The 57,423-nt window shown below is 55.2% G+C and carries 53 protein-coding genes, 2 pseudogenes and 1 riboswitch; of the genes and pseudogenes, 30 read left to right on the top strand and 25 right to left on the bottom strand.

Going from position 1 to position 57,423, the window contains the following annotated elements:
* Window positions 1-28: 28 nt before the first annotated feature.
* The 16 genes from hscA (at window position 29) to WG891_RS20915 (ending at window position 16,157) form a co-directional block, all read left to right on the top strand.
* Window positions 29-1,879, top strand: a complete 1,851-nt coding sequence (hscA, locus tag WG891_RS20990; RefSeq protein WP_337264593.1) for a Fe-S protein assembly chaperone HscA — start codon at window positions 29-31, stop codon at window positions 1,877-1,879.
* A gap of 2 nt (window positions 1,880-1,881) precedes the next feature.
* Window positions 1,882-2,217, top strand: coding sequence for an ISC system 2Fe-2S type ferredoxin (gene fdx / locus WG891_RS20985; RefSeq protein ID WP_337264592.1), 336 nt, complete (start codon window positions 1,882-1,884; stop codon window positions 2,215-2,217).
* A gap of 161 nt (window positions 2,218-2,378) precedes the next feature.
* The gene (gene iscX, locus WG891_RS20980; RefSeq protein WP_006327336.1) at window positions 2,379-2,579 is read left to right on the top strand and encodes a Fe-S cluster assembly protein IscX; all 201 of its coding nucleotides are present in this window, start codon (window positions 2,379-2,381) and stop codon (window positions 2,577-2,579) included.
* A gap of 85 nt (window positions 2,580-2,664) precedes the next feature.
* Window positions 2,665-3,960, top strand: coding sequence for an aminopeptidase PepB (pepB, locus tag WG891_RS20975; RefSeq protein ID WP_337264591.1), 1,296 nt, complete (start codon window positions 2,665-2,667; stop codon window positions 3,958-3,960).
* Window positions 3,961-4,031: 71 nt separating this feature from the next.
* Complete coding sequence (sseB, locus tag WG891_RS20970; RefSeq protein ID WP_337264590.1) at window positions 4,032-4,868, top strand: enhanced serine sensitivity protein SseB; 837 nt, start codon at window positions 4,032-4,034, stop codon at window positions 4,866-4,868.
* 192 nt (window positions 4,869-5,060) lie between these two features.
* Complete coding sequence (gene ndk / locus WG891_RS20965) at window positions 5,061-5,486, top strand: nucleoside-diphosphate kinase (protein WP_076942757.1); 426 nt, start codon at window positions 5,061-5,063, stop codon at window positions 5,484-5,486.
* A gap of 230 nt (window positions 5,487-5,716) precedes the next feature.
* The gene (locus WG891_RS20960) at window positions 5,717-6,913 is read left to right on the top strand and encodes a bifunctional tRNA (adenosine(37)-C2)-methyltransferase TrmG/ribosomal RNA large subunit methyltransferase RlmN (RefSeq protein WP_337264589.1); all 1,197 of its coding nucleotides are present in this window, start codon (window positions 5,717-5,719) and stop codon (window positions 6,911-6,913) included.
* Between the two features lie 97 nt (window positions 6,914-7,010).
* A complete protein-coding gene (gene pilW, locus WG891_RS20955; RefSeq protein WP_156293393.1) occupies window positions 7,011-7,754 on the top strand; it encodes a type IV pilus biogenesis/stability protein PilW in 744 nt (247 codons plus the stop codon).
* On the top strand, window positions 7,744-8,739 hold the full coding sequence (gene rodZ, locus WG891_RS20950) for a cytoskeleton protein RodZ (protein ID WP_337264588.1): 996 nt from the start codon (window positions 7,744-7,746) through the stop codon (window positions 8,737-8,739). Before pilW ends, rodZ begins: the two co-directional genes overlap by 11 nt.
* 47 nt (window positions 8,740-8,786) lie before the next feature.
* A complete protein-coding gene (gene ispG, locus WG891_RS20945) occupies window positions 8,787-9,908 on the top strand; it encodes a flavodoxin-dependent (E)-4-hydroxy-3-methylbut-2-enyl-diphosphate synthase (protein ID WP_076942761.1) in 1,122 nt (373 codons plus the stop codon).
* A 142-nt stretch (window positions 9,909-10,050) separates the two neighbouring features.
* Window positions 10,051-11,325, top strand: a complete 1,275-nt coding sequence (gene hisS / locus WG891_RS20940; protein WP_076942762.1) for a histidine--tRNA ligase — start codon at window positions 10,051-10,053, stop codon at window positions 11,323-11,325.
* A 13-nt stretch (window positions 11,326-11,338) separates the two neighbouring features.
* Window positions 11,339-11,959 carry a YfgM family protein gene (locus tag WG891_RS20935; protein ID WP_076942763.1) on the top strand — a complete coding sequence of 207 codons (621 nt, stop codon included), beginning with the start codon at window positions 11,339-11,341 and terminating at the stop codon, window positions 11,957-11,959.
* A 10-nt stretch (window positions 11,960-11,969) separates the two neighbouring features.
* Window positions 11,970-13,151 (top strand): outer membrane protein assembly factor BamB, encoded by a 1,182-nt coding sequence (gene bamB, locus WG891_RS20930; protein WP_337264587.1) that lies wholly within the window; start codon window positions 11,970-11,972, stop codon window positions 13,149-13,151.
* Between the two features lie 213 nt (window positions 13,152-13,364).
* Window positions 13,365-14,855, top strand: coding sequence for a ribosome biogenesis GTPase Der (der, locus tag WG891_RS20925; protein ID WP_337264586.1), 1,491 nt, complete (start codon window positions 13,365-13,367; stop codon window positions 14,853-14,855).
* 107 nt (window positions 14,856-14,962) lie between these two features.
* Window positions 14,963-15,919: an AEC family transporter gene (locus WG891_RS20920; protein WP_337264585.1), complete on the top strand. Its 957-nt coding sequence runs from the start codon at window positions 14,963-14,965 to the stop codon at window positions 15,917-15,919.
* A gap of 16 nt (window positions 15,920-15,935) precedes the next feature.
* A complete protein-coding gene (locus tag WG891_RS20915; RefSeq protein WP_076942767.1) occupies window positions 15,936-16,157 on the top strand; it encodes a zinc ribbon domain-containing protein in 222 nt (73 codons plus the stop codon).
* 11 nt (window positions 16,158-16,168) lie between these two features.
* Here WG891_RS20915 and WG891_RS20910 read toward each other — a convergent pair whose 3' ends face one another.
* Window positions 16,169-17,251, bottom strand: a complete 1,083-nt coding sequence (locus WG891_RS20910; protein ID WP_337264584.1) for a LacI family DNA-binding transcriptional regulator — start codon at window positions 17,249-17,251, stop codon at window positions 16,169-16,171.
* Window positions 17,252-17,601: 350 nt separating this feature from the next.
* On the opposite strand from WG891_RS20910, the gene WG891_RS20905 reads away from it, so the two are divergent.
* The 3 genes from WG891_RS20905 (at window position 17,602) to WG891_RS20895 (ending at window position 22,015) form a co-directional block, all read left to right on the top strand.
* Window positions 17,602-18,906: an MFS transporter gene (locus WG891_RS20905; RefSeq protein ID WP_337264583.1), complete on the top strand. Its 1,305-nt coding sequence runs from the start codon at window positions 17,602-17,604 to the stop codon at window positions 18,904-18,906.
* An 11-nt stretch (window positions 18,907-18,917) separates the two neighbouring features.
* Window positions 18,918-21,284 carry a glycoside hydrolase family 31 protein gene (locus WG891_RS20900; RefSeq protein ID WP_337264582.1) on the top strand — a complete coding sequence of 789 codons (2,367 nt, stop codon included), beginning with the start codon at window positions 18,918-18,920 and terminating at the stop codon, window positions 21,282-21,284.
* Window positions 21,285-21,538: 254 nt separating this feature from the next.
* Window positions 21,539-22,015: a RidA family protein gene (locus tag WG891_RS20895; RefSeq protein WP_337264581.1), complete on the top strand. Its 477-nt coding sequence runs from the start codon at window positions 21,539-21,541 to the stop codon at window positions 22,013-22,015.
* Between the two features lie 72 nt (window positions 22,016-22,087).
* Here WG891_RS20895 and xseA read toward each other — a convergent pair whose 3' ends face one another.
* On the bottom strand, window positions 22,088-23,467 hold the full coding sequence (gene xseA, locus WG891_RS20890; protein ID WP_337264580.1) for an exodeoxyribonuclease VII large subunit: 1,380 nt from the start codon (window positions 23,465-23,467) through the stop codon (window positions 22,088-22,090).
* A gap of 169 nt (window positions 23,468-23,636) precedes the next feature.
* Here xseA and guaB point away from each other — a divergent pair, with 169 nt between their 5' ends.
* The 3 genes from guaB to WG891_RS20875 all read left to right on the top strand — a co-directional run bounded on the left by guaB (window position 23,637) and on the right by WG891_RS20875 (window position 27,446).
* A complete protein-coding gene (guaB, locus tag WG891_RS20885) occupies window positions 23,637-25,100 on the top strand; it encodes an IMP dehydrogenase (RefSeq protein ID WP_076942773.1) in 1,464 nt (487 codons plus the stop codon).
* A gap of 100 nt (window positions 25,101-25,200) precedes the next feature.
* Window positions 25,201-26,778, top strand: a complete 1,578-nt coding sequence (gene guaA / locus WG891_RS20880) for a glutamine-hydrolyzing GMP synthase (RefSeq protein ID WP_156294489.1) — start codon at window positions 25,201-25,203, stop codon at window positions 26,776-26,778.
* A gap of 398 nt (window positions 26,779-27,176) precedes the next feature.
* A complete protein-coding gene (locus WG891_RS20875) occupies window positions 27,177-27,446 on the top strand; it encodes a ribbon-helix-helix domain-containing protein (RefSeq protein WP_337264611.1) in 270 nt (89 codons plus the stop codon).
* 35 nt (window positions 27,447-27,481) lie between these two features.
* Here WG891_RS20875 and WG891_RS20870 read toward each other — a convergent pair.
* Window positions 27,482-27,685 (bottom strand): annotated as a pseudogene (locus WG891_RS20870) (type II toxin-antitoxin system HipA family toxin); the annotation flags it as partial.
* Window positions 27,678-27,995 (bottom strand): helix-turn-helix domain-containing protein, encoded by a 318-nt coding sequence (locus WG891_RS20865; protein ID WP_443006287.1) that lies wholly within the window; start codon window positions 27,993-27,995, stop codon window positions 27,678-27,680. The pseudogene WG891_RS20870 and the gene WG891_RS20865, both read right to left, overlap by 8 nt.
* A 357-nt stretch (window positions 27,996-28,352) precedes the next feature.
* Here WG891_RS20865 and WG891_RS20860 point away from each other — a divergent pair, with 357 nt between their 5' ends.
* Genes WG891_RS20860 through WG891_RS20850 form a run of 3 tightly spaced genes read left to right on the top strand, consistent with a single transcriptional unit; the run spans window position 28,353 to window position 30,119 of the window.
* On the top strand, window positions 28,353-29,498 hold the full coding sequence (locus WG891_RS20860; RefSeq protein WP_337264579.1) for a transglutaminase-like domain-containing protein: 1,146 nt from the start codon (window positions 28,353-28,355) through the stop codon (window positions 29,496-29,498).
* Window positions 29,470-29,832: a mercuric transporter MerT family protein gene (locus WG891_RS20855; protein WP_337264578.1), complete on the top strand. Its 363-nt coding sequence runs from the start codon at window positions 29,470-29,472 to the stop codon at window positions 29,830-29,832. Before WG891_RS20860 ends, WG891_RS20855 begins: the two co-directional genes overlap by 29 nt.
* Window positions 29,829-30,119 (top strand): heavy-metal-associated domain-containing protein, encoded by a 291-nt coding sequence (locus tag WG891_RS20850; protein WP_337264577.1) that lies wholly within the window; start codon window positions 29,829-29,831, stop codon window positions 30,117-30,119. The genes WG891_RS20855 and WG891_RS20850 overlap by 4 nt, the downstream gene beginning before the upstream one ends.
* 56 nt (window positions 30,120-30,175) lie before the next feature.
* Here the strand turns inward: WG891_RS20850 and WG891_RS20845 are convergent, their stop codons facing one another.
* The 4 genes from WG891_RS20845 to WG891_RS20830 all read right to left on the bottom strand — a co-directional run bounded on the left by WG891_RS20845 (window position 30,176) and on the right by WG891_RS20830 (window position 32,507).
* Entirely contained in the window at window positions 30,176-30,598 is a 423-nt protein-coding gene (locus WG891_RS20845; protein ID WP_337264576.1) for a GNAT family N-acetyltransferase, read from the bottom strand.
* A 222-nt stretch (window positions 30,599-30,820) separates the two neighbouring features.
* Complete coding sequence (locus WG891_RS20840) at window positions 30,821-31,474, bottom strand: DUF1571 domain-containing protein (protein WP_337264575.1); 654 nt, start codon at window positions 31,472-31,474, stop codon at window positions 30,821-30,823.
* Window positions 31,475-31,635: 161 nt separating this feature from the next.
* Window positions 31,636-32,169, bottom strand: coding sequence for a redoxin domain-containing protein (locus tag WG891_RS20835; RefSeq protein WP_337264574.1), 534 nt, complete (start codon window positions 32,167-32,169; stop codon window positions 31,636-31,638).
* Between the two features lie 98 nt (window positions 32,170-32,267).
* A complete protein-coding gene (locus WG891_RS20830) occupies window positions 32,268-32,507 on the bottom strand; it encodes a thioredoxin family protein (RefSeq protein ID WP_337264573.1) in 240 nt (79 codons plus the stop codon).
* A 178-nt stretch (window positions 32,508-32,685) separates the two neighbouring features.
* Between WG891_RS20830 and WG891_RS20825 the strand changes: the two genes are divergently transcribed.
* The 4 genes from WG891_RS20825 to thiD all read left to right on the top strand — a co-directional run bounded on the left by WG891_RS20825 (window position 32,686) and on the right by thiD (window position 35,455).
* Window positions 32,686-33,261 (top strand): MarR family winged helix-turn-helix transcriptional regulator, encoded by a 576-nt coding sequence (locus tag WG891_RS20825; RefSeq protein WP_337264572.1) that lies wholly within the window; start codon window positions 32,686-32,688, stop codon window positions 33,259-33,261.
* Between the two features lie 97 nt (window positions 33,262-33,358).
* Complete coding sequence (locus WG891_RS20820; protein WP_337264571.1) at window positions 33,359-33,607, top strand: hypothetical protein; 249 nt, start codon at window positions 33,359-33,361, stop codon at window positions 33,605-33,607.
* 125 nt (window positions 33,608-33,732) lie between these two features.
* Window positions 33,733-33,829, top strand: a riboswitch (TPP riboswitch).
* A gap of 34 nt (window positions 33,830-33,863) precedes the next feature.
* Window positions 33,864-34,658 (top strand): hydroxyethylthiazole kinase, encoded by a 795-nt coding sequence (thiM, locus tag WG891_RS20815; protein WP_337264570.1) that lies wholly within the window; start codon window positions 33,864-33,866, stop codon window positions 34,656-34,658.
* Entirely contained in the window at window positions 34,655-35,455 is an 801-nt protein-coding gene (thiD, locus tag WG891_RS20810) for a bifunctional hydroxymethylpyrimidine kinase/phosphomethylpyrimidine kinase (RefSeq protein WP_337264569.1), read from the top strand. The genes thiM and thiD overlap by 4 nt, the downstream gene beginning before the upstream one ends.
* A 33-nt stretch (window positions 35,456-35,488) precedes the next feature.
* Here thiD and gutQ read toward each other — a convergent pair.
* The 16 genes and pseudogenes from gutQ to WG891_RS20730 all read right to left on the bottom strand — a co-directional run bounded on the left by gutQ (window position 35,489) and on the right by WG891_RS20730 (window position 55,992).
* Window positions 35,489-36,459, bottom strand: a pseudogene (gene gutQ, locus WG891_RS20805) (arabinose-5-phosphate isomerase GutQ).
* On the bottom strand, window positions 36,452-37,225 hold the full coding sequence (gene srlR, locus WG891_RS20800) for a glucitol operon DNA-binding transcriptional repressor SrlR (RefSeq protein WP_337264568.1): 774 nt from the start codon (window positions 37,223-37,225) through the stop codon (window positions 36,452-36,454). Before srlR ends, gutQ begins: the two are co-directional and overlap by 8 nt.
* Before the next feature lie 82 nt (window positions 37,226-37,307).
* Window positions 37,308-37,664: a transcriptional regulator GutM gene (gene gutM / locus WG891_RS20795; RefSeq protein ID WP_076942794.1), complete on the bottom strand. Its 357-nt coding sequence runs from the start codon at window positions 37,662-37,664 to the stop codon at window positions 37,308-37,310.
* Between the two features lie 478 nt (window positions 37,665-38,142).
* On the bottom strand, window positions 38,143-38,922 hold the full coding sequence (gene srlD, locus WG891_RS20790) for a sorbitol-6-phosphate dehydrogenase (protein WP_337265016.1): 780 nt from the start codon (window positions 38,920-38,922) through the stop codon (window positions 38,143-38,145).
* Window positions 38,923-38,932: 10 nt separating this feature from the next.
* Window positions 38,933-39,295 (bottom strand): PTS glucitol/sorbitol transporter subunit IIA, encoded by a 363-nt coding sequence (srlB, locus tag WG891_RS20785; RefSeq protein WP_337265015.1) that lies wholly within the window; start codon window positions 39,293-39,295, stop codon window positions 38,933-38,935.
* Between the two features lie 18 nt (window positions 39,296-39,313).
* Window positions 39,314-40,303, bottom strand: a complete 990-nt coding sequence (gene srlE / locus WG891_RS20780; protein ID WP_337265014.1) for a PTS glucitol/sorbitol transporter subunit IIB — start codon at window positions 40,301-40,303, stop codon at window positions 39,314-39,316.
* A 15-nt stretch (window positions 40,304-40,318) separates the two neighbouring features.
* The gene (gene srlA / locus WG891_RS20775; protein ID WP_337265013.1) at window positions 40,319-40,867 is read right to left on the bottom strand and encodes a PTS glucitol/sorbitol transporter subunit IIC; all 549 of its coding nucleotides are present in this window, start codon (window positions 40,865-40,867) and stop codon (window positions 40,319-40,321) included.
* Between the two features lie 275 nt (window positions 40,868-41,142).
* Entirely contained in the window at window positions 41,143-42,042 is a 900-nt protein-coding gene (gene yegS, locus WG891_RS20770; protein WP_337265012.1) for a lipid kinase YegS, read from the bottom strand.
* Window positions 42,043-42,747: 705 nt separating this feature from the next.
* Window positions 42,748-44,097, bottom strand: a complete 1,350-nt coding sequence (gene trhP / locus WG891_RS20765) for a prephenate-dependent tRNA uridine(34) hydroxylase TrhP (protein ID WP_337265011.1) — start codon at window positions 44,095-44,097, stop codon at window positions 42,748-42,750.
* 230 nt (window positions 44,098-44,327) lie between these two features.
* A complete protein-coding gene (locus WG891_RS20760; RefSeq protein WP_337265010.1) occupies window positions 44,328-44,666 on the bottom strand; it encodes a YegP family protein in 339 nt (112 codons plus the stop codon).
* A 144-nt stretch (window positions 44,667-44,810) separates the two neighbouring features.
* Window positions 44,811-45,530, bottom strand: coding sequence for a two-component system response regulator BaeR (gene baeR / locus WG891_RS20755; protein WP_337265018.1), 720 nt, complete (start codon window positions 45,528-45,530; stop codon window positions 44,811-44,813).
* On the bottom strand, window positions 45,530-46,912 hold the full coding sequence (gene baeS / locus WG891_RS20750) for a two-component system sensor histidine kinase BaeS (protein ID WP_337265009.1): 1,383 nt from the start codon (window positions 46,910-46,912) through the stop codon (window positions 45,530-45,532). Before baeS ends, baeR begins: the two co-directional genes overlap by 1 nt.
* Window positions 46,909-48,339 (bottom strand): MFS transporter, encoded by a 1,431-nt coding sequence (locus tag WG891_RS20745; RefSeq protein ID WP_337265008.1) that lies wholly within the window; start codon window positions 48,337-48,339, stop codon window positions 46,909-46,911. Before WG891_RS20745 ends, baeS begins: the two co-directional genes overlap by 4 nt.
* 200 nt (window positions 48,340-48,539) lie before the next feature.
* A complete protein-coding gene (mdtC, locus tag WG891_RS20740; protein ID WP_337265007.1) occupies window positions 48,540-51,620 on the bottom strand; it encodes a multidrug efflux RND transporter permease subunit MdtC in 3,081 nt (1,026 codons plus the stop codon).
* Entirely contained in the window at window positions 51,617-54,736 is a 3,120-nt protein-coding gene (locus WG891_RS20735) for an MdtB/MuxB family multidrug efflux RND transporter permease subunit (protein ID WP_337265006.1), read from the bottom strand. The genes mdtC and WG891_RS20735 overlap by 4 nt, the downstream gene beginning before the upstream one ends.
* Window positions 54,736-55,992 carry an MdtA/MuxA family multidrug efflux RND transporter periplasmic adaptor subunit gene (locus WG891_RS20730; protein WP_337265005.1) on the bottom strand — a complete coding sequence of 419 codons (1,257 nt, stop codon included), beginning with the start codon at window positions 55,990-55,992 and terminating at the stop codon, window positions 54,736-54,738. Before WG891_RS20730 ends, WG891_RS20735 begins: the two co-directional genes overlap by 1 nt.
* 191 nt (window positions 55,993-56,183) lie before the next feature.
* Here WG891_RS20730 and WG891_RS20725 point away from each other — a divergent pair, with 191 nt between their 5' ends.
* Window positions 56,184-57,134 carry an aldo/keto reductase gene (locus WG891_RS20725; protein ID WP_337265017.1) on the top strand — a complete coding sequence of 317 codons (951 nt, stop codon included), beginning with the start codon at window positions 56,184-56,186 and terminating at the stop codon, window positions 57,132-57,134.
* A gap of 49 nt (window positions 57,135-57,183) precedes the next feature.
* On the opposite strand, the gene WG891_RS20720 is transcribed toward WG891_RS20725, so the two are convergent.
* Window positions 57,184-57,423, bottom strand: a 240-nt coding sequence (locus WG891_RS20720; protein WP_337265004.1) for a hypothetical protein, incomplete at its 5' end; no start/stop codon positions are given.

The following is a 57,423-nucleotide window of genomic DNA, read 5'->3' as shown; positions in this document are numbered from 1 at the left end:
TACATTTTGATTGTGGAAGCTCCCTAACATGGCCTTATTACAAATTAGTGAACCGGGTCTCAGCGCCGCTCCACATCAGCGCCGTTTGGCCGCCGGGATCGATTTAGGCACCACCAACTCGCTGGTGGCGACCGTGCGCAGCGGGCAGGCGGAAACGCTGGCTGATGAGCAAGGGCGCGTTTTGCTGCCTTCTGTCGTGCATTACCAGGCAGAAGCACATCAGGTAGGCTGGGCCGCGCGCGCGCAGGCGGCACAGGATCCGGCGAACACCATCAGCTCAATCAAACGCATGATGGGCCGCTCTCTGGCCGACGTACAGCAGCGTTATCCGAATTTACCCTATCAGTTTCAGGCCAGCGACAACGGCCTGCCGATGATCGTGACCGCCGCTGGCCTGATGAACCCGGTCGGGGTGTCTGCCGATATCCTCAAGGCCTTGGCTGCACGGGCAAGCGCGGCCTTAGCTGGCGAACTTGATGGCGTAGTGATCACCGTTCCGGCTTATTTCGACGATGCACAGCGCCAGGGCACTAAAGACGCCGCGCGTCTGGCGGGTTTGCACGTGCTGCGCCTGTTGAATGAACCTACCGCCGCGGCGATCGCTTACGGATTAGACTCCGGTCAGGAAGGGGTGATTGCCGTTTACGATCTGGGCGGTGGCACTTTCGATATCTCTATTTTGCGCCTCAGCCGTGGCGTGTTTGAAGTGCTGGCAACCGGCGGTGATTCAGCGCTGGGCGGTGATGATTTCGATCATCTGTTGGCCGACTGGCTGCGTGAGCAAGCGGGCGTAGCCTCACGCCACGATCACAGCGTGCAGCGTCAACTGCTGGATGCGGCAATCGCCGCCAAAATCGCCCTGAGCGATGCGCCAAGCGCCCGTGTAGAAGTGGCTGGCTGGCAAGGCGAAGTGACCCGTGAGCAATTTGAATCCCTGATTGCTCCATGGGTAAAACGTACCTTGATGGCCTGCCGCCGTGCGCTGAAAGATGCTGGCGTCAGCGCCGATGAGGTGCTGGAAGTGGTGATGGTCGGGGGTTCTACTCGCGTGCCGTTGGTGCGTGAGCAAGTGGGCGAGTTTTTTGGCCGCACGCCGCTGACCTCAATCGATCCCGATAAAGTGGTGGCGGTGGGTGCCGCGATCCAGGCGGATATTCTGGTGGGTAACAAGCCGGACAGCGAGATGCTGCTGCTGGACGTGATCCCGCTGTCGCTGGGCTTGGAAACCATGGGGGGCCTGGTGGAGAAAGTGATCCCACGTAACACCACCATTCCTGTGGCACGTGCGCAAGAATTCACCACCTTTAAAGACGGCCAGAGCGCGATGATGATCCACGTACTGCAAGGGGAACGTGAGCTGGTGCCGGACTGCCGTTCTCTGGCACGTTTCACACTGCGCGGTTTGCCGCCGTTGCCTGCCGGCGGGGCGCATATTCGCGTCACCTTCCAGGTGGATGCCGATGGCCTGCTCAGCGTCACGGCGATGGAAAAATCCACCGGCGTCGAAGCTTCGATCCAAGTGAAGCCTTCTTATGGGCTTTCTGATGCCGAAATTGCCGACATGATCAAAGACTCTATGGCGAATGCGCAAGGCGATATCGGCGCGCGCATGCTGGCGGAACAGCGGGTGGATGCTTCACGCGTGTTAGAAAGCCTGCAAGGGGCATTGGCGAGCGATGCTGCTCTGCTGAGTGATGAAGAACGCCAGGCGATCGACGCTGCGGTGGCAGATTTGCAGCAGGCGATGCAGGGCAGCGATCCTGCTGCGATCGAAGCCGCCATAAAAATAGTCGATGCAACAACTCAAGATTTTGCCGCGCGCCGCATGGATGCTTCCATTCGCCGTGCGCTGGCTGGCCATTCTGTGGATGAGGTTTAACCATGCCAAAAATTGTTTTCCTGCCCCATCAGGATTTATGCCCGGAGGGAGCAGTATTGGAAGCGGAGAAAGGGGAAACCATTCTCAACGTCGCGCTGCGTAACGGGATTGAAATCGAACACGCCTGCGAGAAATCCTGCGCCTGTACCACCTGCCACTGCATCGTGCGTGAAGGTTTTGATTCGCTGGCAGAAAGCAGTGAGCTGGAAGATGACATGCTGGACAAAGCCTGGGGGCTGGAGCCAGAAAGCCGCCTGAGCTGCCAGGCGCGCGTCACCGATGAAGATCTGGTGGTTGAAATGCCGCGCTATACCATCAACCACGCGCGTGAGCACTAGAAAGTACCTCATTAGGCTACTGCGCTCAGCATTTTAGCCTAGGGCAGTGCTCGGAATCCTCACGTACTATGTGTACGCTCCGGTTTCTCCGCGCTGTCCATGGCAAAACTGCTTTCGCTCGCTACGCCTACTGAAGCACTTTCTCTGAGGAGGTTATTATAATGGGACTAAAGTGGACCGACAGCCGTGAAATCGGCGAAGCCCTTTACGATCAATACCCGGATACCGATCCGAAAACCGTACGTTTTACCGATATGCACCAGTGGATCTGCGATCTGGAAGAATTCGACGATGATCCACAGGCTTCCAACGAGAAAATACTGGAAGCGATCCTGCTGGTCTGGTTAGATGAAGCGGAGTAAATAGCATAACGGGCTGCCATTGGCGGCCCGTTTATATTGTATCCAATACGATTAATAAAAGAATAATCCGGACTGGAGTAAGGCTATGACAACAGAAATCATGCAGATCACGCTGTCCCATGATGCCGCCGATGCGCGTTGGGGGGAAAAGGCGCTGCTGAGTACCAATAACGACGGCATGACTATCCATCTGATCGGTAATGGTAAGTTGGGCGCGATCCAGCGTGCTGCGCGCAAGATTGACGGTCAGGGCATCAAGCAGGTGAAACTGGCCGGTGAGGGCTGGGGCCTGGAGCAAAGCTGGGCATTCTGGCAAGGGTTCCGTGGGCCAAAGGGCCAGCGCAGCGTCGAATGGGCTGAATTGCCTGCAGCGGATCGTAACGAACTGGAACAAAGACTGAAGATTATCGACTGGGTGCGTGACACCATTAATCTTCCTGCGGAAGAACTGGGGCCAGAGCAGTTGGCGACCCGCGCAGTCGATCTGATGTGCGACGTTGGCGGTGCTGCAGTCAGCTACCGTATTACCAAAGGCGAAGATCTCCGCGAGCAGAATTATGCCGGTATCTACACCGTTGGCCGCGGTTCCGATCGTTCACCGGTGCTGCTGGCGCTGGATTTCAACCCGACCGGCAATCCTGATGCTCCGGTGTTTGCCTGCCTGGTAGGCAAAGGGATTACCTTTGACTCCGGTGGTTATAGCCTGAAACAAAGCGCCTTTATGGATTCGATGAAATCCGATATGGGCGGTGCCGCGACTATTACCGGTGCGCTGGCATTGGCGGTGGCGCGTGGCTTGCAACAGCGTGTAAAACTGTTCCTGTGCTGTGCGGATAATCTGGTCAGCGGTAACGCGTTCAAGCTGGGTGATATCATCCGCTACCGTAACGGCAAAACCGTCGAAGTGATGAACACTGATGCCGAAGGGCGCCTGGTTTTGGCCGATGGCCTGATCGATGCCAGTGCGCAACACCCTGAGCTGATTATCGATTGTGCTACTTTGACCGGCGCGGCAAAAACGGCACTGGGTAACGACTACCATGCTCTGTTCAGTTTTGATGATGAATTGGCGCAAGAGCTGCTGGCCAGTGCCAGCGATGAGCACGAGCCGTTCTGGCGCCTGCCGCTGGCGGAATTCCATCGCAGCCAGCTGCCGTCGAACTTTGCTGAACTGAACAACGTGGCCGGTGCGGCTCATAGCGCGGGGGCCAGTACCGCAGCGGCCTTCCTGTCGCACTTTGTGCAGAACTACCAGAAAGGTTGGTTGCATATCGACTGTTCTGCCACCTACCGCAAAGGTGCCGTTGAGCAGTGGTCGACAGGCGCTACCGGCTTAGGCGTGCGCACGCTGGCTAATCTGCTGCTGAATAAAGCCAACTAATTGCACGCTTCTTAAATCACGTTTTCCCTAAGGGTTCAGCATGCTGAACCCTTAATACATTGGAGTAAGTAATGAGTTCTCACCACCATGATGACGATGCCGTTCCAGGCGAAAATCAACTTGAGCGCCTTCTGAAACTGGCGGTATCGCAACCGGCACATCGCCCGGCATTTTTCCGTGAACTGTTGGATTCGACGGTTTACATTCTGGGCGACAGTGAGCAGGTGCATCAGGAAGGTGAAATCACGCTGAATGCTGAGACGCCGGTGAATATTCAACACTGGGAAAAGCAGGATGGCAGCAGCGTTATTCCATTCTTCTCTTCGCTGGAAACGCTGCAAAAAGCGGTGGAGGATGAGCAACCCTTTATCGCTATGCCAGCGCGGGTGCTGTTTGAGATCACCCAGGGGGCGGAATTGTTCCTCAACCCGAAAGCGGAATACGGCAAAGAATTTTTCCCAGATGAGATCGCCATGTTGTTGGCTACTGGTGGAGTGGTGAAACCGGCGGAACACTATGTCGATAAAGACAGCCAAATCCTGCTGGGCCAGCCTGAAATCTATCCTTCGGCGATGGTAGATGCATTGACCACGCTGTTCAGCCAGCGTAAACCGGTACGCCGTGCGTTTCTGGCGCTGATGCACGATCGGGCGCTGGATGAAAAACCCAATCTGTTGGTCGGCCTGGAAGTGGATGGTGAACCGGCCGAGATCGAAGCCTTGATCAACGAAGCGGGCAGCGTTGCCAGCGCCACCGCGCTGAATGACGATCCGGTCGATTTTTGCCTGGTATCAGACAAAGAACGTGGCGTCAGTCATTATCTGATCACCCACACACAGCCGTTCTATCAGCGCCGCTGGGGCAGTTGGTTACGCAACATTATTCCGTCCACCGACAAAACCCAATAAACGTTCGAAACAGTGTGGCCGGTGAGGAAAAATAAGTGGCGCCGCGGAATATAGGGAATTGGGATAATTTTTTTAATGAAATGTTGATTTTCCCGTAGGCAAGCGTTAACGGCACACATATAATCTGCGCCACTTGAGAAGGCCGGCATCTCAACTTTTGTCCGGCCTGTTTTGGAACACATAGAGGCCACCATGACTGTACAACGTACTTTTTCCATCATTAAACCAAACTCAGTAGCTAACAATGACATCGGCGCAATCTATGCTCGTTTCGAGCGCGCGGGTTTCAGCATCATTGCCTGCAAAATGCTGCGCCTGACTCGTGAACAAGCCGAAGGCTTCTACGCTGAGCACAAAGGCCGTCCTTTCTTCGACGGGCTGGTTGAGTTCATGACCTCTGGCCCGATCGTGGTTCAGGTACTGGAAGCAGAAAACGCCGTACAGCGTAACCGCGATCTGATGGGTGCCACCAACCCAGACAACGCGCTGGCGGGTACTCTGCGTGCTGATTACGCAGACAGCTTCACCGCTAACGCGGTTCACGGTTCTGACTCTGTAGAATCTGCACAACGCGAAATCGCCTACTTCTTCAACGAAAGCGAAATCTGCCCACGTTAATGGCGGTTTTTTCCTGCTAGAGCAGCCTGTTTACCGGTAGATACAATAAAAATGCCGTGAAAGCCGTTCAGGCGTGGAAACCCGTTAATAAAATTTGTACAATGCCGCGCCCCAGGTAAGCCCTCTTATCTGGGGCGTGTTTTTAGCGCTCTCTCTGTGGGGCCTGAATGACACACTTACTTTCCATTCTTTCGAGCCATAACGTGTAACAACGAGGCCAAGAGATCATTATGTTAGAACCCATCGCGTCCGAGCACACCTTGTCTGAAAATAATTCACTGACCGATCCTGCTGTTAACACGGCACAACCTGTTGCAGCCAAAATTAACCTGCTGGATTTGAACCGTCAGCAAATGCGTGAGTTTTTCGCCAAGATGGGGGAAAAACCGTTCCGGGCCGATCAGGTAATGAAGTGGATGTACCACTACTGCTGTGACGATTTCGAGCAGATGACCGATATCAACAAAGTGCTGCGCAACAAGCTGCAGAGCGTCGCTGAAATCCGCGCGCCTGAAGTGGCGGAAGAACAGCGTTCAGCCGATGGTACCATCAAGTGGGCTATCAGAGTCGGCGATCAGCAGGTTGAGACCGTGTATATCCCAGACGGCGATCGCGCCACGCTGTGCGTGTCTTCGCAGGTGGGCTGTGCGCTGGAGTGCAAATTCTGTTCGACCGCGCAGCAGGGCTTCAACCGCAATCTGCGCGTGTCGGAAATCATTGGCCAGGTATGGCGTGCGGCCAAAATCATTGGTGCCACGAAAGTCACCGGCCAACGCCCGATCACCAACGTGGTGATGATGGGAATGGGGGAGCCTTTGCTCAATCTGAACAACGTGGTTCCGGCGATGGAAATCATGCTGGATGACTTTGGTTTCGGCCTGTCAAAACGCCGTGTTACCCTCTCGACTTCTGGCGTGGTGCCGGCGTTGGATAAGCTCGGCGATATGATCGACGTGGCGCTGGCGATCTCGCTGCATGCGCCGAACGACAAGATCCGTGATGAGATCGTGCCGATCAACCGCAAATACAACATCGAAACCTTCCTGGCCGCGGTGCGCCGCTACCTGGAGAAATCCAATGCCAATCAGGGGCGGGTCACCGTTGAGTACGTGATGTTGGATCACATCAACGACAGCACTGACGATGCGCACCAACTGGCGGAGCTGCTGAAAGAGACGCCTTGCAAGATCAACCTGATCCCGTGGAACCCGTTCCCAGGTGCCCCTTATGGCCGCAGTTCCAACAGCCGCGTAGACCGTTTCTCCAAAGTGTTGATGGAATACGGCTTTACGACTATTGTTCGTAAAACCCGTGGCGACGATATTGATGCAGCCTGTGGGCAGTTAGCGGGTGAGGTGATCGATCGTACTAAGCGTACCCTGAAAAAGAGAATGGCTGGGGAACCTATCAACGTACGGGCGGTCTGAATCCTATAGCATGATTTTTTTGTTATCTAACAGCCTGTTATGTGAGCAGCAATCCTTCAGGCGATCGGGTAACATCAGATAAGGAATGAGTGCAAGCATGAAGCTGAGACTGTGGGGTGTGTTATTGGCAGCCGGTTTGCTGGCAGGGTGCTCAACATCGGCGCCGGAGAAAGGCGAACCCGCGGCGGGCCAGACGCGTTTGCAACTGGGGCTCGAGTATCTGAATCAAGGCGATATGCAGGCGGCGAAGCAGAATCTGGAAAAAGCCGCAGACGCGGCCCCACAGGATTATCGTACCCAATTGGGCATGGCACTTTACCTTCAGCGGATTGGCGATAACGCCGCCGCTGAGCAGCGTTATCAGCAAGCGCTCAAACTTGCACCAGCCAATGGCACCGTCATGAATAATTACGGTGCGTTTCTCTGTAGTTTAGGGCAGTATGTACCGGCCCAACAACAGTTTAGCGCTGCGGCACTGGCGCCAGATTACGGCCAGGTTGCCGACAGTCTGGAAAATGCAGGTTACTGTTTCCTCAAAGCCGGGCAAAACGATGAAGCGCGCAAGTTATTATCGCGGGCGCTGAAGATCGATCCGGACAAGGGTGCTCCACTGTTAGTGGAGGCAGAAAAGCAATTTGGAGAAGGGAAACGCGCACAGTCGCAACTTTTATTGGATAGTTATCAACATGTTCTGCCAGCCAGTGCTGACAGTTTATGGTTACAGATTCGTTTCGCCGCGTTAGCCGGCCGTCAGGATAGCGTTCAACGCTATGGCAAGCAGTTAGCGCGAAGTTTTCCACAATCCAAACAGTACCAGCAGTTCTTAGCTAATGAATACTGAAGACTCCCAAGATAAAACCGTATCTATGACGACAGGCGAGCGCCTGCGTCAGGCCCGTGAACAGCTCGGGCTGAGTCAACAGGCCGTTGCAGAGCGCCTGTGTCTCAAAATGTCTACCGTGCGCGAGATTGAAAGTGACACGCTTTCTGCCGATCTTGCTTCGACCTTCGTGCGTGGTTATATCCGCTCCTACGCCAAACTGGTACATATACCAGAAGATGAACTGTTGCCGATGATGGCAAAACAGGCACCGGCCAAAGTGGCTAAAGTGGCTCAGATGCAGAGCTTCTCACTGGGCAAGCGCCGTAAGAAACGTGATGGCTGGTTGATGAGTTTTACCTGGCTGATTGTGTTTGTGGTCGTCGGCCTGACCGGTGCCTGGTGGTGGCAAAACCACAAGGTGCAGCAGGAAGAGATTGCGACGATGGCCGATCAGTCATCGGCTCAGCTTTCCCAGCATAGTAATGATGGTGAGTCGGCCCCCTTGAATGACGGTGATGGTCCTGCCTCTGCGGTGGATACTGGTGCTGCGCCAGAAAATAGCGCCGCTCCGGTAACAAGCAATGCAGCGGCTGCCCCAGCCCCACAACAGGCTCCGGCCGCTAGCGTGGCGCAAACGGCTCCACAGATTGTTGTGGCACCAAGCCAGGCGTCGATCCCAGAAGCTACACCGGCAGCCCCTGTTGCGCAGGCGCAGTTGCCGACCGGTAACGCTGCCGTTGCCGCACCGGTTGAAGATGCTAATGGGTTGGTGATGGATTTCTCTGCCGACTGTTGGCTGCAGGTGACGGATGCCACGGGCAAAACCTTGTTCAGCGGTATCCAGAAAGGCGGAACCCGGCTGAACCTGGCAGGAACCGCGCCCTATAAACTGACCATCGGCGCACCTGCTGCAGTGCAGATTCAATATCAAGGTAATCCGGTTGATTTAAGCCGGTTTGTTAAGTCGAACCGTGTTGCTCGTCTGACCGTTGCCGCGCAGTAATTGCGCGGCCATTGTCGTTACGTCAGAGCAACAATGGAGAGTAAGTGATGCATAACCAAGCACCCATTAACCGTCGCAAATCAACACGTATTTACGTCGGCAAGGTGCCTATTGGCGATGGTGCACCGATTGCCGTGCAGTCAATGACCAACACACGTACCACCGATGTTGCAGCAACGGTGAATCAAATCAAAGCGTTGGAGCGCGTGGGTGTCGATATCGTGCGCGTTTCTGTTCCTACCATGGACGCCGCTGAAGCATTCCGGCTGATCAAACAGCAGGTTAATGTGCCGCTGGTGGCCGACATCCATTTCGATTACCGCATCGCGTTGCAGGTTGCCGAATACGGCGTCGATTGCCTGCGTATCAACCCCGGCAACATTGGTAATGAATCACGCATTCGTTCGGTGGTTGATTGTGCACGTGATAAAAATATTCCCATCCGTATCGGTGTGAACGGCGGTTCTCTGGAAAAAGACATCCAGGAAAAATACGGTGAACCAACGCCGGAAGCCTTGCTGGAATCGGCCATGCGCCACGTCGATATTCTCGATCGTCTTAACTTTGACCAGTTTAAGGTGAGCGTAAAGGCGTCTGACGTCTTCCTGGCGGTGCAATCCTATCGTTTGCTGGCGGCAAGGATCGACCAGCCGTTGCATCTGGGGATTACCGAAGCCGGTGGCGCACGCAGTGGCTCCGTGAAGTCGGCGATTGGCCTGGGTATGCTGTTGGCGGAAGGCATCGGTGATACTTTACGTATCTCACTGGCTGCCGATCCGGTCGAAGAAGTGAAGGTCGGTTTTGATATTCTGAAGTCGCTGCGCATCCGCGCGCGTGGCATCAACTTTATCGCCTGCCCGACCTGTTCGCGTCAGGAGTTTGACGTGATTGGCACCGTCAATGCCTTGGAACAGCGCCTGGAAGATATCATCACGCCGATGGATGTTTCTATTATCGGCTGCGTGGTGAACGGGCCAGGTGAAGCGCTGGTGTCGACCTTAGGCGTGACCGGTGGGCACAAAAAGAGTGGCTTCTACGAAGACGGTGTGCGCCAGAAAGAGCGTTTTGACAACGAGCAGATGATCGACCAGCTCGAAGCGAAGATCCGTGCCAAAGCGGCAATGCTGGATCAATCCAACCGCATTGCGATCAATCTGCTGGAAAAATAAGCATGCAATAATCAATACGGCGGGCATTTAAGCCCGCCTGTTGATGAGCACGAGGGGCTTAAAAGCGCATCCACGTTGAACTGCGGATGGCAAAGTCCCTATAATCGGTTTCATTTTTATATAAAACGGACAGAGAACTCACGTGGCAAAAAACATTCAAGCCATTCGCGGCATGAACGATTACCTGCCGGAAGACACGGCATTATGGCAGCGAATTGAAGGCACTCTTAAGCAGGTGCTGAGCAGCTACGGTTATAGCGAAATCCGGTTGCCGATTGTAGAGCAGACCCCGTTATTTAAACGCGCCATTGGTGAAGTGACCGATGTTGTAGAAAAAGAGATGTACACCTTTGAGGATCGCAACGGCGAAAGCCTGACGTTGCGCCCGGAAGGAACGGCTGGCTGCGTGCGCGCCGGTATCGAACATGGTCTGCTGTACAATCAGGAGCAGCGTCTGTGGTACATCGGCCCGATGTTCCGCTACGAGCGCCCGCAAAAAGGCCGTTATCGTCAGTTCCACCAGTTAGGGGCCGAAGTCTTTGGCCTGCAAGGCCCGGACGTTGATGCTGAACTGATCCTGCTGAGCGCCCGCTGGTGGAAGGCGTTGGGTATTGCCGAGCACGTCAAGCTGGAGCTGAACTCGATAGGTTCGTTGGCTGCGCGTGCCAATTACCGCGATGCACTGGTTACCTTCCTGGAACAACATCAGGACAAACTGGACGAAGACTGCAAGCGCCGGATGTACAGCAACCCGCTGCGCGTACTGGATTCCAAAAATCCTGATGTGCAGGCCCTGCTGAATGATGCGCCGCGCCTTTCTGAGTATCTGGATGAAGAGTCCAGGTCGCATTTCAATGGCTTGTGTGAACTTTTGGCGCAGGCAGGTATCCCATATACCATCAACGAACGTCTGGTTCGTGGTCTGGACTATTACAACCGCACGGTATTTGAGTGGGTGACTACCAGCCTTGGTGCACAGGGTACCGTGTGTGCCGGTGGCCGTTATGATGGCCTGGTTGAGCAATTGGGCGGGCGGGCAACGCCTGCCGTGGGCTTTGCCATGGGGTTAGAGCGTTTAGTGTTGCTAGTTCAGGCCGTGAATCCAGACTTCAAAGCGCCGGCTACCATTGATGTGTATGTGATCTCTTCCGGTGCAGGCACACAGAGTGCGGCGATGCAACTGGCAGAAAGCGTGCGTGATGCAGCACCGCAGATTAAATTGATGACCAACTATGGCGGCGGCAACTTTAAGAAGCAGATCACCCGTGCAGACAAATGGGGTGCTCGCATTGCCCTGATTTTGGGTGAAGATGAAGTGGCGGCACAGCAGGTGGTGGTCAAAGACCTGCGCAGTGGTGAACAAGAAACGCTGGCGCAAAGCGAAGTCGCAACGCGTCTGGCTTTGATGTTAGGTTAAGGAGAAGGACACCGTGGAAGTTTATACCACTGAAAACGAACAACTTGATGCCGTGCGCCGGTTCTTTAGCGAAAATGGTAAAGCATTGGCCGTGGGCGTTGTGCTCGGTATTGGTGCCCTGTTGGGGTGGCGCTATTGGCAGAGCCACCAAAATGCCAGCATGATGGCGGCTTCGGATGCTTACCAGCAGGTCAGCGAACAGCTTATCGATGCTAAAGCCGATGATGTGGTGGCGGCAGAGAAATTTATCCAGGCCAACAGCAATAATTACGGCGTGTTGGCGGCACTGCAGTTGGCGAAGTATTTTGTTGAGCAAAACGATTTCGCCAAGGCAGAACAGCAGTTGGTGCTGGCGCAGAGCCATGCCAAAGACGAAAGCCTGCTGGCGGTGACCAACCTGCGCCTGGCACGCGTTCAGTTGCAGGAGAAAAAGCTGGATGAAGCGCTGAAAACGCTAGAGGGCGTGAAGGGTGAGGGCTGGGCAGCAATGATGCAAGACGTGCGCGGTGACGTACTGTTGGCGAAAGGCGACATCCAAGGTGCCCGTGAAGCTTACGGCAAAGGCATCGAGTCCAATGCTTCCCAGGCGCTTGCAGGATTGATGCGCATGAAATTGAATAACTTGTCCAGCTAAGGGGATTCCCATGCAATTGCGTAAAACACTCTTGGTCGGGCTGGTTTCCGTTACCTTGCTGAGTGGTTGTTCGCTGTTTAGCAGTGAAGAAGACGTGGTTACCATGTCGCCGCTGCCAAAGGTTGAAAATCAGTTCACGCCAAATACGGTGTGGAGCACCTCGGTGGGTGACGGTATTGGTAGCTACTATTCTCACCTGCGTCCGGCTTACCAGGATGGCACCGTGTATGCGGCCGATCGCCGTGGCATCGTAAAAGCGATGGATCTGTTAGATGGTAAAGAGAAGTGGACGGTGGATCTCTCAGAGAAAACCCATTTCTTCTCCAGCAATCAACCGGCGTTACTCTCTGGCGGCCTGACGGTTTCCGGCGCCAACGTATACGTTGGCAGTGAGAAAGCGGTGGTTTATGCGCTGAATACCGCAGATGGCAAAGTGACGTGGCAGACTAACGTGGCGGGTGAAGCGATTTCCCGCCCGGTCGTTGCCGATGGCATGGTGCTGATCCATACCACGAACGGCCAGTTGCAGGCATTGAATGAATCTGATGGTGCTATCAAGTGGACCGTCAACCTGGATATTCCTTCTCTGTCGCTGCGTGGCGAATCTGCACCTGCCGTTGCCTTTGGTGCCGCGATTGTCGGCGGTGATAATGGCCGCGTCAGCGCCGTGCTGATGCAGCAGGGCCAGTTGATTTGGCAACAGCGTATTTCCCAGCCAAGCGGCGCGACCGAAATCGATCGCCTGAACGATGTGGATACCACCCCGGTGATTGTTGATAACGTGGTGTATGCACTGGGTTACAATGGTAACCTGACGGCATTGGATCTGCGTTCTGGCCAGATCATATGGAAACGCGAGATGGGGTCGGTGAACGATTTCATCGTTGACGCGGGTCGTATTTATCTGGCCGATCAGAACGATCGTGTCGTGGCAATGAACACTGACGGTGGTGCCAGCCTGTGGACGCAGAGCGATCTGCTGCACCGTAATCTGACCGCACCAGCGCTGTATAACGGCTATCTGGTGGTTGGGGATGCCGAAGGCTACCTGCACTGGATCAACACCACCGATGGCCGTTTTGTGGCCCAGCAGAAAGTGGATAGCTCCGGCTTCCTATCTGCACCGGTGGTGGCTGGCGATAAGCTGCTGATCCAGGCGCGTGGCGGTAAAGTTTACGCTTTCACCCGCTAACGCTGGCTGTCGTACCGGTTTATATACCCAATAGATTTCAAGTTGCGGTCAGGCGGTCACTGAGTGGTACAGCCAGCAGCGCCGCCGCTTGAAAGATAAAGGGGATAACGGCTCCTGATGTTCAGGGGCCGTTTCGTATTTTTAAAACGACGCTGTCGCTGTGTGTGGCGCTGCGTGGTTACGCATTGATTATTAAGTAATGAGGCTTCAACCATGATACCTGTCGTCGCGCTGGTCGGGCGCCCGAATGTGGGTAAATCCACCTTGTTTAACCGTTTAACACATACGCGCGATGCGCTGGTGGCGGATTTCCCCGGGCTAACGCGAGACCGTAAATATGGTCGTGCTGAAGTTGAGGGCAACGAATTTATCATTGTCGATACCGGGGGTATTGACGGCACGGAAGACGGCGTAGAAACCCGCATGGCGGGCCAATCGCTGCTGGCGATTGAAGAAGCGGACATTGTGCTGTTTATGGTGGATGCCCGCGCCGGGTTGATGCCTGCCGATCAGGGCATTGCCCAGCATCTGCGCAGCCGTCAGAAGGCCACTTTCCTGGTCGCCAACAAAACCGACGGTATGGATCCAGACACCGCTACCGCCGATTTCTATTCGCTGGGGCTGGGTGAAGTCTATGCTATCGCTGCCTCCCATGGGCGTGGTGTTGCACAGTTGATCGAACACGTACTGGTGCCGTTTCTGCCCGAAAAGCCAGAAGAAGTTGAGCTGAGTGAAGAAGAGGCTAACGCCGCTTATTGGGCTGAGCAAGACGGCGAAATGGCGGAAGAGGGCGAAGATGAAGAGCTGGAAGAAGACTTCAACCCGCAGGACTTGCCAATTAAACTGGCGATCGTTGGCCGCCCTAACGTAGGTAAGTCCACACTGACTAACCGCATCCTCGGCGAGGAGCGAGTGGTAGTGTATGACATGCCGGGCACCACCCGTGACAGCATCTATATCCCGATGGTGCGTGATGAGCGCGAATATGTGCTGATCGATACCGCCGGGGTGCGTAAGCGCGGCAAAGTGACTGAAACCGTAGAAAAATTCTCGGTAATCAAAACGCTGCAAGCGATTGAAGACGCTAACGTGGTGCTGCTGGTGATCGACGCCCGCGAAGGGATTTCCGATCAGGATCTCTCGCTGCTGGGCTTTATCCTCAATAGTGGGCGCTCACTGGTGATTGTGGTCAACAAGTGGGATGGCATGAGCGAGGAAGATCGCGAGCACGTGAAAGAGATGCTCGATCTGCGCTTGGGCTTTGTCGATTTCGCCCGTGTGCACTTTATCTCTGCGCTGCACGGCAGTGGCGTTGGCAACCTGTTTGAATCCGTATTGGAAGCTTACGAATGTTCGACGCGTCGCGTGAATACCTCGATGCTCACCAAAATCATGCAGATGGCTGCCGACGACCATCAGCCACCGTTGGTGCGTGGCCGCCGCGTGAAGCTGAAATATGCCCACGCCGGTGGGTATAACCCGCCAATCGTGGTGATCCACGGCAACCAGGTGGCCGATCTGTCGGATTCGTACAAGCGTTACCTGATGAACTATTTCCGCCGTTCATTGAACGTGATGGGTACGCCGATCCGCATTCAGTTTAAAGAAGGGGATAACCCGTTTGCTGGCAAGCGTAACACCCTGACTCCGAACCAGATGCGTAAGCGTAAGCGCTTGATGAGCCACCTGAAAAAGTCAAAATAACAGTAATAAGGGCGTGGTAAATGATACCGCGCCCTATTTTATCTGCCCGAAAGCGTTTTATTATCTGCGCATTACCACCTTCTTACCGGCAGCCGCGAAGGAACGTCATGTCCTGGGAAACCTGGAGTTTTGCATTTAACGTCACCGTCCCGAATTTGCTGATGATGCTGTTGGGGATCGTGCTGCGCCACACGCGGTTGATGGACGATCGTTTTATCGACGGTGCCAGCAAGCTGGTGTTCAACCTGGCTCTGCCCTGCCTGCTGTTTTTCAGCATTGCCACTAATCATCCGCAGTTGCGCGATAACTTTCCGCTGGTGATTTACGGTGCCTTGGGCACTCTTGCCACTTTCCTGCTGCTGGAAGTGGCTGCGAAGTGGCTGGTGAAAGACCCCCGTGAGCGCGGCGTGTTTGTGCAGGGGGGCTTTCGTGCCAATACCGCGATCGTCGGTTTGGCTTATGCCATGACTGCCTATGGCGATGAGGGGGTGGCCATCGCCTCGCTATACCTGACCGTTACGGTGCTCCTGTTTAATGTGCTATCGGTGATTACCCTGACGCGCAGCCTGCAAGGTGGGCAGGGCAGGCAGATCAAGCGTTTGTCGCTGTTGCGCAGTATCGTTACCAATCCACTGATTATTGGCTTGCTGAGCGGCTTGGCCTATGCACAAACCGGGCTGGGTATTCCGCAGGTGTTTAAGCAAACCGGCAGCTATATTTCCGGGCTTTCGTTGCCATTGGCGTTATTGTGTACCGGTGCCAGCCTCGATTTACGGGCCATGTTCCGTTCGTCCAACGTCGCCGCGCTGGCGTCATCCGCCAAGTTGTTTCTGGTGCCGATGTTGATGACATTCGGCGGATGGTTATTTGGCTTTCACGGCGCGGCGCTGGGGATTATCTTCCTGTTCTCGGCAACGCCGACGGCATCGGGCAGCTATGTCATGACCCGCGCAATGGGGGGGAATGCCACGCTGGCGGCTAATATCATTGCCATCACCACCGTAGGCTCATTTTTTACCACCGTGCTGGGGATTTATCTCCTGCGCTCGTGGGGTGTGATTTAACCTGAAGGAAAGAAAGATGGAAGCACTCTGCCCTCGCTGTACCCAGCCTATGAACTGGGTGAATGGTCACTATCACTGCGATAGCTGTAACGGTGATTATCGGCAGCTTGCCGCGTGCCCCGACTGCGGGCAACCACTGCAAGAGTTGAAAGCCTGCGGCGCAGTGGATTACCTGTGCCAAAACGGCCATGGGCTGATCTCTAAAAAGCGCGTCAGATTCAGTTATCAGCCGCTTTAAGCACAGGCGGCTTACACATCATACAGGCGGTGATCGTGGGTACTGACCGCCGGTGTTACCTTGTTGGGGCTGAGGCGTTTAACCGAAGCCCGCGCCACCAGGCGCCCGCACAGCAGCATATTGCACGGTGGCGCGTCCGGCCGCAGCATACGGCGCTGTAACAGCCCAATAGCTTCTATGCCTAACTCATCGCGCGGTACATGCACCGAGGTGAGTGGCACATCATGGATTTCCGCCAGATTAAAGCCGTCGGTACTCATCACCGAAATATCCCCCGGTACGCTGAGCTGCAGTTTTTTAAGGGCGTTCACTGCGCCAACGGCCATATAGTCGCCGCCGAGCAGGATGGCGCTTGGCAAGCGTGCCCGATCGTCAATGTTGCTGATAAAGGTGGTGAGTGCTTGCTCTGCCTCTTGGCTGCCAAAACCTGAGGTGGTGATCAGGTGTTGGCCATCGTCGAAGGGAATATTATGCCGAATATACGCCTGCCGGATGCCCGCCAAACGCAGCTCCATGGTATTACGGCGCAGGCATTGCAGATTCAGGATGCGGCTGTGGCCTTGTTCGAACAGATAGTTGGCTGAGTGCTCACCAATCAACTGATGATCGGGGGAAACGCTGTCAAGCCGCATCTGGCGATCCGTGCAGTTAATCAGCACGCAGGGTTTGTTGAGATCGGCCGCCAGCGTATGGATATGCTCGTCATCAATGCCGATGATCAGCGCCGCTTCGGTTTGCGGATCGCTCATTTTTTCCATAAACAGCGCGCTGTCACTGTGAATTTCTTCCAGCCCGCAATAGCGGATCCGCACTTCATGCTGCGCCAGGGCGGCGGTGATCCCCTGAATGACCTTATAGTAGAAGATATCGGTACGTACGTCGAAGGCGCGCTGGGGGGCAAATATCATCACATTGTTCAGCATCAGCCTGCCGCTGGAAAGCCCCTGTAAGATCCCGTTCTGCTGCGCGCATTCCAGCACCCGTTGCCGTGCTGCTTTGCTGGTGTTGGCTTTTCCTGCCAGCACGCGGGAAACGGTACTGATAGAAAGGCCGGTTTGGCGGGCGATTTCCTGTATTTTTAGCTTTCCGTTCATTCTGTGATCTCCTTCAAATTCGTTTGTGAGAATATTTTCACAGCATTTTTTGGCTTATGAACGGCTTCCAACTGCCATAGTAGTGATATTTTAACTTTATCATGAAAATTTTTGCAAAAAACGCCATTTCGCTCCCTCGTTTCACTGGTTAGTCTGCTCTGGTACACCAATTTTATCGATTTATCAGGCCAATTCGCTGGGCTGGATTACAAGTAAAACAAATTAAATCATAGGGTTGTAAAAACAGTGACGTTATATTTGTGAGTATCATCACAAGAATTCGCTGTTAACACCTCCGATAGCAAAATGTGCTCTACCAAAAAGGTGCATTGTCACCACGGAGATTCGAGATGAGCGTAGAAATCGAACAAACCGCTGTTCGCAGCGGCCGCAAATTTAAGTCGTTACGCTGGTGGATGCTGGCGTTGTTCCTGTTGGGGGTGACAGTTAACTACATCACCCGTAACTCGTTGGGTATTCTGGCACCGGAACTGAAAACCAGCCTCAACATGACCACCGAGCAATATTCCTGGGTGGTAGCCTCATTCCAATTGGCTTACACCGTATTCCAGCCGATCTGCGGTTGGCTGATTGACGTCATCGGCCTGAAAATGGGCTTCCTGATCTGTGCCAGTATCTGGGCGGTGGTTTGTATGCTGCACGCCGGAGCGGGCAGTTGGCTGCAACTGGCGATCCTGCGCTTTTTTATGGGGGGCGCGGAAGCTGCTGCGACACCGGCCAATGCCAAAGCCATTTCTGACTGGTTCCCAAAAAAGGAACGGCCGATTGCCGCCGGTTGGGCTGGAGTAGGCTTCTCGATCGGTGCGATGCTGGCACCACCGATCATCGTCATTGCACACGTTTCCTTTGGCTGGCAGGGAGCGTTCCTGTTCTCCGGCGCATTGGCGCTGGTGTGGGTCGTGTTGTGGTGGGCGTTTTACTATTCACCGGAGAAACACCCGAATCTGAGCCAGAAAGAATTTGATTTGATTAACGAGGATAACGAGCCGGTGCTGCCAAAGCTGCCGTTCTTCAAATCGCTGGCAATCCTGTGCAAAAACAAAAAGTTCTACGGTATCGCCATTCCGGCGTTTCTGGCTGAACCGGCCTGGGCGGTATTCAGTTTCTGGGTTCCACTTTATCTCGCCACCGAACGCGGGATGGATCTCAAGCAGATCGCCATGTTTGCCTGGCTGCCGTTCCTGGCTGCGGATATCGGTAGCGTTGCCAGTGGTTATCTCACCACGCTGTATCGCAAATGGTTTGGCTGTTCGCGGGTGAACTCGGTGGTCGCCAGCTCGGTTACCGGGGCTTTCATGATGGTGTCGCTGGCGTTTGTGGCGATCACCAAAGATCCTTATATCGCCATCGCGCTGATCTCCGTTGGTGGCTTTGGTCACCAGGTGATCTCCTGCATGTTGAGCGCTTTGGTGGTGGAATCTTTCGATAAAAACCAGGTGGCGACGGTTAACGGCATGCGTGGCTCCAGCGCCTGGATCGCCAGCTTCCTGTTTACGCTGCTGATCGGTGCGGTTTCCGACACCGTTGGCTTCAACCCGCTGTTCGTTGCCATGGGCTTCTTTGATTTGATCGGTGCCATGTTCCTGATTGGCCTGATTGCCGAGCGCGGTAAGAAACCTTCACCTACTGTTTAAGCTGGATACTTATGAAAACGTTAAAAAATTGGACGTTGGCGGGGCAATATGCCGATCACATTGAGTTGCTGGTGGATGAACGGCACCTGTTCTGCCTCTACGTCTTGGAAAATTCACTGTTCCGCGTGCTGATTAAGCGCCATGGTGAGCTGGCATTGAACCGCACCTGGAGTATTGCCCCGGAAGGGGACGTTCCTTGGGAAGGGCGGGATCGCCTCAGCGTGGCCGGTTTTGGTTTGCCCGGTTACCAACTGCAGCGCAACGGTGAAACCTTAACGCTGGCCACCGCGCAGTTGCGGGTGACGGTGCACCAACCGCTGTGGTTGGAATGGGAATATTGTGACGCAGAGGGTGAATGGCAGCCGTTGGCGGCGGATCGCCCCACCAGCGCTTATCTGCTCAACGCACATGGTGACGGGGTGGCGCATTATCAGCGCCGCTATGCCGCTGAGCGCTACTATGGTTTAGGTGAGAAGACCGGCGATCTGGAGCGCAGTGGCCGCCGTTTTGAGATGCGTAACCTGGATGCGATGGGGTATAACGCCGCCAGCACCGATCCGCTCTACAAGCATATTCCGTTTACCATTACGCGCCGGGCAGACGTCAGCTTTGGGCTGTTTTATGACAACCTGAGCAGCTGTTGGCTGGATCTCGGCAATGAGATCGACAACTATCATCTGGCCTACCGCCGCTATCAGGCAGAGGCGGGCGATCTGGATTACTATCTGTTCCTCGGCCCGAAAGTGCTGGATGTCACCAAGGCTTTCGTGCGCCTGACCGGTAAAACGCATTTCGGGCCGAAATGGAGCCTCGGCTACAGCGGTTCTACCATGCACTACACCGACGCACCGGATGCGCAGCAGCAGTTGCAGCAGTTTATCCAACTGTGCAAACAGCACGATATTCCCTGCGATTCGTTCCAGCTCTCGTCGGGTTACACCTCGATTGGCAACAAGCGTTATGTGTTCAACTGGAACTACGACAAGGTGCCGCAGCCTAAACAGCTCAGTAAAGCCTTCCACGATGCTGGGCTGAAGCTGGCGGCGAATATCAAACCTTGCCTGTTGCAGGATCACCCACAGTATCAGCAGGTGGCAGAGCAAGGGTTGTTTATCCGTGATTCGGAAAGCAACAGCCCGGAGCGCTCGAGTTTCTGGGACGATGAGGGTTCACACCTCGATTTCACCAACCCGGCCACGGTGCGCTGGTGGCAGCAGGGCGTTACCGAGCAACTGCTGAATATGGGCATCGATGCTACCTGGAATGATAACAACGAATATGAAGTCTGGGACGGCGAGGCGCGCTGCCACGGTTTTGGCCAGCCGATAGCCATCAAGCATATCCGCCCGGTGATGCCATTGCTGATGATGCGCGCTTCGTTGGAGGCACAGCAGCGGTTTGCGCCGCATCTGCGTCCTTATCTGATCTCCCGTTCCGGCTGCGCGGGAATGCAGCGCTATGTACAAACCTGGAGCGGTGATAACCGCACCAACTGGCAAACCCTGCGTTACAACACCCGCATGGGATTGGGCATGAGCCTGTCGGGGCTGTTTAACGTCGGGCATGACGTCGGCGGTTTTTCCGGTGATAAACCGGATGCCGAGCTGTTTGTGCGCTGGGTGCAGAACGGTGTGATGCATCCACGCTTTACGATTCATTCATGGAACGACGACGCCACCGTTAATGAACCCTGGATGTATCCGGCCGCCACGCCGATGATTCGTGAGGCAATCAATCTGCGTTATCGCCTGATGCCTTACTTCTACACCCTGCTGTGGCAGGCGAGCACCGACGATGAGCCAATGCTACGGCCAACCTTCCTCGATCACGAGCATGATGAGCGCACCTGGCGGGAAACCGATGATTTCCTGATTGGCCGCGATCTGCTGGTGGCCAGCGTGGTGGAGCAGGGGCAGCGTCAGCGTGAGGTTTATCTGCCGGACAACGGCGATGGCTGGTACTGCTTCTACAGCGGCCAATGGTTCAGCGGCGGCCAGACCATTGTAGTGGATGCGCCACTGGAGCGCCTGCCGCTGCTGGTGCGCGCCGGTGCAGCACTGCCGCTATCGCAACGTCTGGGCCATGTGGATATTGCTGCAGACGATCGTCGGGAATTACAATTATTCCCTACCAAAGGCTGTGGGCGTTCCGCAGGGATGCTGTTTGAAGACGACGGTGAAAGCTACGGTTGGCAGCAGGATAACGCGCTGTGGCTGCTGTGGCAGGCGGTGAGCGACAACGCGCGTATTGAGCTGACCATCACCACCGAAGGGCATTTTAAACCGGCCTGGCAAACGCTGGATATCACGCTGCCGGCGGGCGAAACCCGTGAACTGTGGGTGAATGGGGTGCGTAGCGATGTTTATGCGTTAAATTAAGGGCTATTCCAAACGATTTACGATCACGATCGTAATGGAACCGATCCCCAAGGGCGTATTCCATGCTGCTCTTGGGGATAATTTTTTGTATTCGATTTTAATATTGCCGACGGCGTGATCCTCTCTGATATATTCTCTGCCAACGTACTGTTATGTCCTCTTTTATAAGAAACTGTATCTATATCTCTCCCAGTGAAAAAATTAACGTGTTTAACTTCCACAATAAGCAACGATATTAATCATAAAGAGAGAAAATGATGACCAAATATATCTCAATGGCTCTGGTGGCGATTTTTATGTCTGGCAGCGCACCTGCAATAGCAAAAGATAAATCTCAACGCAGTGAAAATAACATTACCTTTTTTGATTCAGGCAAGTTTAGCGGGTTGCCTTTCTCTGATGCGGTTAAGGTCGGCAACCTGTTGTTTCTCTCCGGGGAAATTGCGTCAGAAAGGCAGCCGGATAATAGCTTTAAAGTTATTCCGGGGGGGATTAAAGCCGAAACGCAAAGAATTTTTGAAAATATCAGAGTATCGCTGAATGAAAAAGGGTATGACATGAAGGATATTATCAAGTGCACGGTAATGTTAGCTGATATGTCGGAGTGGGCCGAGTTTAACGAAGTCTATCAAACCTTTTTTAGCAAACCCTATCCTGCACGCAGCGCATTTGGCGTGAGCGGTTTGGCATTAGGCGCTAAGGCCGAAGTAGAGTGTATTGCTGCCAAATAAATGTAAATCTCATTGTGGCTGTATCTGCTAAAGAGCGGGATACAGCCTGGTTTCACTGCGGCAAGATTATGGTCACTCTTCAACCGCACGCTTCTTGCGCGGTTTCTTTGCTACGGTGATGGTTTTCACCTCGCTTTCCACCCAGCCATCCTGCAGGCGGGTTTTCAGCATTTCCCCGACTTGCGCCTGCTTGGTGGTTTTCAACAGCTCGCCACGCGGCGTTTGTGTCACGCTATAGCCGCGCGCCAAGGTAGCTAATGGGCTAACGGCTTCCAACTGGCTGCAAGCCACGCCAAAACGCTGACGATAGCCGTTGAGCTGCCGTTCCAGCCCTTGTTGCAAGCGGTATTCCTGCTGCTGAAGGCGCTGCTGTAAACGGTGGATCCGGCCCATGGGCTGCATTTGCGCCAACTGCTGCTGAGCGCGTTCACTGCGGCGGGCCGCCAGCCGCAGGCGCTGCTGCATGCCTTCTTCCAGGCGGCGCTGTAGCTTGAACAGCAGCGTTTGCTGCCGCGCCAGACGAAGATGTGGGTGCTGTTGCTGCAAACGGTGATTGATGCGGGTGAACTGTTGTTGCCGCTGGGCCAGATAATAGTCCATCGCCATTTCCAGCCGTTGCTGCTGCGACTGCAACTGGCGCAACAGCTCAAGCTGATTACGGCTGATCAACTCGGCGGCGGCGGAAGGCGTTGGTGCGCGCAGGTCAGCGACAAAGTCGGCGATGGTGACGTCGGTTTCATGGCCGACGGCGCTGACGATCGGTATATGGCTGGCGAAAATCGCCCGCGCCACGCGTTCGTCGTTAAAGCTCCACAGGTCCTCCAGCGAACCCCCGCCGCGGCCAACGATCAACACATCACACTCATCACGGCGGTTAGCGGTCTCAATGGCGCGCACGATCTGTAACGGCGCTTCTGCACCCTGCACGGAAGTGGGATAAATCACGATCGGCAAAGAGGGATCGCGCCGTTGCAATACCTGCAGAATATCATGCAGCGCAGCGCCGCTGGCGGAAGTGATCACCCCGACGCATTTGGCCGGGCTAGGGAGCGGTTGCTTGAACTGTTGATCGAATAACCCTTCTGCCGCCAGGCGCTGTTTCAACTGTTCGAACTGCTGTTGCAGCAGGCCGTCACCGGCAGGTTGCATGCTTTCAGCAATCAGCTGATAGTCGCCACGCGGTTCATACAGAGTGATGCTGGCACGCACCAATACCTGCTGGCCGTTCTGTGGGCGGAAAGTGGTGCGGCGGTTGCTGTTGCGGAACATCGCACAGCGCACCTGCGCACGGTCATCCTTTAGCGTGAAATACCAGTGGCCGGAAGAGGGTTGGGAAAAGTTGGAGATCTCGGCAGAGAGCCAAATCTGCCCCATTTCCATTTCCAACAGCTGTCGGACCGTCTGATTCAGGCGGCTTACGGTAAAAATGGACGGTGAAGTAGGTAGCGACATGTGACCCAGATCAAATTCTAAAACAACCACTTAATTGGTCGATATTACAGCGCCGTAACAAGTAATCAAGAGTTTTTGTGAGAAAGTGCTGGAGGCAACCGATTACGCTCTGTATAATGCCACGGCAATATTTTATCTTTTCTGCATCCACCTTGGTGAGATATTGCCCATGCTACGTATCGCTAAAGAAGCTCTGACGTTTGACGACGTTCTCCTCGTTCCAGCTCACTCCACTGTTCTGCCTAATACTGCAGATCTCGGCACCCAACTGACCAAAACTATCCGCCTGAATATTCCTATGCTGTCCGCAGCCATGGATACCGTAACCGAATCCGGCCTGGCGATTGCGCTGGCGCAGGAAGGCGGCTTGGGCTTCATTCACAAAAACATGTCTATCGAGCGCCAGGCGGAAGAAGTTCGCAGGGTGAAAAAGCATGAAAGCGGCGTGGTCACGGATCCACAAACCGTCACGCCTTGCACCACGCTGGCCGAAGTCAAGGAACTGACCGCCCGTAACGGTTTTGCCGGTTACCCGGTGGTGGCCGAAGGCAACGAACTGGTGGGGATTATTACCGGCCGTGACGTGCGCTTCGTTACCGATCTGAACCAGCCGGTCACTGCGGTGATGACGCCGAAAGAGCGCCTGGTTACCGTCAAGGAAGGCGAAGCGCGTGAAGTTGTGCTGCAAAAAATGCACGAAAAACGCGTTGAGAAAGCGCTGGTGGTGGATGATAGCTTCCATCTGATCGGCATGATCACGGTAAAAGATTTCCAGAAAGCAGAACGTAAGCCCAACGCCTGTAAAGACGAACACGGTCGCCTGCGCGTTGGTGCGGCGGTGGGGGCGGGTGCTGGTAATGAAGAGCGCGTTGATGCGCTGGTGGCTGCCGGTGTTGACGTGCTGCTGATCGACTCCTCACACGGCCATTCCGAAGGTGTGTTGCAGCGCATTCGTGAAACCCGTGCCAAATACCCGGATCTGCAAATTGTGGGGGGCAACGTGGCCACCGCAGCCGGTGCCAAAGCCTTGATGGAAGCTGGCGTGAGCGCGGTGAAAGTGGGCATCGGCCCTGGTTCTATCTGTACCACCCGTATCGTGACCGGCGTGGGTGTACCGCAGATCACCGCGATTGCCGATGCGGTTGAAGCGCTGGAAGGCACCGGCATTCCGGTGATTGCCGACGGTGGCATCCGCTTCTCGGGTGATATCGCCAAAGCCATTGCTGCGGGTGCATCCTGCGTGATGGTGGGTTCGATGCTGGCCGGGACGGAAGAGTCTCCGGGCGAAATCGAGCTGTATCAGGGCCGTTCGTTCAAATCTTATCGCGGTATGGGATCTTTGGGCGCGATGTCCAAAGGCTCTTCTGACCGTTACTTCCAGACCGATAACGCCGCTGATAAACTGGTGCCCGAAGGTATTGAAGGCCGCGTGGCGTATAAAGGCATGCTGAAAGCCATTGTGCACCAGCAGATGGGCGGCCTGCGCTCCTGCATGGGGTTGACCGGTTGTGGTACGATCGACGAACTGCGTACCAAAGCTGAATTTGTGCGCATCAGCAGTGCCGGTATTCAAGAAAGCCACGTGCATGACGTGACCATCACTAAAGAGTCACCAAACTACCGTATGGGCTAATGTTTTGTTCTCTCCCCGAGGGGAGATGAGTGGGTGAAGGGAACGCCTTCACCCCAATACATTTTTTGCATTTTTTCTCTGTTGCTGGAATTTGCCTCACATGTCAAAAAATATTCATAAGCACCGTATCCTCATTCTGGATTTCGGTTCGCAATATACCCAACTGGTTGCCCGCCGCGTGCGTGAGATCGGCGTTTACTGCGAACTGTGGGCCTGGGACGTCAGCGAAGAGCAGATCCGTGAATTCAATCCAAGCGGCATCATTCTTTCCGGTGGCCCGGAAAGCACCACCGAACAGAACAGCCCGCGCGCGCCGGAATACGTATTCACTGCCGGTGTACCGGTATTGGGCGTGTGCTACGGCATGCAGACCATGGCGATGCAGTTGGGGGGCCATGTTCAAGGCTCTAACGAACGTGAGTTCGGCTATGCACAGGTGGAAGTGGCCCGCGAAAGCGCGCTGATTCGCGGCATTGAAGACGCCATCAGCCCAGCGGGCAAACCGCTGCTGGACGTGTGGATGAGCCACGGTGACAAAGTGACCGCCATCCCGGCCGATTTCGTCACCGTTGCCAGCACCGATACCTGCCCGTTTGCCATTATGGCTAACGAAGAGAAACGCTTCTACGGCGTGCAGTTCCACCCGGAAGTGACTCACACCCGCCAGGGCCAGCGTATGCTGGAGCGCTTTGTGCTGGATATCTGTGGTTGCGAAGCCCTGTGGACGCCAGCCACCATCATCGAAGACGCCGTTGAGCGCATTCGTGAGCAGGTGGGTGAAGACCATGTGATCCTCGGCCTGTCCGGCGGTGTGGATTCATCCGTGACCGCGATGCTGCTGCACCGCGCGATCGGCAAGCGCCTGACCTGCGTGTTTGTAGACAATGGCCTGCTGCGCCTGAACGAAGCCGATCAGGTGCTGGAGATGTTCGGCGATCATTTCGGCTTGAATATTGTGCATGTTCCGGCAGAGAACCGCTTCCTGAGCGCGCTGGCGGGGGTTGATGAGCCAGAAGCCAAGCGTAAAATCATCGGCCGCGTGTTTGTTGAAGTGTTCGATGAAGAAGCCTGCAAGCAGAGCGAAGTGAAGTGGTTGGCGCAGGGTACCATTTACCCGGATGTGATCGAATCTGCCGCTTCCGCTACCGGTAAAGCGCACGTGATCAAATCGCACCACAACGTGGGTGGCCTGCCGAAAGAGATGAAGCTGGGCCTGGTTGAGCCGCTGAAAGAGCTGTTCAAAGACGAAGTGCGCAAGATTGGCCTGGAACTGGGCCTGCCTTACGACATGCTGTACCGCCACCCGTTCCCAGGGCCAGGTTTGGGCGTGCGCGTGCTGGGCGAAGTGAAGAAAGAGTACTGCGACCTGCTGCGCCGCGCCGATGCCATCTTCATCGAAGAACTGCACAAAGCGGACCTGTACAACAAGGTCAGCCAGGCGTTCACGGTATTCTTGCCGGTGCGTTCCGTCGGTGTGATGGGCGATGGCCGTAAATACGATTGGGTGGTTTCACTGCGTGCGGTAGAAACTATCGACTTTATGACCGCGCATTGGGCGCACCTGCCGTATGAGTTCCTCGGCCGCGTGTCCAACCGCATCATCAACGAAGTGAACGGCATTTCCCGCGTGGTTTATGATATCAGCGGTAAGCCACCGGCGACGATTGAGTGGGAATGATTTCGCGTCTGGCAACAGCCTGTACGTAAAAGCAGTAAAACACCTCTAAGCCCGCGTAACTGCGGGCTTTTTTGTTGTGCACAGAAAACCTCCAGCTAGGCTGGAGGCTCTGTAAAGCTTTCAGGTTTGAGCCAGTTATAAAAAACCCTTTTGATTTGTTAAAACAGTTTGCGGTCTGACAACTGCAAATATTCAACAAGAAATCAAAAGGGATACCGCTTACCACTCCGCAACAACGGACCGTACTCGATGAGGCGCACCAGTTGGCCGGGGCTGGTTCGTTGATCCCTGCGCATAAAACCTACATCCAGCAACACCATAACTTATCTGTGGTGTCGTGGACTTTGGAGTGAACCGAGAGTAGGATTAAATAATACTCACAGCAAAGAAGGTGCATGATGCGAACCACACAACAGTTAAGCATTACGCTGCCAAACGAAATGGCTGAAGCTATCAAAGCCAAGGTGAAGACCGGCGAATATGCAACAGAGAGTGAAGTGATCCGCGATGGCTTACGCACGCTACTGGCGCGGGACAAGGCTGTAGACAACTGGCTGCATGACCAGGTGGGGCAAGCTTACGACGCATTGCAGGCCGATCCGTCTCGTGCCATCACTCTTGACGCAGTGCGTGCGCGTCTTGCCGCCGAGCATGCCAAGAAAAAATGAGCTATCGCCTTGTCTTCGCGCCGGAAGCCGAGGAGCAACTGGTGGGGGGAACCGCGACGCAGCTGAGTTCCTTCCAGCGGCAGGGTGTAGGACGATAACTCCAAGCCCCTTTGCCTTGCCTCATTGCTGTACTCAAACATAATCTGCGGCCGGCCGGTGAGGGCCGTCGTAGACATCAGCGTACCCCAGAGCCACCGTTCACCCCAGCCTTCGTAGTAGACGTTCACTTGCTCAAGCATTATTGGGCTTCCTCTTGCTACGGTGACGATTGGCGCTGTTTTCGTAGCGGCGAATGTCTTCGAGGCTCTCTAGCTTAGGCAGGAACAGACCTTCGAGCTCCTTGGTTCGGCCAAGAACCATCGCCACGCGAACCACGTTCTCGAGGCCGACATTACGTCCGGCTTCCAGATTGGACACGGTATTGGTGCCGATGCCAGCGCGGCCAGCCACATCCGCTTGAGTCATCTGCTGCGCCAACCGTTCAGTACGCAAGCGCTCGCAAAGTTGTTTGACAATCTCACTCGGCTTTTTGAAGCTTAAATCCAACATATTGTGAAAACCTATCAAATAAAGCGAGTTAGTACCCAAAATTATAGAATTAACGAGAAATCCGGGCAAGCTTAGTTATTCCCTTAAATGATGTTTTAAGCTCAAAAAAGTCATTTAAACCCCAATTTATTGGATTTAAATGGGGGCGATAGGCTGATGCTTCCTATTAAGTGGGCTTTTAGTGATTCTTGATATCTCTCCACTTTCTCCCATGGCGCTTACCGTATATTCCTTGTTAAATCCTGATGCCAGCTTGGGCGTAAGCCGGTTGTTTTGTACTGCCAGGATGCGTACTATCTTCCCTCGCCGGCGGCGGTGGGCAAGGCTTTGGTGTTATCTGACAATAAAGGAGATGTGATGGAAAGGCGTAATTTTCTCAAGGGTGCTGCTGCGTTATCTTCTTTTGGCCTGATAAGCCCCGCCTGGTCAGAGTCGCGTAACGCTGGCACTCCGGCGGCAACCTGCGTGGACAGAAGAAGACGCTTTCTGATGACGCAGACTTATCAACTGAAAGCGCCAGCAGGTTCCGAAGGTAAGGCCAATCTGTGGATCCCGGTACCGGAAGATACCGCCTTTCAGCAACTGAAGCACATCTCTTTCTCTGGCAACTATCAGCAGGCTTATCTGACGGCCAACAACCGTTACGCGGCCAAAACGTTGTTCGCCAACTGGCCGGATTCAAAAGGCCCGATGGAAGTAAAAGTGGAAATGCTGATTGAAACCCTGGACTGGGAACCGTTGAAGAACAATCAACTGTCCGCATGGCATCTTCCTGACACCGATCTGGTGTTCCCGGCGGAAATACAGCCCTATCTCAACGCTACGCCCCATATCCCGGTGGATGGGTTGGTGAAAGAAACGGCGCTGAAGATTATCGGCAGCGAGAAATCACCTCTGCAGCAGGCGCGGTTAATCCATGATTGGGTAAGAACCCATATGCATCGCGACGATTCGGTCATTGGCTGTGGCAGCGGCGACGTGGGCCAAATTCTTAAAACCGGCAACCTGGGCGGGAAATGTACCGACATCAACTCTGTTTTTGTTGCGCTGTGCCGTGCCAGTGGGATCCCGGCGCGCGAGATGTTTGGGATTCGCCTGGGGGCCAGCCGCAAGCTCGGCAACTATTCGAAGAAGGCGTTCGGTAGCGCAGACGAACAGGGTGTGGCGAAAATCAGCGGCGGGCAGCACTGCAGGGCCATGTTCTGGCTGGCAGGGTTTGGTTGGGTGCCAGCCGATCCGGCCGATGTGACTAAAATGCGTCTGGCAGAGAAAAAAGAAAACGGCGATCCGGCAGTCGAGGCCGTTAGTGATTACCTGTTCGGCAACTGGGAAATGAACTGGGTGGGCTTTAACTATGCCCGCGACTTTGCGCTTTCACCGGTGGCGGAACAGGGCGATCTCAATAACTTTGGTTATCCCTATGCTGAAGTGGATGGCGATCCGTTGAACTTCTACGATCCGGCTGAATTTAGCTATGACTACGTCTCTGTCGAACAGCCTTAAGGGCAGCGTGGTGACGCTGCTGGCGGCCCTGCTTGCCGCCGCTGCATCCACGCTTTGCTGCCTCGGCCCGCTGCTCTATCTGGTGTTCGGCATTTCGGCTGCCGGGTTGACGGGGATCCCGGCGCTCTCCTGGCTGCAACTGCCGATGATCTTTCTCTCTGTCGGCTTGATGCTGAGAGGGTTCTGGCGGCTTTATCTCTCGCCACGTCCCGTCTGCGTGAATGTCGTCAGCCGCCGGGCCTTGATCTGGCTTTATTGGTTATCGGTGCCGCTGCTTTTGGCCTTGATGACCTACCCGTATGTATTACCCTCGTTGTGGGAGTGGATGGAATGAAAAAGGGCATTTTTCTGATGCTGGCTCTGGTGTTAATGGCACCGCAGGTATGGGCGGAAAACAAGAGGGTCACTATCGATATCAAAGACATGACCTGTTCGCTGTGCGTTATTTCCATCAATAAAGCGCTGCGTGCTACAGACGGCGTGATTAAGGCCAAAGCCTCCCTGAAAACGCATCAGGCAGATGTGATTGTGCCAGAAGGCTTTGATAATCAGACATTGCTCACGGCGATTTCCCGTACCGGGTATACCGGTGAAATCCAGGGCGTGGCTTCAGCGCCATAGTTTATTCTGCCTATTTTATCCCGGTACTTGCTGGTTATGGGTTTTTCAGTGGCCGCTTATTTTGGAAAATACAGCAGGTAATAGTCTTCATCGCCATCGCAACCCGTCGTAATATTCTGCCAGCCGTGCTTGTGGTAAAACGCCAGCGCCTTTTGATTTTTCACCAGGCATTTTAACGATCCGGCAGAGGTAAAGGTGCGTTCAGCCGTATGCAGCAGTGTGCTGCCAACGCCCTGTGGCGGCAAATACGGATCGACATACAGATGGTGAATGAAGTTGTCGGCGCGATAAATTGCTACAAACCCCAGTAACTTCCCAGCCTCTTCAGCAACCCATATTTCTTCCCCTCGCGTTGCGCGATCGAAATCTTCCAACTGGTAATGACGTGTGTCGCGCCAGGTAAATGCCGATCGGCGTGCGGCCAAGTACAAAACGCGCAGAAATAGTCGATCTGTCTCCTGGTATGGCCTTATCTGCATAATGTTTCCTTTGGGAGGGTGATATTTATCAACGCATTTATGCCGATGGTTCCACCTCAACGCAGGTGCCTAATTTATGTGCCAGCCTTCCGGCATTTCAATAACCTGCACCAACTTGGCCTGGTATCGGGATGATAAAGAACACCCCATAGCTCCTGCAAGGGAGACTTGATTCGCCAGACGGTGGAAAGTTGATACTCAGCCATGCCATCAAACTCTGTATCAAGGGGTAAAGAAATTATCGGGAAATTGGATGTTGAATACGATGGCATCCATAAAAACGCTTTCTATAACATGGCCATCAATACCATAACTCACGACTTTGATGGGAAAATGGTGGCTATTCTCCAACCAGAGTTCAGACCGGTGAACATCACTGACGGTAAAACCTGCAGGGCCATTGACTGATACATGCAACACGGGTTGCCCCTGTAAGATTTCTTTACCAACGATGGTGGTTTCACCTCCTTGTTGCAGGCTGCGGATATTGCGCAGTAATGTACCAACATCTGATTGGTCCACCCGGTGGCCGTTCTGATCGCGTATTAAAGAGTTTGCTGGTGAAAGGTTAAGCACAGGGAGTTGATGCAGGCCGAATGGCCACAGGCGGACAGTGCTGCTCGTTGGGTTATAAACCAGCACCGCACCCGGGTGCGGCTCAGTAAAATCCATCCGCACATACCCCGGTTTGCGATAACTGTATCGAATCACATTATTTTCACCCAGAGCTGATTTAGAAATGATCTTAACCTGATAAGACTCAATATATTCAAAATGTTGCTGGGCAAGAATGATAGGGTCCGCGCTGCTTTCGTTTGACGGTGGCAGGAAGGTGGCCGCGTTTGTGCTAGCAACACAAACGCGGGGAATTGGCATCAATAGGGTTGCTAGTAACAATATTGATCGAGTTCGTTTAATGATAGTCTTCCCCTATACTGAATAAGCAGATAGTAAGAGCCATGTCCCGAGTCTTTAACTTAAATTGTGTAATTTCTTGTTGTTGATATGTTCTTTCTGACAACGGAAACTGAACTATTCTAAATTGAGCATTGTTTATCACTGCACCCCGCTATCGCGTTTTTCTCATGTACTGGCAGTGATTCATTCAGTAGCGCACCAATTTCAGCCCCTACTATAAGGTCGCTGACTTCTCCAAAATATTGCTGTCGTAAATATCCTTGCCGATCAATTAATGTCAGCGTAGGGGTACCGCGCATAGAATATGTCTGCATGGTTTGGGGTATATGACTTTCCAGAGACGGCATATCCACTCCGACGGGGAAGGGAATGCGGTATTCAGCCAGAAAGGATTGCAGTGCAAGTGGCGTCATCACTTTATGATGTTCAAACACCGTATGAAGCCCGATAACAGCAATTTCATCCTGTGGGAAAGTTGCGTAAATGCGTGCAGCTTGTGGCAAACCGTGCGCCACACAGCCGGGACACAGCATCTGAAATGACTCCATAACGATGACTTTACCGCGCAGAGACTCCAAGGTGACAGGTTCTACAGTATTAAACCAGCAAGCTATGCTTAATTCGGGCGCGCGTGGATAACGAATCTCATTCATACTAAACTCCAGAGCCTCCTGATAGCACGGGAGGCTCTCATAACACCAACATTCGGGATGACAGGTATTATCAGTACCTGTCGTTTACTCTGTTGCCTTCAAAGCAGATCGTCAATGGAAGCACCAAAATTGATGTGTAACGGAACACCGCCATCAAGAACCAGTGCAGGCACAGATTTTACCCCTGCAGATACAGCATCTTGAATGCGCACTTTGTCTTCTCCCAGATGGACGATTTCGACAGCGTATTGTGCAGGGTCCAGTGCCAGAGCGATTTGTTGCTCTGCGTCTATGCATACTGGACAACCTGCGTGAAAGAAAATGGCCTTTTTACTCATAATCGCTTCTCTCTATGATTTAATGGTATCGATTCGATACAACTTAATCATAAAGAGGAACGGATGTGTTGTCAAGATGGTTTTGAATCGATACGATACGCTGAGTGGGTCACATCTTCGTTGTCTAAAATTTTCAACTCATCCAGCATAATTCCTCAATGAACAGGAAACGGGTTATATGACACTTTTTGATATTATAGAACGCTTGGTAAACTTGCAGATGAGGGCTATTTATTCTCATCCGCAGCTCAAAGGTTTACCTGCGACCTGGGTCCAAATCCTTTACTACCTATCGCAATGCAACGATTATTCCAATACACCGATCGCAACGGCAGAATACCTTGGTCTGACAAAAGGCACGGTATCTCAGTCTCTGAACAAGCTGGAAAGCGAGGGATGGTTGAGGAAGGAAAACGACGGTAAAGATAAACGGGTAGTACATCTTGTGCTGACGCCAAACGCAAAAGAAATTATGCGCGGTGTTATTGAGGAAAATCAGCTAGATACACGTAATTTCCTATCGTTTCCAGAAGAGAAGCTTAAATCGGGCTTTCTAGGATTGTTGCGCCATCTTCAGGCAAGCAAAGATGTGAGGATGTTTGGCGAATGCCGCTTTTGTCGTTTCCACCAAGAGCAAAATGGCCGCCCCTGGTGTGGTCTGGTAGGCGAATTTATCCCACAGGAGAGCGTTATATTAATTTGTCGCGAATTTGAAGAACCCAAAGGGACTCTGTCGAGTTGCCAGCAACAATGATATTGATTCGGTTGTCGTAAGCGCGGGTGCACTCGATCTTTGGCAAGTAGATAAGGGGCTAGTTACTACCGATAATGATACTACTCCAGCAGGGGCGATGACATCGCTCGGGATGAGCAGTTCGTCCCTAGAGATCGGCGGCGAAATCCAGTTGAACGGTGCCTCCCTGACCGCAGCCAACGCCACGGCGGCTGACGCCAGTGTTTACGCGGGCAATATCACCGGCAGTGGTGCGTTTATCAAGAGCGGCTTGGGCAACCCTGGCTTGTATGTCGATAGCTGGGCGCAATCAGTCCAGAAAGATATCGGCAGCAACTTGGGTTCACACAATAAACCTGTCCAGTAAAACATCCGTATCTCCCTTTATCTGGGCTATACCAGGCTCTTCTTCTAAATGGGTTTACAGCCCCCTGGCTTGGCGATTATCCTGAACAGGCGTTGGTGGCGTAGCCAACAAAAATATGATGATTTTTCAATGACTCGGGGTGCCCTTCTTTGTGAAGGCTGAGAAATACCCGTACCACCTGATCTGGATAATGCCAGCGTAGGGAAGTCTCGGTATCCAACCGGTACCCGCCTTCTGAACGCCGGTTGGGAGCAATATGTTCACTCGATCTGATGTGTTACCCGGCCACCGTGCCGTCGCCTGTTTTCACCAATTTAAGCAACGTTCCCCTCTGATTCATTGCCTGACTAACGAAGTGGTGCAGGAGCTGACTGCCAATGTCCTGCTGGCCGTGGGCGCTTCTCCGGCGATGGTGGTTGAGCCTGCCGAGGCGGCACAGTTCAGCCGTTTAGCGGATGCGTTGCTGATCAATATCGGCACGCTGCACAGCGCGCGGGCCGAGTCGATGTTGGCCGCTATCGCGGCCGCTAATCAGGCAGAAAAGCCGTGGACGTTGGATCCGGTGGCGGTGGGCGGCCTGGATTATCGCACCGAATTTGCCCAGCGGCTGCTCCGGCTGCGACCTGCGGCAATTCGTGGTAACGCGTCGGAGATTATGGCGCTGAGCGGTCTGCAGGCCAGCGGTCGTGGCGTCGACAGCCACGATGATTCGCTGGCGGCCTTGCCAGCCGCACGCGAACTGGCGCGCAGTAGTGGTGCGATTGTCGCCGTGACTGGAGTGGTGGATTACATCACCGACGGTGAACGTGCTTGCGCCGTAACCGGTGGCGATATTCTGATGACGCGGGTGGTGGGCACCGGTTGTGCGCTGTCTGCGGTCGTGGCTGCCTTTTGCAGCCTGCCGGGCGATCGGTTGGATAACGTAGCCACTGCCTGCCGCGTGATGTCGTTATGCGGTGAACGGGCGGTGGCGCGCTGCAGCGGCCCTGGCAGTTTTACCCCGGCGTTTCTCGATGCACTTTATCAACTGGCCCCGGAGGAGCTGCAATGAAACGTATCAATGCGTTGACCATTGCGGGCACCGATCCGAGCGGGGGCGCAGGGATTCAGGCCGATCTGAAGGCATTTTCGGCATTAGGAGCCTATGGCACTAGCGTGATCACCGCCTTGGTGGCGCAAAACACCCGTGGGGTACAGTCGGTGTACCACATCGATCCGGCTTTTGTTGCCGCCCAGCTTGATTCCGTGCTCAGCGATGTGCGGATCGACAGCGCCAAGATCGGCATGCTGGCGAATGCGGATATCGTCATGGCGGTGGCGGAACGTCTGCGCCACTATCCACTGCCGCATGTGGTGCTTGATACGGTGATGCTGGCTAAAAGCGGCGATCCGCTGCTGGCTCCCGTGGCCGTCGAATCCATCCGCCGTGAACTGCTGCCGCTGGTTTCCGTGATCACGCCAAATCTGCCGGAGGCGGCGGCACTGCTGGCTTGCGCACCGGCCGAGAATGAACGGCAAATGCGTGAGCAGGGGCAGGCATTGCTGGCGATGGGGTGCCAGGCGGTGCTGATGAAAGGGGGGCATTTGAGTGAAGAAGAAAGCCCGGACTGGCTGTTCACCGCCGATCTGGAGCAGCGTTTCACTGCGCCGCGTGTGGCAACCCGCCACACCCATGGCACCGGTTGCACACTTTCAGCGGCGCTGGCGGCGTTGCGCCCGCGCCATGAAAACTGGGTTGAAACGGTGGCAGCGGCCAAAGCTTATCTGCAACAAGCCTTGCAGCAGGCGGACAGCCTTGAGGTAGGCCAGGGTATCGGGCCCGTGCACCATTTTCATGCCTGGTGGTGAGTAGGCCTGGCGCGGGAACGCCCGGCACAGAGATCAGCCGATCCCGGCCTGATGCAGATCGTGCAGGTTGAGTGCCCCGACCAACACGCCGCTAAGGTTAACGACCGGGGCTGCGCTGATGTGCTGTTCGTGCAATGCTTCCAGGGCTTCGCCGGCACGCCATTGCTCCGGCAAGCGATAGCCGGGGCGGGTGATCGCAGGGCTCAGGGCATCGTTGAGGCTGTTGCCTTCACCAGCCAGCGGCGCAGGTCGCCGTCGGTAAATACGCCCACCACTTTTTGCTGGGCATCGCACACCGCGACCAGGCCAAGGCCGGTGCGGCTCAGCTCTAGCATCGCTTCCATCACGTTGGCGCTTTCTGCAACCACTGGCAGGCGATCGCCGGTGCGCATCAGATGGTGTACGCGATTGAGCAGGCGCGCACCCAAACTGCCCCCTGGATGAGAGCGGGCAAAGTCTTCGGCGTTGAAACCACGCTGACGCATCAGCGCCATCGCCAGTGCATCGCCCATCATCAGGGTGTTGACCGCGCTGGAGGTAGGGGCTAATCCCATCGGGCAGGCTTCATGCTCCACGCTGATATCCAGGGTACAGGCTGCAGCCAGAGCCAGCGGTGACTCTTTGCCACCGGTAATGGCGATCACCGGGATTTGGCTTTCTGCCAGCAGCGGCAGGATCAGATCCAGCTCTTTGGCACGGCCGGAATAAGAGATAAAGATCACCACATCTTCGGTACCGATCATGCCCAGATCGCCATGCAGCGCTTCGGCTGGGTGGACAAAGAACGATGGCGTACCGGTGCTGGCCAACGATGCGGCAATCTTTTTGCCGATATGGCCGGATTTGCCGATGCCGGAAACCACCGCTTTACCCTGGCAGTTCAGCAGCAATTCACAGGCGCGAACAAAGTTATCGTCCAGCCGGGTCAGCAGGCGCTGCGCTTCTGCCAGTTCAATCTCCAGGGTTTCGCGGGCAAAGTTGAGCAGGGCAGTAGCGTTACTCATCGGAGTCTCCTACCAGAATGATATTGATGCCTTTTGCCTCTAGCGCGGCGAGGTAATCCGGGTTGATGCCTTTATCGGTGATCAGCGTATCCACCACGCTCAGGTCGCACACCACGTTCGGGCTTTTGCGGCCAAATTTTGAGGAGTCGACCAGTAGCACAATGCGGCTGGCGGCTTCGCACATCGCTTTGCTGACGTTGTGCACTTCATTGAAGGTGGTGACTCCCGCGTTGAGATCGACACCGTCGGCACCGATAAACAGTTTATCAAAGCTGAACTGGTGGAACGCCGATTCGGCCAGGCTGCCGTGAAACGACGCCGATTTTTTACGGTAGGTGCCGCCGGGCATCAGGATGGTCTGATCGTTATCCAATTCCACCAGCGCATTGACGATATGCAGGCTATTGGTCATTACGGTGATGTTATTGAACTGCGCCAGATGGGGTACCATCTGCAATACGGTGCTGCCCGCATCGAAGATCAGCGAATCACCATCGTCAATCAGCTTGATGGCGGCGTAGGCGATCTGGCGTTTCTTTTCGGTATTGATATGGGTTTTGCGATCGATGGGTTGATCGCCATCGTCACGGCTGAGCACCACACCGCCGTAAGTGCGGATCACTTCGCCTTCTTCTTCCAGCAGAGTGAGGTCTTTACGGATGGTGGTGCCGGTAGTGGAAAAATGTTCTGCCAGGGCGTCCACTGCCGTTTTGCCATGTCGCTGCAAATATTCGAGGATGGCGGCTTGCCGTTGTTTTGGTTTCATAGCGATTCCTGTTCACAAGAGTTGAGCATTCCTCTCGGTGAATAATTCACTATGAAAGGTAATGTCTTTTAATGTGAAAATATCATGATTTCGGTTTAATCGCTAACGATAGTGCAGTTTGGCATGCCTGATCCTCGGGGAAGATCACATCTGGGCATAAATTTTGTTGATGCATACCATGTAACTCACTGAGTTGTTTAGGTTGTGCAAAAATGGTCAGGCCTCGCATCAACAGGCTGCCGCATACCCGTTGCTGTTCATCGAACGCCAGCGCCAGTATCACGCGGGGTTTGAAGCGCCCGCCAGAGCGGCCAACCCCTACGGTGCCTTGCTGGCACAGGCGATCAAAGGCGCGGTTGAAACGCTGAATCTGCCACCAGCCGAGGGCGATTTGCATCAGCCAGGCGATAACGGCAAAGGTGATGAGTGCGCTGGTCATGAGGTTGTGCTCCTGTGTAAAAATAAAGGGTAAGGCAGGTGATATTTCCCCTCACCCTAGCCCTCTCCCACGGGGAGAGGGAACGGTATGTGCCACCGTTTTACCCCTGCCTTAATCGTGGCATTTATCGATTCCCACTCCCTTGGGCTGAGGGGCGGTATGCGCCACCGTTTACGCCTGCCTTAATCGTGGCATTTATCGATTCCCACTCCCTTGGGCTGAGGGGCGGTATGCGCCACCGTTTTACCCCTGCCTTAATCGTGGCATTTATCGATTCCCACTCCCTTGGGCTGAGGGGCGGTATGCGCCACCGTTTACGCCTGCCTTAATCGTGGCATTTATCGATTCCCACTCCCTTGGGCTAAGGGCGATATGCGCCACTGTTTTACTCTGGCTTTAACCGTGGCACTTGTCGGCTCCCTCTCCCTTGGGGAGAGGGTTGGGGTGAGGGGACACAATCTCGCCCTCAGCCGATATATCAGAACATCACTTGCCCGCCGGTAATGTTGATCGACTGACCGGTGCAGTACGACGCCTTATCGCTGGCGTAAAACAGCAGGGTGTTCAGCACGTCCTGATACTCACAGCCGCGTTTGAGCGGCACCTTGTCGGTGTAATACTTTTCAACGTCTTCTGGCTTGATCCCCAGTTTCTGCGCGTATTGCGGCAATAACGATTGGAACATCGGCGATTTCAGCAGATTACCGAGCATCAAGGAGTGCACGGTAATGCCATAATCCGCCAGATCGAGCGCCAGCGATTGGGTGAGCCCGACGCCGCCAAACTTGGCGGCGCTGTAGCCAGAGTTATGCTTGCTGCCGACTTTGCCGGATTTGGAGTTGATCTGAATAATGCGCCCGGCAACGCCGTCGCGGATCATCAGGCGCGAGAATTCGCGGGCACAGAGAAAATACCCCACCAGGTTCACCTGCAATGAACGATCGAAATCCCCCAGTTGGAAATCGGTGATCGGCGCTGCTTTGGCGATCCCGGCGCTGTACACTAACAGGTTCGTCTGGCCGAAAGCCTGATCAACCGCACTTGCCAGTGCGATAACGCTGGTTTCGTCGGTGGCATCGGCCTGGAAGCCGATTGCGCGACCGGCACCGTATTGCTGATTGATTTGCTGTGCCACCAGATGGGCGTTGTCAGCGCTCAGATCCGCCACCGCCACGCGGTAACCGGCTTCAGCCAGGCCGTGGCACAGGAAGGCACCTAACGTTTGACCACCGCCAATCACTACAGCTACTTCAGACATGTTGTACTCCTTAAGCAATAAATTTCAGCGTGCTGCCTAATGGGATATCGCTAGGCGTTGGGCCGGTAACGTGGATCGAACCGGGGAATTCCGCCTGTGCCTCGCCGTCGAAACGCACGGTGACGTGGCCCAGTTCGCGCAGGTTCTGCGTAGCAACTTCACCGACGGCGGTGATCGGGTAACGGTTTTCGCCGAGTTCCATCACCCCGCCGACCTGTAAATCACCGGCGGTGTTGCCGTGCTGGTGGATGAAACAGTACTCTTCGATGTCTGCTGGCGCGCCTTCACGGAAGGTGATCAGCATGTCATCCAACAGCGCATCATGAGCACTGTCGCCGATATGGGTAATGGTGGTCTGGAAAATGGTGTTCATCGCTTTCCCCTGTTCAATTTATTGATAAATAAAGGCCGATGCTGCCCAGGCGATCAGCACTGTGGGTGCGCCGGTAAGGAAGCGCCCGACCAGGACCGAAGGCACGCCAACCCGTACCGTATCCTGCTTGGCTTCTGCCAATGACAGGCCCACCGGGATAAAGTCACAGGCGGCCTGTGCGTTAATGGCAAACAGAGCCGGTAATGCCAACTGTGGGGGGATATGGCCAAGGCCAATCTGCACGCCGACCAACACGCCGATCACCTGAGCAATCACCGCGCCTGGGCCAAGGAATGGCGAAAGCAGCGGGAAGGAGCAAATCAGCGCCAGCGTCACCAGGCCGATCGGGCTGTTGGCCAGCGGCGTCAGGCCGTGAGCGATAAAATCCCCGAGCCCAGAGGCCAGGATGATGCCGATCAGTGCCGAGACGAAGGCCATAAACGGCAGGATGGTTTTCAGGATGGTGTCGATGGTGTCACGGCCAGCCTGGAAGAACACCGCCACTACCGAACCCATGCCCATCCCGACTTTGGCCAGCAAGCCATCACTTTGCTCGGTGATCTTCTTGCTGGTGTCGTAGTCGCGCACTTTTGGTGCTGCGGGTTTTTCCGTGACCGGGGCCGTTGCCGCGCCATCAGCCACCTCAACCAGGCTGATATTGTTTTCCCGCACGCCGGAAACGTAGATATCTTCCAGAATAAACTGCGCCAGCGGGCCGGATTGACCGGTGGCATGAATGTTGATGGTCGGGATGCGGCGTTTCGGGTAAATACCGCAGCGCAAGGTGCCACCGCAGTCAATAATCATCACGCCGATTTCTTCTGTTGACGGTTCACCCTCTTTAAAACCGTCAACCGCTGGCCAGCCTGTCAGTTCACTGATTTTGTCGACGATCGCCGGGCGGGTACCGGCGGTGATATAGACAACCTTCTTGCCCGGTTCAATAGCCAATTGCAGCGGGCCACCCCAGCCGCTGGCACCTTTTTCAATACGGATATAAGCGCTCATGCTGCACTCCACAAATTAAAGTTGAACCACACGATCCAGTTTGATGCCCATCTTGCGTTCGAACAGGCTAGTGGTGAGATCGGTGATCCAGCCACGGAAGAAGTTGGTGAACAGCCCAACCAGGAAATAGCTCACGGCCAGCGGGGCCAGCGGCAAACCCAGCGTGGTTAGCCCGCTGGCGACGCCGAGGTAAACGAACAGTTCACCGGGGTTGATATGCGGGAACAGGCCGTTCATCGAGTGGCAACTGTAAGAAGCTGCTGCGTAGTAGCTAGGCTTGTATTTCTCGGGCATAAAGCGCCCAAGGCTCAGGGTCATGGGGTTACAAAACACAAAGGTGCCAATCAGCGGCAACAGCAGGTAGCGTGAAACCGGGTTACCTGCACAACGCTCTGCCAATCGTTCGATTCGTTCCTGGCCAACAAATTTGATCAGCGCGTTCATGATAACTAACAGGCAGATCAACAAAGGTAAGATGCCGGTCACCATGCTGACAAACACCTCACCACCTTTCTGAAACAGGCCGATAAACCATTCGGCTCCGTGGGTTATTAGATCAATCATTATTTTCTCCTGTGATGGATGAAATGGCGTGGAGCGAACGGCGGCCCTGTCGCCATGGGTCTACAGTAATCATTTTATGAAGTTATTTGTTTTAAATGGATCACAGTTTGAAAGATAAATATTTTATTTTGAAAGATAATAATGAAAGAAAAGGAAGATTAAAACCAAGGGAAGAGGGGGAATGGCAATAAAAAACGCCCGATGTTATCGGGCTTGAAGATGGATTTATTTTAAAAACAGATGATTAGCGGCTTTGACAGAGAGAGAACTGCAGGTTAACCCAACAGTTCGCAGTTGGGCGGCAAGCGGCACTCAATTGCGCCTGGCAGCAATTCAATGCGGAAATGTTTGCCTTTCAATGGTTCGCCATCAAGGTTGAAGGTGATTTCGTGTGGCGCGCTAATTTCCAGCCAGGGCAATGAGGCATCAACCACGCTGCTGTTTTCTTCACCGCTGAACAGGCTGCTGATCAGAGCCGGTAGCAGCTCTTCAGCGGTCAGCAGGCGCAGTTGCAGCAGGCCATCGTTGATCAGTGCGCCAGGGCACAGCTGCTGCCCGCCACCGGCCTGTTTACCATTGCCGATACCGATTACCAGCGCTTCGCCGGACCAGTGGAAATCCGGCCCGTGGATCTCGCAGCGGTCGGCTTGCAGCGTATCCATACGCAGCAGGCCATGAATAAAATAGGAAACGCCCCCCAGTGCCGCTTTCAGTTTTTCCGGCGTTTCGGTGGTGATGCGCGTACCAAAACCGCCGGTAGCCATGTTGATGAAGTAGCGATCCTCATTCACCTTCGCCAAATCGACCGGCACGGCTCGGCCCTTAATCGCCAGCGGTAACGCCTGATCCACCGCCAGAGGAATATTACATGCGCTGGCGAAGTCATTAGCGGTGCCCAGCGGCACAATACCCAATATTGGGCGTGTGGTGGCTGGGCGTTGGGCCAGCGCTGTGACCACCTCGTTAATGGTGCCGTCACCCCCCGCGGCGATCACCGTTTTTGCTCCCAGTTGATCGGCTTCTGCGACGAAGCGCGCAATATCACCCTGCTCCCAGGTAACGCGAACATGCAATGCCAGACCTTCATCCCGCAGCGACTTCACCGTAGAGCGTATTTCCTCGTTATTGGCGCTTTTGCCGTTAATGATAAGCAGCGCTGACGCGTGATGGCTCATTTTTATCTCCAGGGTGAAAAAGAGTCTGTCTAAACGATAAACTACAACTGAGGGATGGGCCACCTGAATATTCAGGTAATAGCTTATCGTGCCGGGTTAGATCGGCATTTTCTTACACGGTTGGATATTTCTATCTCGGCTTAAATGTTTGCATTAAAAAAATGATTAATTGTTATATTAACTCTTATATATTAAGCGATGCAGACTATTCCCTAAATTAAATTTGAGAAATTTCTTAGGAAAATGCTTTTTTCCCATTTCCCTTGCTGGCAACGCGGTGAGCCTTTATCAATAATCTCGGCCTTGGTTATAGCCGTCATACCTCAAGTCGCTTTCCTCACTTGCCCAGTCACTTACTTGAGTCAGTGAGGCTCACCTTGCGCGGTGGGCCAGCGCAAGCGCTATTCAAATCCGTCAATTGCCGCCTGCAAGCGACTCGGATTATTTTGGGCACCGCTGACGGTTTCAGTGTGTTTTGGCTGTGGCGAATTAATGCTGTGAAAATCAAGATGAATAAGCAAAGAAAAAGCCAACCCAAGGGAGATTGGGTTGGCTAAGGAGGTGGTTCCTAGTATTGCTATGCAAATGTTTTTCGTTCTTAGTTTTAAGCAGCCTGATAATAACCAAGTTGTACAGTAATTGATGTGATCTAATTCTAATATTTGCTAAAAATCACCACCGTTTGAGGTGGTGATTAAAATCGTATCACGATTCGCTATTTTCTTCCGGCAGATTGCGAATCAACAAGGCGTAATTCAGGTCAACATCCTCAGGGATCGGCAAATAAACGATATGGCCGTTACCCGGCGCAACGTCAATCATTTCCCCTTTTTTATTCTGCATGGTTTCCAGCGTAAACAGGATGTTACCACCTGGCGTCATCATTTCTACGCTATCGCCGCGCAGGAATTTGTTTTTCACATCCACTTCAGCCCAGCCGTTGCGGCGTACGCCGGTGAATTCGCCGACAAATTGCTGGCGTTCAGAAATTGAAGAGCCGTAATCATAATTCTGGTGTGCATCGTGGGTGTGGCGACGCAGGAAACCCTCGGTATAGCCACGGTGCGCCAAGCCTTCCAACGTAGTCAGCAGGGTGGGATCAAACGGTTTACCGGCAACGGCATCGTCAATGGCGCGGCGATACACCTGCGCCGTGCGTGCGCAGTAGTAAAAGGATTTGGTGCGGCCTTCGATTTTCAGTGAATGCACCCCCAACTGCGTCAGGCGCTCCACGTGCTGGATGGCCCGCAGATCTTTCGAGTTCATGATGTAGGTGCCGTGCTCATCTTCAAAAGCACTCATGTACTCACCAGGTTTCTGCGCTTCGGAAAGCATAAACACCTTATCCGTCGGCGCACCGATGCCGAGTGTTGGCTCAACGTTCTGCACCGGGATCGGCTCATGCAGATGCACGATGCTGCCGGTATCGTCTTCTTTACCTTCTTCCGCTTTGTACTGCCAGCGACAGGCATTGGTGCAGGTGCCCTGGTTCGGATCGCGCTTGTTGATATAGCCGGAAAGCAGGCAGCGCCCGGAATAGGCCATACACAGCGCACCGTGAACGAAAATTTCCAGTTCTATCTCAGGTACCTGGCTGCGGATTTCAGCGATCTCGTCCAGCGACAGTTCGCGGGAAAGGATCACGCGCGTCAGCCCCATCTGCTGCCAGAATTTTACCGTAGCCCAGTTGACCGCGTTGGCCTGCACCGAAAGGTGAATGTCCATCTGCGGGAAGGCTTCACGCACCATCATGATCAGCCCAGGGTCGGACATAATCAGCGCATCTGGCCCCATGTCGATCACCGGTTTCAGATCGCGCAGAAAGGTTTTCAGCTTGGCATTGTGCGGCGCGATGTTGACTACCACGTAGAATTTTTTACCCAGCGCGTGGGCTTCGTTGATCCCCAGTGCCAGATTCTCGTGGTTGAATTCGTTGTTACGCACCCGCAGGCTGTAACGGGGCTGGCCGGCGTATACCGCATCGGCACCGTAGGCAAAGGCGTAACGCATGTTTTTCAGCGTTCCCGCCGGGGAAAGCAATTCTGGTGTAAACATAGTGATTCTCGGTCTGATTTCAGGTCAGCACCACGCCACCCAATGGCGCGGCGAAAGTGGGGAATTGTAGCGGCAGCCCGGCAAGAAATCAGCAATTAACCAGAGTTTTTTAGGGGAGATCGCGCTTATTGCTGGGGAATTCACCCTGGCCACTGCATTGGCTCAGTGACCGAGGGTGCTTTCTGTATTTTTTGCAGGTGAAGCTGTGGATTGCCTTGCATGGGCGTGAATCAAGCATTCAAATCGTGCACATGTGAGGTTACGCCATGCTTGATCACCGACTGAACGCCGTTTTTGGCAGCGCTTTCCGAAGCGTATATCTGGCTGGTGCCGATCACCTCGTGATTCTTGGCTCTCAATACAAAATAGGGTTTGTTGCTGCTGCTGAGCTTCAGTTCGAATTGGGCTTCATGTGGAGCATTTGCGCGTACAGAAGCGATGCCATTTTCTGCTGAGGCTTTGCTGGCGTACATCTCGCTGGAAAGAATAATCTCTCCGTTACTGGCTTTCAGAGTGAAGTGATACTGTCCATTGCTCGATTTTTTAAGCTCATAGTGGCCGGTTGCCATAGTCCTTCTCCGCTTGGTTCAATGACAGAGGTAAGTGTAGCCAATGCTTTGAAAAGTGACGTTTGAGCGGCAACGTTATCGCAAGATCTGTGATCTTTTACACTCTATCTGCCACCTGGCGCACTGGGCAGCTTGTGCGCAGTATTATGCAAGGCCGTTAATCAATCGGCAGGGTTCGGCTTCCCAGCGATAACCCACGCCGTAGACCGAACGGATAAAGGCTTTCTCGCCGTCAATCAGTTCCAGCTTGCGGCGCAGGTTTTTGATATGGCTGTCGATGGTGCGATCGGTAACGACGCGGTAATCGTCGTACAGGTTATTGAGCAACTGCTCGCGTGAGAAGACGTTGCCCGGCTGGCAGGCCAGGGTTTTCAGCAGACGGAACTCTGCCGGCGTCAGATCCAGAATGTGCCCGCTATAGCTGGCCTGGAAACGTGGTTCATCAATGTGCAGCAGCCTTTCTTCCTCGCTGTGTTCCAGGGGGCGGTAGCAGCGGCGCAGGATGGCTTTGACTCTGGCGACCACCTCGCGCGGGCTGTAAGGTTTGCAGATATAGTCATCGGCACCGATCTCCAGCCCCAACAGGCGGTCGATCTCCTCAATCTTGGCGGTCACCATCATGATCGGTACATCGGTAAAGCGGCGCAGCTCGAGGCAGATAGTTAACCCATCGCAGCCCGGTAGCATCAGATCCAGCAGGATCAGCGCCGGTTGCTGTTCATGCACCGCTGGCACCACCTCACGGCCGTTGGTCAGCCAGCGCGTGACGTAGCCCGCTGCTTGCAGATAATCCACCAGCAATTGGCCCAGCTTGGGTTCATCTTCCACAATCATAATCTGCAATGGTGGGTTTGGGTTTTCCATCATGAGGCCTTGTTGTTCAGCGTAACGGGGAAATCTACTGTAATGCGCACGCCGCCGAAAGGCGAGTGCTGCGCATGGATCGTGCCGCCGTGGGCTTCCACAATATTCTGGCTGATGGCCAGCCCTAGCCCGGCACCGCCGCTGGCGCGGTTGCGTGAGCCTTCGGTGCGGTAAAAGCGTTCGAAGATGCGTGCCAACTGTTCGTCACTGACGCCGGGTTTGCTGTCCTGCCAGTAAATCCGCAGCCCTTCCGGCAAAGGTTCGATACCGATCTCCAGCTTGCCGCCGGCGTCGGTATAGCGCAGGCTGTTTTCCAGCAGATTGTTGAACAGCTGGTTGAGGCGATCCGCATCGCCGAACAGTGTCGCCTGTTCTGGCAGATGGGTAACGATCTCCAGCCCTTTGGCATGAAAACGTTCGCGGAAGGCGGCGACGGCGATGTGCACCAAATGCACGCAGTCTACCGATGATTTACGGTAGGCCAGGGCGCCGAGATCGGACAGCGAAAGCTGATGCAGATCGTCCACCAGTTTGGTGAGGGTAGACACCTCCGCCAAGAGTGAGCTGATCGACGCCGGTGTCGGTTGGCGTACCCCATCCTGCAAGGCTTCCAGCTCACCGCGCAACACCGCCAGCGGAGTGCGCAGTTCGTGGGAGACATCTGCCATAAAGGCCCGGCGCATCTGCTCGTTCTTTTCCAGCGAGATAGCGAGGTGGTTGAAATCCTGCGCCAGGCGGCCGAGTTCATCCTGGCCGCTGGCCGCGACGCGGGCAGTGAAATCCCCCGCCGCCAAACGATGGGTGCCAGCGACCAGCCGCTTTACCGGTGCCAGCAGGCCGCGCGACAGCAGCCAGGTCACTGCGGCGGCCAGCAGCGTCGACAGCGCGACGATCAGCCAACTGGTGCGTTTTTGCTGCCGATCGAAGTTGATGTCGGCGTTGCGCGTTAGCTTCTCCGGCGGGGCCGCCATCACCCAGCCGACGATCTGATTGTTGTAGCGGATCGGATGGCGGGTACTTTCTTTCGGGATCGGACCAGAGTGCCCCACCAGCCGCCGATATTGGCTATCGACGATCCAGAACTGCGACCGCCAGCCCTTGGGGGGCAGATTGTGGCTGCTGTCGCTGTTTTGCTCGAACGAACGCACGATGCGGTACACCACCTGATCGTTATTACGCAGGAATGCCCAGTTACCGTGCAGGCGATACTGCTCTTCCAGGGCGTCACCGAGCATGGTGATACGCTGCTCGTTACTCTGCTTGATATAGTCGATAAAGCCCCGTTCAAAGCTGATACGCACACCCCAATGCATGGTGATCAGCACCAGCATGCAGGTGGCGAAGATCGCCATGAACAGTTTGCCGGTGATACCTATTCTCATTGCAACCTCGTTGAGCCGCTACCCAGCTCTTTTGTCAGTTTACGGTTGGGGGCGATATTGGTGGGAACGCGGGCGAAAACCAGCGCGGGCAGGGCGATAATCAGCGCCATACACAGGTAACTGTAGATAAAGGCGCTGTGGATCTCGGGGCTGTCGGCCACCACCTGGTGGTGGGCGAAACTGCCGATCAGGATCCCGGCCACGCTGACCCCCAGGCTCATGGAAAGCTGCATCACCATCGACAGCAGGCTATTTCCGCTGCTGGCGTGGCGATCGGGCAGATCTTTCAGCGTCAGGGTATTCATGGACGAGAAACGCAGCGAGTTGACCATGCCCTGGAAAAACAACACCACCGGCAGCAGATAGACCCAGCCGAGCATCGCCACCAGCGGCAGGGTTAAGCTGACTACCGCCAACAATAGCGTGCTGGTGACCAACACGCGGCGATAGCCAAAACGGTTGACGATCTGCACCACAATACGCTTCATGCCCATGCTGCCGATGATCATCGGGATCATCATCAACCCGGCATGGAAGGGAGAAAACCCCATGCCGATCTGTAGGAACAGCGGCGTCATAAACGGCAGCATACCGCTGCCGATGCGCCCCAGCAGGCTGCCGGTCAGGCCGATTCTATAGGTTTCTGTTTTAAACAGGTGCAGTGAGAACAGCGCCCGGCTATTGCCCTTGGCATGCCACCAATAACCGGCCAGCGCCGCACAGCCCAGAACCACCAGCCCAAGCAGAAAGGAAGGGGAAAGCCCCATCCCCTTGTGCCCGTCGAGCGCCAGCGTCAGCGTAGCCATGCCGATCGCCAGCATGATAAAGCCGCTGAGATCAAAGCGGCGGGTTTGCATACGGTAATTGGGCATCAACAGCAGGGTGGCGATAGCGCCGATAATCCCCACCGGAATATTGATCAGGAAGATCCAGTGCCAGTTGGCGTATTGCACCAGAAAGCCCCCCAGCGCAGGCCCCATCAGCGGGCCGATCTGGCCGGGTAACGTCACGAACGTCATGGCCGCCATATACTGTTCACGCGGGACGATTTTCATCACCGTCAAGCGGCCAACCGGCACCATCATTGCGCCGCCAATGCCCTGTATCACGCGGAACATCACCAGCTCATTCAGCGTTTGCGCCTGTGCGCACAGCACTGAACCAAGGGTGAACAGCACAATGGCGCTGAGGAACACCCGCTGGGTGCCAATCTTATCCGCCAGCCAGCCGCTGGCGGGCAGCATCACCGCCACCGTCAGCACATAGGAGACGATCACCGACTGCATGCGCAGCGGGTTTTCCCCCAGACTGGCGGCGATCGACGGCAGGGCGGTATTGACGATGGTGGTATCCAGCGCCTGCATAAAGAAGCCGAAGGCTACAATCCATAGCTGCCATTGTACTGGGGCGGTCTGTCTGGTAATCATTCACCTACCTTTCATGTTAAAAGCTATCGTGATAGCTAATGCCGGTCAGTTAAGCGAAAAACCGCATAGTCATGCACCCATTGGTAAAGTTGTAGTCCCCCTCTCCCTGTGGGAGAGGGCCGGGGTGAGGGGCTTGTAGTTCGCTGATCTTCCCCCCCACCCTAACCCCGAAGGAGAGGGTTAATTATCCTGATAGCCATTTATTGCGGCAGCGGTGCCAATTTTTTACCACGGCGGAACTTCATCTGTAGCCGATCGAAATACAGGTAGATCACCGGTGTGGTATACAGCGTCAGTAACTGGCTCATCACCAATCCCCCGGCAATGGTGATGCCGAGCGGTTGGCGCAGTTCGGCACCATCACCGCTGGTCAGCACCAGCGGCAGTGCGCCAAACAGCGCTGCCAGCGTGGTCATCATGATTGGCCGGAAACGCAGCAGGCTGGCCTGGAAAATCGCCGCGCGCGCGCTGATGCCACCGTTGCGCTGTGCGTCGAGGGCAAAATCGACCATCATGATGGCGTTTTTCTTCACAATGCCGATCAGCAATAGGATGCCGATCAGGGCGATCAGGCTGAACGGCGCGCCAAACAGCTCCAGCGCCAGCAAGGCACCGACCCCGGCGGAAGGCAGGGTGGAGAGGATGGTCAGCGGATGGATATAGCTCTCATACAGCATCCCCAGCACGATATACACCGTGGCGATGGCGGCGGCGATCAGCAGCAGCTGCGATTTCAGCGTTTCCTGGAACACCTGTGCGGTACCGGCAAACGTCCCGCGCACCGTAGAAGGCACACCGATCTGCGTCATGGCGCGCTCGATGGCGGCGCTGGCCTCGGACAGGCTGCCCCCTTCCGGCAGGTTAAACGAAATGGTCGAGGCGGCCGACAGCCCCTGATGGTTGACCGCAAGCGGGGCATTGGCCGGTTGCCAGCGGGCAAAATAGGACAGCGGGATCGCCTGGCCCTGTTTGTTAATCACGAACATCTTTTCCAGCGAACTGACATCCTGGGTATAAGGCGGTGCCACCTCCATCACCACCTTGTACTGATTCAATGGCTGATAGATGGTGGAAATCTGGCGCTGGCCGAAGGCGTTGTTCAGCAGATTGTTAGCATCGGTAATCGAAATGCCCAGCCGCGCCATGGTTTCGCGATCGTAAGACAGGTCCATTTCCGAACCTCGGTCCTGCTGATCGGAGTTGACGTCGGCCAGTTCTGGCAGCGCCGCGAGCGCCAGCCGGATCTTCGGTTCCCACTCGCGCAGCTCGCTGAGATCGTCCGCCAGCAGCGTGTACTGATAGCTGGCGTTGGATTGCCGCCCACCGGCACGGATATCCTGCACCGCCATCAGGAACAGGCTGGCTCCGGGCTCTTTCGCCAGCTTGGCGCGCAGCCGGGCAATGACCTTTTGTGCATCGTCGCTGCGTTCCGACAGCGGTTTGAGCGAGATAAACATCGAACCGCTGTTGGTGCGTGAACCGCCGGTAAAGCCGGTGACGTTATCCACATCTTTATCTTCGCGCACGATCTTCATAAAGTCTTCCAGCTTGCCGCGCATTGCCTGGAACGAAATGCTCTGATCCGCCTGGATAAATCCCATCAGGCGGCCGGTGTCCTGCTCGGGGAAGAAGGTTTTCGGGATACTGATATACAACCAAACGTTGAGGGCGATGGTGGCGAAAAACAGCGCCAGTACCCAGCGTGAATGGCCGAGCACCCAGTTCAGCGAGCGGCCATAACCCCGTTGCAGCGCCAGCAAGACTTTGCCAAAACCACGTACGCGCCGCTGCGCGCGCGCAGGCTGATGGCGCAGCAGATAGGCGCACATCATCGGCGTCAGCGTCAGCGAGATCAACAGCGACAGCCCGATGGATACCGACAGCGTAACGGCGAACTCGTGGAATAACCGCCCTGGCAGGCCCCCCATAAACAGCAACGGAATAAATACCGCCACCAGCGATATGCTCATGGAGAGCACGGTAAAGCCCACTTCACGCACCCCTTGCAGCGCGGCGTTGATCGGCTTCATTCCGGCCTCAACGTGGCGAGAGATATTCTCCAGCACCACGATGGCATCATCCACCACAAAGCCGGTGGCGATGGTCAGCGCCATCAGCGACAGGTTGTTCAAACTGAAGCCGCACAGGTACATGGCGGCAAAGGAACCGATCAGCGACACCGGCACCGCCACCGCAGGGATCAGCGTGGCGCGGCCGGAGCGCAGGAAGATAAACACCACCAGGATCACCAGGCCGATGGCAATCATCAATGAGCGCTCCACCTCTGCCAGTGAGGCACGAATGGTGGGGGAACGATCCTGTGCGATATTCAGCTGGATGGAGGTGGGAATATTTTCCCGCAGGGCGGGCAGCTCGGCGCGGATGCGATCGACGGTTTCGATGATATTGGCGCCCGGCGAGCGGCTGACGGTCAGGATAATCGCCGGCTTGGCGTTGGTCATCCCTGCGTTACGCACGTCCTGCACCGAATCAACCACGTTGGCCACATCGCTCAGGCGCACCGCAGCGCCGTTGTGGTAGTGGATCACCAGCGGCTGATAGGCAGCAGCGGTTTTCAGTTCGTCATTGGCCTGGATCTGCCAGCGCTGCTGTGAGTCGTCTACCGCGCCCTGCGGCCGACGGACGTTGGCATTGGCAATGCTCTGGCGCACGGCATCCAGCGAAACTCCCTGATTAAACAGTGCGCCGGGATTCAGTTCCACACGCACAGCAGGCAGGGAACTACCGCCCACGGACACATCGCCCACCCCTTCGGTCTGGGCAATTTTCTGCGCCACTTGGGTGGAGGCGAAATCATACAGTTGCCCCTGGCTGTAGGTGTCCGAAGTCAGCGTCAGGATCATGATCGGCGCATCGGACGGGTTGATCTTGCGATAGGTGGGGCGGCTTGGCATCCCGGTCGGCAACAGATTCTGTGCTGCATTGATCGCCGCCTGCACGTCGCGGGCGGCACCGTTGATATCGCGTTCAAGATCGAACATCAAAATGATCCGCGTGCTGCCGAGCGAACTGGTCGAGGTCATTTCGCTGACCCCGGCAATCCGCCCCAACGCGCGTTCCAGCGGGGTGGCCACCGAAGACGCCATGGTTTCCGGAGAGGCCCCCGGCAGTGATGCCGTGATGGCGATCACCGGGAAATCAATCTGCGGCAGCGGCGAGACCGGCAACAGCCGGAAACCGATCACCCCGGCGATGGCGATCGCCAGCGTCAGCAGGGTGGTGGCAACGGGCCGATAGATAAACAGGGCGAAGAATTTCACGGCAGCTCCTGCGCATCCGGCTGGTGATGAGTATTACGCGCCAGCTTGTCGAACAGCAGATAAATCACCGGCGTGGTGAACAGCGTCAGGATCTGGCTCATCACCAGCCCGCCGACCATACAGACACCCAGCGGGCGGCGCAGCTCGGCCCCCACACCGGTGCTGAGCATCAGCGGCAGCGCGCCGAGCAGGGCGGCCAGCGTAGTCATCAGGATCGGGCGGAAACGCAGCAGACAGGCCTGATAGATGGCATCGTAAGGCGTCATCCCCTGTTCGCGCTCGGCGGCCAGCGCGAAGTCGATCATCATGATGGCGTTCTTCTTCACGATGCCAATCAGCAGGATGATGCCGATAATGGCGATCACATCCAATTCATGGCCAGACATCATCAGCGCCAGGAGGGCACCGACCCCGGCGGTGGGCAGGGTAGAGAGAATGGTCACCGGGTGAATAAAGCTCTCATACAGCACGCCGAGCACGATATACATCGCCACTACCGCCGCCAGGATCAGCCACAGAGTGCTGCCGAGCGCCGCCTGGAACGCCAGCGTTGCCCCCTGGAACTGGGTGGTAATGTCATTGGGCATGTTGAGGTTTTTTTCCGCCTGAACAATGGCCTCCACCGCTTCCCCGAGTGAGTAGCCCGCGGCGACGTTGAACGACACGGTGGCGGAGGGGAACTGGGCCAGGTGGTTGATCGTCAACGGGCCAAAACGCTCTTCAATCTTGGCAACCGTGCTCAGTGGCACGATGGTGCCGTTGCTGCTGGTCAGGCGGATATCGTTGAGCGCCGCCAGCCCCGGCGTGCTGCTGACATCATGCTCCAGCACCACCCGGTATTGATTCGCCTGGGTGTAAATGGTGGAGATCAGCCGCTGACCGAAGGCGTTGTACAGTGCGTTATCGATAGCACTCATGGTGATACCCAGGCGCGAGGCGGAGTCACGATCGACATTCACAAATGCCACCAAACCTTGATCCTGCCAGTTGCTGCTGACGTCGCTGAGCTGCGGGGCCTGCTGTAACACCTGCATTAACTGTGGCACCCATTGGCTGAGTTGTTCAAGCGACATCGCCTGCAGCGTGAACTGATATTGGGTGCGGCTCACCTGGGTATCGATGGTCAGATCCTGCACCGGTTGCAGGTACAGTTTCACGCCGGGGAACTGCGCCGCCTGTTGTTGCAGGCGGGTAATGATTGCCGGAATGCGATCGCTGCGTTCACTCAGCGGCTTCAGGTTGATCTGCAAGCGCCCGCTGTTGAGCGTGGCATTGCTGCCATCAACACCGACGAACGAGGTCAGGCTTTCTACCGCCGGGTCTTTCAGGATCTCGGCAGCCACCTGCTGCTGGCGCTCGGCCATATTGCTGAACGACACGCTTTGCGGCGCTTCCAGCGTGCCCTGAATAATGCCGTTATCCTGCACCGGGAAGAAGCCTTTCGGGATCAACAGATACAGCAGCACGGTGAGGATTAGCGTGCTGAACGCTACGCCCAGCGTTAGCCAAGGGTGATTCAGCACCACTTTCAGCCACACGCCGTATTGCGCGATCACCCGCTCAAAGAAACGTTCCGAAGCACGGGAAAAACGGTTCTGCTTGCGCAGCGACTCATGGCTGAGCATGCGCGCGGACATCATTGGCGTGAGCGTCAGGGAGACCAACGCGGAAATCAGGATCGCCACCGCCAGCGTCACCGCAAATTCGCGGAACAGGCGGCCGACGATATCGCCCATAAACAGCAGCGGGATCAGCACCGCTACCAGTGAGAAGGTCAGTGAGATAATGGTGAAGCCGATCTCGCCAGCCCCTTTCAATGCTGCATCCAGCGGCTTTTCACCTTTCTCGATATAGCGCGAGATGTTCTCGATCACCACGATCGCATCGTCCACCACAAAGCCGGTGGCGATGGTCAGCGCCATCAGCGTCAGGTTGTTGATCGAAAACCCAAGGAAATACATGGCGGCGAAGGTGCCTACCAACGAAAGCGGTACCGCCACGCTGGGGATAATAGTGGCGGGCACATTACGCAGGAACACGTAGATCACCATCACCACCAGCACGATCGCCAGCAACAGTTCGAACTGCACGTCGCTGACCGACGCCCGAATGGTGGTGGTGCGATCGGTCAATACTTTCACATCCACCGATTTAGGCAGGCTTTTGATCAACTGCGGCAGCATTTCACGGATGCTGTCGGCTGTGGTGATGACGTTAACCCCCGGCTGGCGCTGAATATTCAGCACGATGGCCTGCTCGTGGTTCGCCCAGGCCGCCAGACGGTTGTTTTCCGCCCCCTGTTCAATGGTGGCGATATCCTGCAGGCGGATGGCTGCGCCGTTCTGATAGGCAACGATCAGCTGACGATAGTCCTCTGCAGACTTCATCTGATCGTTGGCGGAGAGCGTGACTGAGCGCGTTGGGCCATCCAGGCTGCCTTTGGCGGAGTTGACGTTGGCATTGCTGATCGCCGTGCGGATGGTTTCACTGTCCAGCTTGTAGGCGGCAACCGCCGCGGCATTGAGCTTTACCCGCACCGCCGGGCGTTGGCCACCGGAAAGGGTCACCAAACCGACGCCGGAAACCTGAGAAATCTTTTGGGCAATACGGGTTTCCACCATGTCTTCCACCTGCGTCATCGGTATGGCGCTGGAGGTGACCGCCAGCGTCAGGATCGGCGGATCGGCAGGGTTAACCTTGCTGTAAATCGGTGGGTAGGGCAGATCGTTGGGCAGCAGGTTGGTGGCGGCGTTGATCGCGGCCTGCACTTCCTGCTCTGCAACGTCGAGCGGCAGCTCAAGCTGGAACTGGAGTGTGATCACCGAGGCCCCGCCGGAACTCTGCGACGCCATCTGTTTCAGGCCGGACATCTGGCCAAACTGCCGCTCCAGCGGCGCGGTGATCGCCGAGGTGACCACATCCGGGCTGGCGCCGGGGTAGAGCGTGACGACCTGAATGGTGGGGTAGTCCACCTCCGGCAGCGCAGAAACCGGCAGTGCGCGGTAACCGATAATGCCGGCCAGCAGGATCGCCAGCATAAACAGGGTGGTGGCCACCGGGCGCAGGATAAACAGCCGGGATGGACCGCCACCGGCTTTTGGGGGCATGGCCTGCATCAGGATTTCTCCTGCGTTTGACGCGGGTGCTTGGGTTTCGCCGCTCCTTCTTGCGGCTGCTGTGGTGCCAGCACTTCCACCTGCATGCCTTCGGTCAGGCGATCGATACCGTCGGTCACCACGCGATCGCCCACTTTCACTCCGGTGGTGATCACCACCTGCTGGCTGTCCTGCACGCCAGCGCTAACCCGCTGCTTACTGACTTTGTTCTCTTCGTTCAAGAGCCAGACAAAGTGGCCTTCATTGCCCATTTGCAATGCGGCGCTTGGGATCACAATCGCATCATGCAGGGTGGCGACTTTCAGCCGCGCGTTAACGAACTGATTGGGGAACAGCGTGTCGTCCTGATTATCAAAGCGGGCTTTCAGCTTGATGGTGCCAGTGGCGGTATCAATCTGGTTATCCAGGCTGAGTAATAACCCGTTGGCGAGTTGCTGCTGATTGGTGCGATCCCAAGCTTCGACGCTCACCGGCCCGGCCTTTTGCGCTTTCACCAGATCGGCGATATCGCTTTCCGGCAGCGTGAACACCACGTCGATCGGGTGGGTTTGGGTGATCACCACGATCCCGGTGCTGCTGCCGCTGGAGATGTAATTGCCTACATCCACCAGTTTAAGGCCAACGCGGCCGTCAATGGGGGCGGTGATCTTGCTGTAGGTGATTTGCAGTTTAGCGCTGTCGACCGCGCCCTGATCGGCTTTGACCGCGCCCTCGCTCTGGCGCACCAACGACAGTTGGGTATCCAGATCCTGGCGCGAGATCAGATTGGTTTTAACCAGTTGCTGATAGCGCGCCAGATCCCTCTTGGCGTTGGCCAGCGTGGCCTGATCTTTCGCTAGTTGCCCCAGCGCCTGCGTCAGTTGCACTTCATACGGGCGCGGATCGATTTCCGCCAGCAAATCGCCCGCTTTCACCTGTTGGCCTTCGCTAAAGTGGAGCGCCATCAGTTGGCCGTCCACCCGGCTGGTGACGGTCACGGTGTTGGCGGCGGTGGCGGTACCCAGCCCGCTCAGGAAACGCGGCACGTTTTGCTGGCTGGCGGTAGCGGCCTGAACCGGTGACATTGGGGCATTACGTCGGCCACCGGCTCTGCCGCCAGCCCCCGCATTCCCGCTCCCCGCAGGGCGAGCCCCTGGGGCAGCCTCCGTCGCGGTGGGCGTGTTGAAGTGACGCCAGGCCAGAATGGCAACAATAACCACGATAACTACCAGCAGCAGGCGTAGTATCAATGAGCGGCGTTTCGGTTTTGCATTCATGGTGATGAGGGTTCTCTCCAGAGACAGACAAGCAGGCAATCATTGCCAAAAGTGACACGTCCTACAGGATACTAGTTTAGCGAGGAGTACCAGCAAAAAAATGAAGGAAATATGGAGGAAACGTCAGGTTTCTCGGAAGAAAACGCAAAATTAACCGCAGTGATTCTTAGGCTGAATGACAGGAGTGGATGATGGGTAAAAAAGAACTGGGGCGTTCCGGCATTCAGGTGCCGAGTCTGACCTTTGGCGGCAACGTGTTTGGCTGGACGGCCGACGAGGCCACCTCGTTCAGCCTGCTGGACGCGCTGCTGGATTACCAACTGAATTTCATTGATACCGCCGATATATATTCCTCTTGGGTGCCGGGTAATCACGGCGGCGAATCGGAAACGGTGATCGGCAACTGGCTGAAAAAAAGCGGCAAGCGTGATCGGGTGATTATCGCTACCAAGGTTGGCAAGCCGATGGGGGAGGGCAAGCAAGGGCTTTCACCGCGCTATATCCAACGTGCGGTAGAGGATTCTCTGCGCCGTTTGCAGACGGATTATATCGATCTGTATCAATCCCATGATGACGATCGCGATACGCCGCTGGCAGACACCCTGGCGGCGTTCGACGCGCTGATCAAAGCCGGTAAAGTGCGGGCGATTGGCGCTTCCAACTATCAGGCGGATCGGCTGGAAGAGGCGCTGAAGGTGAGCGAGCAGCACGGTTTCGCGCGTTATGAAACGTTGCAGCCGGAATACAATTTGTATGCGCGCGCAGGCTATGAAACCGCGCTGGAGAGCGTTGCACAGCAGCATGGTTTGGGGGTGATTAACTTTTTCGCGCTGGCCAGCGGTTTTCTCACCGGCAAGTACCGCAGCGAACAGGATATGGGCAAGAGCCCACGGGGTGACACTATCGTTGCGCGCTATCTGAACCCGCGCGGTTTGCGCATTCTGGCGGCGCTGGATCGGCTGGCGGCCAAGCATCGGGCTACGCCAGCGAAGGTGTCATTGGCTTGGCTGATGGCTCGGCCAAGTATTACCGCACCGATTGTTAGTGCTACTTCGTTAACGCAGTTGGATGAGTTGGTGGGGGCGATTGAGCTAAAGCTGGAGGTTGAGGATATTAAGGTGCTCAATGAGGCGAGTGCTTAGGTTTATGTGGGGCAAGTGTCATGGGAATTGCCGTAAATAGAGTGCAATTCTATGAAACGATACTCACCGTAATAGGATATTCAGGCAATGCAATAGGTGAGGTGAGCACCGGTGTTGACGCCATTGAAGGCGCAGAACGGAGACGCGGCGCATAGGCGAAACCGCCACGGACGGCGGTTTCAGGCGAGACAGGCAGGGATAATGAGATGGACGCTCCTACCACGGCATCGCAATGTGCCACAATTTGAGTGTCTAATCTCAACAGCAGGAGCGTCCAAATGAAAGTATC

The sequence above is a fragment of the Serratia sp. MMO-28 genome, assembly GCF_037199905.1.
Lineage (GTDB): Bacteria > Pseudomonadota > Gammaproteobacteria > Enterobacterales > Enterobacteriaceae > Chania > Chania oryzae.
This window is presented reverse-complemented; position numbering and strand designations above follow the sequence as displayed.

Excerpts from the sequence above, each read along its gene's own strand:
- WG891_RS20905 (WP_337264583.1), top strand. The coding sequence starts at position 17,602 with ATGAGCGTAGAAATCGAACAAACCGCTGTTCGCAGCGGCCGCAAATTT.
- WG891_RS20760 (WP_337265010.1), bottom strand. The coding sequence starts at position 44,666 with ATGGCAACCGGCCACTATGAGCTTAAAAAATCGAGCAATGGACAGTAT.
- WG891_RS20915 (WP_076942767.1), top strand. The coding sequence starts at position 15,936 with ATGGAAGCACTCTGCCCTCGCTGTACCCAGCCTATGAACTGGGTGAAT.
- thiM (WP_337264570.1), top strand. The coding sequence starts at position 33,864 with ATGTTCACTCGATCTGATGTGTTACCCGGCCACCGTGCCGTCGCCTGT.
- yegS (WP_337265012.1), bottom strand. The coding sequence starts at position 42,042 with ATGAGCCATCACGCGTCAGCGCTGCTTATCATTAACGGCAAAAGCGCC.
- iscX (WP_006327336.1), top strand. The coding sequence starts at position 2,379 with ATGGGACTAAAGTGGACCGACAGCCGTGAAATCGGCGAAGCCCTTTAC.
- der (WP_337264586.1), top strand. The coding sequence starts at position 13,365 with ATGATACCTGTCGTCGCGCTGGTCGGGCGCCCGAATGTGGGTAAATCC.
- srlB (WP_337265015.1), bottom strand. The coding sequence starts at position 39,295 with ATGAACACCATTTTCCAGACCACCATTACCCATATCGGCGACAGTGCT.
- ndk (WP_076942757.1), top strand. The coding sequence starts at position 5,061 with ATGACTGTACAACGTACTTTTTCCATCATTAAACCAAACTCAGTAGCT.
- WG891_RS20910 (WP_337264584.1), bottom strand. The coding sequence starts at position 17,251 with ATGAACGGAAAGCTAAAAATACAGGAAATCGCCCGCCAAACCGGCCTT.
- thiD (WP_337264569.1), top strand. The coding sequence starts at position 34,655 with ATGAAACGTATCAATGCGTTGACCATTGCGGGCACCGATCCGAGCGGG.
- WG891_RS20845 (WP_337264576.1), bottom strand. The coding sequence starts at position 30,598 with ATGCAGATAAGGCCATACCAGGAGACAGATCGACTATTTCTGCGCGTT.
- WG891_RS20730 (WP_337265005.1), bottom strand. The coding sequence starts at position 55,992 with ATGAATGCAAAACCGAAACGCCGCTCATTGATACTACGCCTGCTGCTG.
- gutM (WP_076942794.1), bottom strand. The coding sequence starts at position 37,664 with ATGACCAGCGCACTCATCACCTTTGCCGTTATCGCCTGGCTGATGCAA.
- baeR (WP_337265018.1), bottom strand. The coding sequence starts at position 45,530 with ATGGAAAACCCAAACCCACCATTGCAGATTATGATTGTGGAAGATGAA.
- hscA (WP_337264593.1), top strand. The coding sequence starts at position 29 with ATGGCCTTATTACAAATTAGTGAACCGGGTCTCAGCGCCGCTCCACAT.
- srlR (WP_337264568.1), bottom strand. The coding sequence starts at position 37,225 with ATGAAACCAAAACAACGGCAAGCCGCCATCCTCGAATATTTGCAGCGA.
- xseA (WP_337264580.1), bottom strand. The coding sequence starts at position 23,467 with ATGTCGCTACCTACTTCACCGTCCATTTTTACCGTAAGCCGCCTGAAT.
- srlE (WP_337265014.1), bottom strand. The coding sequence starts at position 40,303 with ATGAGCGCTTATATCCGTATTGAAAAAGGTGCCAGCGGCTGGGGTGGC.
- bamB (WP_337264587.1), top strand. The coding sequence starts at position 11,970 with ATGCAATTGCGTAAAACACTCTTGGTCGGGCTGGTTTCCGTTACCTTG.
- guaA (WP_156294489.1), top strand. The coding sequence starts at position 25,201 with ATGTCAAAAAATATTCATAAGCACCGTATCCTCATTCTGGATTTCGGT.
- WG891_RS20830 (WP_337264573.1), bottom strand. The coding sequence starts at position 32,507 with ATGAGTAAAAAGGCCATTTTCTTTCACGCAGGTTGTCCAGTATGCATA.
- srlA (WP_337265013.1), bottom strand. The coding sequence starts at position 40,867 with ATGATTGATCTAATAACCCACGGAGCCGAATGGTTTATCGGCCTGTTT.
- pepB (WP_337264591.1), top strand. The coding sequence starts at position 2,665 with ATGACAACAGAAATCATGCAGATCACGCTGTCCCATGATGCCGCCGAT.
- WG891_RS20820 (WP_337264571.1), top strand. The coding sequence starts at position 33,359 with ATGACATCGCTCGGGATGAGCAGTTCGTCCCTAGAGATCGGCGGCGAA.
- WG891_RS20875 (WP_337264611.1), top strand. The coding sequence starts at position 27,177 with ATGCGAACCACACAACAGTTAAGCATTACGCTGCCAAACGAAATGGCT.
- guaB (WP_076942773.1), top strand. The coding sequence starts at position 23,637 with ATGCTACGTATCGCTAAAGAAGCTCTGACGTTTGACGACGTTCTCCTC.
- baeS (WP_337265009.1), bottom strand. The coding sequence starts at position 46,912 with ATGAGAATAGGTATCACCGGCAAACTGTTCATGGCGATCTTCGCCACC.
- WG891_RS20835 (WP_337264574.1), bottom strand. The coding sequence starts at position 32,169 with ATGAATGAGATTCGTTATCCACGCGCGCCCGAATTAAGCATAGCTTGC.
- WG891_RS20860 (WP_337264579.1), top strand. The coding sequence starts at position 28,353 with ATGGAAAGGCGTAATTTTCTCAAGGGTGCTGCTGCGTTATCTTCTTTT.
- WG891_RS20865 (WP_443006287.1), bottom strand. The coding sequence starts at position 27,995 with ATGTTGGATTTAAGCTTCAAAAAGCCGAGTGAGATTGTCAAACAACTT.
- WG891_RS20825 (WP_337264572.1), top strand. The coding sequence starts at position 32,686 with ATGACACTTTTTGATATTATAGAACGCTTGGTAAACTTGCAGATGAGG.
- WG891_RS20745 (WP_337265008.1), bottom strand. The coding sequence starts at position 48,339 with ATGATTACCAGACAGACCGCCCCAGTACAATGGCAGCTATGGATTGTA.
- WG891_RS20850 (WP_337264577.1), top strand. The coding sequence starts at position 29,829 with ATGAAAAAGGGCATTTTTCTGATGCTGGCTCTGGTGTTAATGGCACCG.
- rodZ (WP_337264588.1), top strand. The coding sequence starts at position 7,744 with ATGAATACTGAAGACTCCCAAGATAAAACCGTATCTATGACGACAGGC.
- sseB (WP_337264590.1), top strand. The coding sequence starts at position 4,032 with ATGAGTTCTCACCACCATGATGACGATGCCGTTCCAGGCGAAAATCAA.
- fdx (WP_337264592.1), top strand. The coding sequence starts at position 1,882 with ATGCCAAAAATTGTTTTCCTGCCCCATCAGGATTTATGCCCGGAGGGA.
- pilW (WP_156293393.1), top strand. The coding sequence starts at position 7,011 with ATGAAGCTGAGACTGTGGGGTGTGTTATTGGCAGCCGGTTTGCTGGCA.
- WG891_RS20725 (WP_337265017.1), top strand. The coding sequence starts at position 56,184 with ATGGGTAAAAAAGAACTGGGGCGTTCCGGCATTCAGGTGCCGAGTCTG.
- srlD (WP_337265016.1), bottom strand. The coding sequence starts at position 38,922 with ATGTCTGAAGTAGCTGTAGTGATTGGCGGTGGTCAAACGTTAGGTGCC.
- trhP (WP_337265011.1), bottom strand. The coding sequence starts at position 44,097 with ATGTTTACACCAGAATTGCTTTCCCCGGCGGGAACGCTGAAAAACATG.
- WG891_RS20895 (WP_337264581.1), top strand. The coding sequence starts at position 21,539 with ATGATGACCAAATATATCTCAATGGCTCTGGTGGCGATTTTTATGTCT.
- WG891_RS20900 (WP_337264582.1), top strand. The coding sequence starts at position 18,918 with ATGAAAACGTTAAAAAATTGGACGTTGGCGGGGCAATATGCCGATCAC.
- WG891_RS20735 (WP_337265006.1), bottom strand. The coding sequence starts at position 54,736 with ATGCAGGCCATGCCCCCAAAAGCCGGTGGCGGTCCATCCCGGCTGTTT.
- WG891_RS20855 (WP_337264578.1), top strand. The coding sequence starts at position 29,470 with ATGACTACGTCTCTGTCGAACAGCCTTAAGGGCAGCGTGGTGACGCTG.
- WG891_RS20920 (WP_337264585.1), top strand. The coding sequence starts at position 14,963 with ATGTCCTGGGAAACCTGGAGTTTTGCATTTAACGTCACCGTCCCGAAT.
- WG891_RS20840 (WP_337264575.1), bottom strand. The coding sequence starts at position 31,474 with ATGCCAATTCCCCGCGTTTGTGTTGCTAGCACAAACGCGGCCACCTTC.
- WG891_RS20960 (WP_337264589.1), top strand. The coding sequence starts at position 5,717 with ATGTTAGAACCCATCGCGTCCGAGCACACCTTGTCTGAAAATAATTCA.
- ispG (WP_076942761.1), top strand. The coding sequence starts at position 8,787 with ATGCATAACCAAGCACCCATTAACCGTCGCAAATCAACACGTATTTAC.